Annotated in this window: 55 protein-coding genes, 1 tRNA gene and 1 pseudogene (2 of these 57 cut by a window edge); 30 read left to right on the top strand and 27 right to left on the bottom strand. The window is 66.5% G+C overall.

All coding sequences use genetic code 11. From position 1 onward, the window contains the following. Positions 1 to 35, bottom strand: partial view of a BA14K family protein gene (locus QQZ18_RS05050; protein ID WP_284538506.1) — the 5' end (the start) only. Its footprint begins 412 nt before the window's first position; only the first 35 of its 447 coding nucleotides appear in the window; the start codon lies at positions 33 to 35; the stop codon falls past the left edge of the window. Positions 36 to 217: 182 nt separating this feature from the next. Here QQZ18_RS05050 and QQZ18_RS05045 point away from each other — a divergent pair, with 182 nt between their 5' ends. Continuing rightward, entirely contained in the window at positions 218 to 1,129 is a 912-nt protein-coding gene (locus QQZ18_RS05045) for a PhzF family phenazine biosynthesis protein (protein ID WP_284538504.1), read from the top strand. A gap of 243 nt (positions 1,130 to 1,372) precedes the next feature. Beyond that, positions 1,373 to 1,448: transfer RNA gene (locus tag QQZ18_RS05040), tRNA-Lys, on the top strand. A gap of 61 nt (positions 1,449 to 1,509) precedes the next feature. On the opposite strand, the gene QQZ18_RS05035 is transcribed toward QQZ18_RS05040, so the two are convergent. The 7 genes from QQZ18_RS05035 to QQZ18_RS05005 form a co-directional block, all read right to left on the bottom strand. Beyond that, positions 1,510 to 1,923, bottom strand: a complete 414-nt coding sequence (locus tag QQZ18_RS05035; protein WP_284538502.1) for a four-helix bundle copper-binding protein — start codon at positions 1,921 to 1,923, stop codon at positions 1,510 to 1,512. Positions 1,924 to 2,001: 78 nt separating this feature from the next. Next, entirely contained in the window at positions 2,002 to 3,354 is a 1,353-nt protein-coding gene (locus QQZ18_RS05030; RefSeq protein ID WP_284538500.1) for a bacteriohemerythrin, read from the bottom strand. Between the two features lie 80 nt (positions 3,355 to 3,434). Next, positions 3,435 to 6,233, bottom strand: a complete 2,799-nt coding sequence (locus tag QQZ18_RS05025; protein ID WP_284538860.1) for a cation-translocating P-type ATPase — start codon at positions 6,231 to 6,233, stop codon at positions 3,435 to 3,437. Between the two features lie 251 nt (positions 6,234 to 6,484). Continuing rightward, positions 6,485 to 8,179 (bottom strand): methyl-accepting chemotaxis protein, encoded by a 1,695-nt coding sequence (locus QQZ18_RS05020; protein WP_284538498.1) that lies wholly within the window; start codon positions 8,177 to 8,179, stop codon positions 6,485 to 6,487. A gap of 302 nt (positions 8,180 to 8,481) precedes the next feature. After that, positions 8,482 to 8,937 carry a DUF411 domain-containing protein gene (locus tag QQZ18_RS05015; RefSeq protein ID WP_284538496.1) on the bottom strand — a complete coding sequence of 152 codons (456 nt, stop codon included), beginning with the start codon at positions 8,935 to 8,937 and terminating at the stop codon, positions 8,482 to 8,484. Positions 8,938 to 9,031: 94 nt separating this feature from the next. Further along, positions 9,032 to 9,376 carry a hypothetical protein gene (locus tag QQZ18_RS05010; RefSeq protein ID WP_284538494.1) on the bottom strand — a complete coding sequence of 115 codons (345 nt, stop codon included), beginning with the start codon at positions 9,374 to 9,376 and terminating at the stop codon, positions 9,032 to 9,034. A 67-nt stretch (positions 9,377 to 9,443) separates the two neighbouring features. Next, positions 9,444 to 10,061, bottom strand: coding sequence for a TetR-like C-terminal domain-containing protein (locus QQZ18_RS05005; RefSeq protein WP_284538492.1), 618 nt, complete (start codon positions 10,059 to 10,061; stop codon positions 9,444 to 9,446). A gap of 185 nt (positions 10,062 to 10,246) precedes the next feature. On the opposite strand from QQZ18_RS05005, the gene QQZ18_RS05000 reads away from it, so the two are divergent. After that, positions 10,247 to 11,851 (top strand): peptidoglycan D,D-transpeptidase FtsI family protein, encoded by a 1,605-nt coding sequence (locus tag QQZ18_RS05000; protein ID WP_284538490.1) that lies wholly within the window; start codon positions 10,247 to 10,249, stop codon positions 11,849 to 11,851. 127 nt (positions 11,852 to 11,978) lie between these two features. Next, positions 11,979 to 12,995 (top strand): 2-hydroxyacid dehydrogenase, encoded by a 1,017-nt coding sequence (locus tag QQZ18_RS04995; protein ID WP_284538488.1) that lies wholly within the window; start codon positions 11,979 to 11,981, stop codon positions 12,993 to 12,995. Positions 12,996 to 13,232: 237 nt separating this feature from the next. On the opposite strand, the gene QQZ18_RS04990 is transcribed toward QQZ18_RS04995, so the two are convergent. Continuing rightward, a complete protein-coding gene (locus tag QQZ18_RS04990; protein ID WP_284538486.1) occupies positions 13,233 to 14,336 on the bottom strand; it encodes a M24 family metallopeptidase in 1,104 nt (367 codons plus the stop codon). Positions 14,337 to 14,490: 154 nt separating this feature from the next. Between QQZ18_RS04990 and pxpB the strand changes: the two genes are divergently transcribed. Continuing rightward, positions 14,491 to 15,144, top strand: a complete 654-nt coding sequence (pxpB, locus tag QQZ18_RS04985) for a 5-oxoprolinase subunit PxpB (RefSeq protein ID WP_284538484.1) — start codon at positions 14,491 to 14,493, stop codon at positions 15,142 to 15,144. Further along, on the top strand, positions 15,141 to 16,097 hold the full coding sequence (locus QQZ18_RS04980; protein ID WP_284538482.1) for a 5-oxoprolinase subunit C family protein: 957 nt from the start codon (positions 15,141 to 15,143) through the stop codon (positions 16,095 to 16,097). Before pxpB ends, QQZ18_RS04980 begins: the two co-directional genes overlap by 4 nt. On the opposite strand, the gene QQZ18_RS04975 is transcribed toward QQZ18_RS04980, so the two are convergent. The 3 genes from QQZ18_RS04975 to QQZ18_RS04965 are packed head-to-tail and all read right to left on the bottom strand — an operon-like array spanning position 16,082 to position 17,663. Beyond that, a complete protein-coding gene (locus QQZ18_RS04975; RefSeq protein WP_284538480.1) occupies positions 16,082 to 16,459 on the bottom strand; it encodes a hypothetical protein in 378 nt (125 codons plus the stop codon). The two genes, QQZ18_RS04980 and QQZ18_RS04975, sit on opposite strands and share 16 nt — an antisense overlap. Beyond that, positions 16,456 to 16,890 (bottom strand): acetyl-CoA carboxylase biotin carboxyl carrier protein, encoded by a 435-nt coding sequence (locus tag QQZ18_RS04970; protein ID WP_284538478.1) that lies wholly within the window; start codon positions 16,888 to 16,890, stop codon positions 16,456 to 16,458. The genes QQZ18_RS04975 and QQZ18_RS04970 overlap by 4 nt, the downstream gene beginning before the upstream one ends. Beyond that, positions 16,887 to 17,663, bottom strand: a complete 777-nt coding sequence (locus tag QQZ18_RS04965) for a LamB/YcsF family protein (protein WP_284538476.1) — start codon at positions 17,661 to 17,663, stop codon at positions 16,887 to 16,889. Before QQZ18_RS04965 ends, QQZ18_RS04970 begins: the two co-directional genes overlap by 4 nt. Before the next feature lie 156 nt (positions 17,664 to 17,819). Here QQZ18_RS04965 and QQZ18_RS04960 point away from each other — a divergent pair, with 156 nt between their 5' ends. From QQZ18_RS04960 to QQZ18_RS04950, 3 genes are all read left to right on the top strand, one after another. Next, entirely contained in the window at positions 17,820 to 19,277 is a 1,458-nt protein-coding gene (locus QQZ18_RS04960) for an MDR family MFS transporter (RefSeq protein WP_284538474.1), read from the top strand. A 40-nt stretch (positions 19,278 to 19,317) separates the two neighbouring features. Further along, on the top strand, positions 19,318 to 19,626 hold the full coding sequence (locus QQZ18_RS04955; protein WP_284538472.1) for a Dabb family protein: 309 nt from the start codon (positions 19,318 to 19,320) through the stop codon (positions 19,624 to 19,626). Positions 19,627 to 19,774: 148 nt separating this feature from the next. Beyond that, positions 19,775 to 20,551, top strand: a complete 777-nt coding sequence (locus tag QQZ18_RS04950) for a trehalose-phosphatase (RefSeq protein ID WP_284538470.1) — start codon at positions 19,775 to 19,777, stop codon at positions 20,549 to 20,551. 17 nt (positions 20,552 to 20,568) lie between these two features. On the opposite strand, the gene QQZ18_RS04945 is transcribed toward QQZ18_RS04950, so the two are convergent. After that, on the bottom strand, positions 20,569 to 21,396 hold the full coding sequence (locus QQZ18_RS04945) for a hypothetical protein (RefSeq protein WP_284538468.1): 828 nt from the start codon (positions 21,394 to 21,396) through the stop codon (positions 20,569 to 20,571). A 39-nt stretch (positions 21,397 to 21,435) separates the two neighbouring features. After that, positions 21,436 to 22,362, bottom strand: a complete 927-nt coding sequence (locus tag QQZ18_RS04940) for a LysR substrate-binding domain-containing protein (protein ID WP_284538466.1) — start codon at positions 22,360 to 22,362, stop codon at positions 21,436 to 21,438. A 460-nt stretch (positions 22,363 to 22,822) separates the two neighbouring features. On the opposite strand from QQZ18_RS04940, the gene QQZ18_RS04935 reads away from it, so the two are divergent. The 4 genes from QQZ18_RS04935 (at position 22,823) to QQZ18_RS04920 (ending at position 25,419) form a co-directional block, all read left to right on the top strand. Next, entirely contained in the window at positions 22,823 to 23,080 is a 258-nt protein-coding gene (locus QQZ18_RS04935) for a YjhX family toxin (protein WP_284538858.1), read from the top strand. 150 nt (positions 23,081 to 23,230) lie between these two features. Then, positions 23,231 to 23,887, top strand: coding sequence for a ribulose-phosphate 3-epimerase (gene rpe / locus QQZ18_RS04930; RefSeq protein WP_284538464.1), 657 nt, complete (start codon positions 23,231 to 23,233; stop codon positions 23,885 to 23,887). Further along, positions 23,884 to 24,546, top strand: a complete 663-nt coding sequence (gph, locus tag QQZ18_RS04925; RefSeq protein ID WP_284538462.1) for a phosphoglycolate phosphatase — start codon at positions 23,884 to 23,886, stop codon at positions 24,544 to 24,546. Before rpe ends, gph begins: the two co-directional genes overlap by 4 nt. A 66-nt stretch (positions 24,547 to 24,612) precedes the next feature. After that, a complete protein-coding gene (locus QQZ18_RS04920) occupies positions 24,613 to 25,419 on the top strand; it encodes an HAD-IA family hydrolase (protein WP_284538460.1) in 807 nt (268 codons plus the stop codon). A gap of 6 nt (positions 25,420 to 25,425) precedes the next feature. On the opposite strand, the gene QQZ18_RS04915 is transcribed toward QQZ18_RS04920, so the two are convergent. Next, positions 25,426 to 25,899 (bottom strand): Lrp/AsnC family transcriptional regulator, encoded by a 474-nt coding sequence (locus QQZ18_RS04915; RefSeq protein ID WP_284538458.1) that lies wholly within the window; start codon positions 25,897 to 25,899, stop codon positions 25,426 to 25,428. 129 nt (positions 25,900 to 26,028) lie between these two features. Here QQZ18_RS04915 and QQZ18_RS04910 point away from each other — a divergent pair, with 129 nt between their 5' ends. Beyond that, a complete protein-coding gene (locus QQZ18_RS04910; RefSeq protein ID WP_284538456.1) occupies positions 26,029 to 26,445 on the top strand; it encodes a DUF2000 domain-containing protein in 417 nt (138 codons plus the stop codon). A 4-nt stretch (positions 26,446 to 26,449) separates the two neighbouring features. On the opposite strand, the gene QQZ18_RS04905 is transcribed toward QQZ18_RS04910, so the two are convergent. Then, positions 26,450 to 27,004: a DNA-3-methyladenine glycosylase gene (locus tag QQZ18_RS04905; protein WP_284538454.1), complete on the bottom strand. Its 555-nt coding sequence runs from the start codon at positions 27,002 to 27,004 to the stop codon at positions 26,450 to 26,452. Beyond that, entirely contained in the window at positions 27,001 to 27,894 is an 894-nt protein-coding gene (locus QQZ18_RS04900) for a LysR family transcriptional regulator (protein WP_284538452.1), read from the bottom strand. Before QQZ18_RS04900 ends, QQZ18_RS04905 begins: the two co-directional genes overlap by 4 nt. Positions 27,895 to 28,075: 181 nt before the next feature. Between QQZ18_RS04900 and QQZ18_RS04895 the strand changes: the two genes are divergently transcribed. Further along, the gene (locus tag QQZ18_RS04895) at positions 28,076 to 29,005 is read left to right on the top strand and encodes an NAD-dependent epimerase/dehydratase family protein (protein WP_284538450.1); all 930 of its coding nucleotides are present in this window, start codon (positions 28,076 to 28,078) and stop codon (positions 29,003 to 29,005) included. An 8-nt stretch (positions 29,006 to 29,013) separates the two neighbouring features. Here QQZ18_RS04895 and QQZ18_RS04890 read toward each other — a convergent pair whose 3' ends face one another. The 6 genes from QQZ18_RS04890 to QQZ18_RS04865 all read right to left on the bottom strand — a co-directional run bounded on the left by QQZ18_RS04890 (position 29,014) and on the right by QQZ18_RS04865 (position 35,218). Next, positions 29,014 to 29,994, bottom strand: a complete 981-nt coding sequence (locus QQZ18_RS04890) for a peptide ABC transporter ATP-binding protein (protein ID WP_284538448.1) — start codon at positions 29,992 to 29,994, stop codon at positions 29,014 to 29,016. Then, positions 29,991 to 31,007, bottom strand: a complete 1,017-nt coding sequence (locus tag QQZ18_RS04885; RefSeq protein WP_284538447.1) for an ABC transporter ATP-binding protein — start codon at positions 31,005 to 31,007, stop codon at positions 29,991 to 29,993. Before QQZ18_RS04885 ends, QQZ18_RS04890 begins: the two co-directional genes overlap by 4 nt. Beyond that, the gene (locus QQZ18_RS04880) at positions 31,007 to 31,891 is read right to left on the bottom strand and encodes an ABC transporter permease subunit (protein ID WP_284538445.1); all 885 of its coding nucleotides are present in this window, start codon (positions 31,889 to 31,891) and stop codon (positions 31,007 to 31,009) included. Before QQZ18_RS04880 ends, QQZ18_RS04885 begins: the two co-directional genes overlap by 1 nt. A 4-nt stretch (positions 31,892 to 31,895) precedes the next feature. Next, entirely contained in the window at positions 31,896 to 32,906 is a 1,011-nt protein-coding gene (locus tag QQZ18_RS04875; RefSeq protein WP_284538443.1) for an ABC transporter permease subunit, read from the bottom strand. Positions 32,907 to 32,915: 9 nt separating this feature from the next. Next, on the bottom strand, positions 32,916 to 33,413 hold the full coding sequence (locus QQZ18_RS04870; RefSeq protein WP_284538441.1) for a GNAT family N-acetyltransferase: 498 nt from the start codon (positions 33,411 to 33,413) through the stop codon (positions 32,916 to 32,918). Between the two features lie 212 nt (positions 33,414 to 33,625). Next, positions 33,626 to 35,218: an ABC transporter substrate-binding protein gene (locus QQZ18_RS04865; RefSeq protein ID WP_284538439.1), complete on the bottom strand. Its 1,593-nt coding sequence runs from the start codon at positions 35,216 to 35,218 to the stop codon at positions 33,626 to 33,628. A 296-nt stretch (positions 35,219 to 35,514) separates the two neighbouring features. Here QQZ18_RS04865 and QQZ18_RS04860 point away from each other — a divergent pair, with 296 nt between their 5' ends. From QQZ18_RS04860 to thiD, 6 genes are all read left to right on the top strand, one after another. Then, a complete protein-coding gene (locus QQZ18_RS04860; protein ID WP_284538437.1) occupies positions 35,515 to 37,029 on the top strand; it encodes a CYTH and CHAD domain-containing protein in 1,515 nt (504 codons plus the stop codon). 251 nt (positions 37,030 to 37,280) lie between these two features. Next, positions 37,281 to 38,159: a dienelactone hydrolase family protein gene (locus QQZ18_RS04855; RefSeq protein ID WP_284538435.1), complete on the top strand. Its 879-nt coding sequence runs from the start codon at positions 37,281 to 37,283 to the stop codon at positions 38,157 to 38,159. 100 nt (positions 38,160 to 38,259) lie between these two features. Beyond that, positions 38,260 to 39,186 (top strand): DMT family transporter, encoded by a 927-nt coding sequence (locus QQZ18_RS04850; RefSeq protein ID WP_284538434.1) that lies wholly within the window; start codon positions 38,260 to 38,262, stop codon positions 39,184 to 39,186. 283 nt (positions 39,187 to 39,469) lie between these two features. Beyond that, positions 39,470 to 40,495, top strand: coding sequence for an FAD-dependent oxidoreductase (locus QQZ18_RS04845; RefSeq protein ID WP_284538431.1), 1,026 nt, complete (start codon positions 39,470 to 39,472; stop codon positions 40,493 to 40,495). Between the two features lie 30 nt (positions 40,496 to 40,525). Then, positions 40,526 to 41,134 (top strand): thiamine phosphate synthase, encoded by a 609-nt coding sequence (locus QQZ18_RS04840; RefSeq protein ID WP_284538429.1) that lies wholly within the window; start codon positions 40,526 to 40,528, stop codon positions 41,132 to 41,134. After that, positions 41,131 to 41,928 (top strand): bifunctional hydroxymethylpyrimidine kinase/phosphomethylpyrimidine kinase, encoded by a 798-nt coding sequence (gene thiD, locus QQZ18_RS04835; RefSeq protein ID WP_284538427.1) that lies wholly within the window; start codon positions 41,131 to 41,133, stop codon positions 41,926 to 41,928. Before QQZ18_RS04840 ends, thiD begins: the two co-directional genes overlap by 4 nt. Position 41,929: 1 nt before the next feature. On the opposite strand, the gene QQZ18_RS04830 is transcribed toward thiD, so the two are convergent. Beyond that, a complete protein-coding gene (locus tag QQZ18_RS04830; protein ID WP_284538424.1) occupies positions 41,930 to 42,787 on the bottom strand; it encodes a LysR family transcriptional regulator in 858 nt (285 codons plus the stop codon). An 85-nt stretch (positions 42,788 to 42,872) separates the two neighbouring features. Here QQZ18_RS04830 and QQZ18_RS04825 point away from each other — a divergent pair, with 85 nt between their 5' ends. The 5 genes and pseudogenes from QQZ18_RS04825 to QQZ18_RS04805 all read left to right on the top strand — a co-directional run. Further along, positions 42,873 to 43,460 carry a cysteine hydrolase family protein gene (locus QQZ18_RS04825; RefSeq protein WP_284538422.1) on the top strand — a complete coding sequence of 196 codons (588 nt, stop codon included), beginning with the start codon at positions 42,873 to 42,875 and terminating at the stop codon, positions 43,458 to 43,460. A 153-nt stretch (positions 43,461 to 43,613) separates the two neighbouring features. Further along, positions 43,614 to 45,257, top strand: a complete 1,644-nt coding sequence (pgi, locus tag QQZ18_RS04820; protein WP_284538420.1) for a glucose-6-phosphate isomerase — start codon at positions 43,614 to 43,616, stop codon at positions 45,255 to 45,257. Between the two features lie 243 nt (positions 45,258 to 45,500). Further along, complete coding sequence (pgl, locus tag QQZ18_RS04815; RefSeq protein ID WP_284538418.1) at positions 45,501 to 46,193, top strand: 6-phosphogluconolactonase; 693 nt, start codon at positions 45,501 to 45,503, stop codon at positions 46,191 to 46,193. A gap of 180 nt (positions 46,194 to 46,373) precedes the next feature. After that, entirely contained in the window at positions 46,374 to 47,201 is an 828-nt protein-coding gene (locus tag QQZ18_RS04810; RefSeq protein WP_446728597.1) for a UDP-2,3-diacylglucosamine diphosphatase, read from the top strand. Continuing rightward, positions 47,198 to 48,208 (top strand): annotated as a pseudogene (locus tag QQZ18_RS04805) (glycosyltransferase family 4 protein); the annotation flags it as partial. The gene QQZ18_RS04810 and the pseudogene QQZ18_RS04805, both read left to right, overlap by 4 nt. Positions 48,209 to 48,262: 54 nt before the next feature. Here QQZ18_RS04805 and QQZ18_RS04800 read toward each other — a convergent pair. Together QQZ18_RS04800 and QQZ18_RS04795 are read right to left on the bottom strand one after the other, a co-directional pair. Continuing rightward, a complete protein-coding gene (locus tag QQZ18_RS04800) occupies positions 48,263 to 48,448 on the bottom strand; it encodes a putative motility protein (protein ID WP_284538414.1) in 186 nt (61 codons plus the stop codon). A gap of 29 nt (positions 48,449 to 48,477) precedes the next feature. Beyond that, positions 48,478 to 49,806, bottom strand: coding sequence for a protein phosphatase CheZ (locus QQZ18_RS04795; RefSeq protein WP_284538412.1), 1,329 nt, complete (start codon positions 49,804 to 49,806; stop codon positions 48,478 to 48,480). Positions 49,807 to 49,957: 151 nt separating this feature from the next. On the opposite strand from QQZ18_RS04795, the gene QQZ18_RS04790 reads away from it, so the two are divergent. Then, positions 49,958 to 51,157, top strand: coding sequence for an MFS transporter (locus QQZ18_RS04790; protein ID WP_284538854.1), 1,200 nt, complete (start codon positions 49,958 to 49,960; stop codon positions 51,155 to 51,157). A gap of 3 nt (positions 51,158 to 51,160) precedes the next feature. Here the strand turns inward: QQZ18_RS04790 and dgcA are convergent, their stop codons facing one another. After that, entirely contained in the window at positions 51,161 to 52,141 is a 981-nt protein-coding gene (dgcA, locus tag QQZ18_RS04785) for an N-acetyl-D-Glu racemase DgcA (RefSeq protein WP_284538410.1), read from the bottom strand. 413 nt (positions 52,142 to 52,554) lie between these two features. Here dgcA and QQZ18_RS04780 point away from each other — a divergent pair, with 413 nt between their 5' ends. The 3 genes in view from QQZ18_RS04780 to QQZ18_RS04770 are tightly spaced (at most 8 nt apart) and all read left to right on the top strand, a layout consistent with a single transcriptional unit that may run on beyond the window. Continuing rightward, entirely contained in the window at positions 52,555 to 53,670 is a 1,116-nt protein-coding gene (locus QQZ18_RS04780; RefSeq protein WP_284538408.1) for an ABC transporter permease, read from the top strand. Positions 53,671 to 53,673: 3 nt separating this feature from the next. Further along, positions 53,674 to 54,465 carry an ABC transporter ATP-binding protein gene (locus QQZ18_RS04775; protein WP_284538406.1) on the top strand — a complete coding sequence of 264 codons (792 nt, stop codon included), beginning with the start codon at positions 53,674 to 53,676 and terminating at the stop codon, positions 54,463 to 54,465. Positions 54,466 to 54,473: 8 nt separating this feature from the next. Continuing rightward, a protein-coding gene (locus QQZ18_RS04770; RefSeq protein ID WP_284538404.1) for an MlaD family protein crosses the window boundary here: on the top strand, positions 54,474 to 54,712 show its 5' end (the start). It continues 1,414 nt past the right edge of the window; the window shows 239 of its 1,653 coding nt (coding positions 1–239); its start codon is at positions 54,474 to 54,476; its stop codon lies off the right edge, out of view.

The raw sequence follows: 54,712 nt of genomic DNA, 5'->3' as shown, positions 1-54,712 counted from the left end.
GCGACAGGGGCGGCAATCCTAGACAGCCTGGACATTTTTCGTCTCCACGCCCGGCCGTCGGTTCGACGGACCGGTGCATCCTTTCCGTTAGTCATAGCTGGTAATTTTGGTCGCATTTTGGAAGAGGCGTGGTGAAATTCGGGTGATAACCGACGTGGACTAAAGCCGGCGTCACCACTATGGTGACCGGCACCCGTGCGCCTCAGGAGAGAACCAAGTGGCTCGTCGATATGCGATTCTCGATGTTTTCACCGCGAAGGGACTGACGGGCAATCCGCTGGCGGTCGTGCTGGACAGCGCCGGCCTCGACAGCGCAGCCATGCTGGCGATCACCAAGGAATTCAATCTGTCCGAAACCGTGTTCGTGGAGCCGCCGTCGCGGCCCGGCACGTCGGCCAGGATTCGCATCTTCACGCCCGGCCGCGAACTGCCGTTTGCCGGCCACCCCACCGTCGGCACCGCCGTTCTGCTCGCCCACGAGCGCCTGCAGGGCATCGAGCGCGAGACCGACGCCATGGTGGTGCTGGAAGAGCAGGTGGGCGTGGTTCGCTGTGGCGTCACCATCTCGCCGCAGCGCTCCGGCCGTGCCGTGTTCGATCTGCCCAAGCTGCCCGAAGAGCGTCCGTTCCACGGCGACATCGGCCTTGCCGCCTCGGCACTGGGACTCAACCGGGGCGACATCGGCTTTGAGAATCACGTGCCCTGCGTCTTCGACGGCGGCGGCCCGGTGTTCGTGTTCCTGCCGCTGGCCGGGCTCGACGCCATGCGCCGCATCCGCGTCGACAAGTCGCATTGGACCGGGGCGTTCGGTTCGACGGAGCTCGACCTGTTCGTCTACACCCGCGAGGTGGTGACCAACGGCCACGACTTCCACGCCCGCATGTTCGCGCCGCATCTCGGCATCGGCGAGGATCCGGCCACCGGCTCGGCCGCCGCTGCCTTCTCGGCGGTGGTCCGCCGCTTCGACCGGCCTGCCGATGGCGAGCATCAGCTGATCATCGAGCAGGGATTCGAAATGGGGCGGCCCAGTCGTATCGAGCTTGAGATCATCATCGAGAAGGGCAAGCTGACCGGCGGCCGCATCGGCGGCGAGGCGGTTATCGTCGGCCGCGGCGAACTTTACGTCTGACGGCGGATAGCCCGATTGCTCGGCAAACACGGCGGCCCGGAAGGTGCCGCCGTTTTGCGTTTCCGCGATCAGGCGTTGACCGGGCCGAATGTCAGGCTCGATGGATACTCGCGTCTAATCCACTGAAAACAAAACATAATCATTTTTTTCGCCTAACGGCTCGAAAAGGACTTGCGCCCAATCTCTGGCGTGGTTATAAGCCGCCATCGCTTCCGGACGACACCAACGTCCGGCGAGAAAAGTGGGCGCGTAGCTCAGTTGGTAGAGCAGCTGACTCTTAATCAGCGGGTCACAGGTTCGATCCCTGTCGCGCCCACCACTTTTCCCTCCCAAGCCTGAAATTGTCGAAACCGCCCCTCCGGGGATCAGTTCGCAGCTCCTCACTGCAATGAGGCCTTGATGCCGTCGGCGGCGGCCATGCAGGCCTCCTCGCAGCGCCGGCAGGCGTCGGCGCAGACCTGGCAGTGCTCGTGCATCGAGGCGTGGCAGCCACATTCGGCGGCGCAGGAGCGGCAGGCTTCGCGACAGGCGAGAAGGACCGCCTTCAGCACGGCGTCGTTGGCTCCGGTGCAGCGCGAGGCGATGGCCGCCGTTGCCGCGCAGAGGTCGGCGCAGTCGAGGTTGAGGCGGATGCACTGGCGCAGGTCGGCGACGTGCGCCTCGCCGAGACAGGCGTCGGCACAGGAGGTGCAGGTCTGGGCGCAGTCGAGGCATTCCTCGATCGAGCGGAGCAGGCCTGTGTTGATGGAGCCGTTCAGGGCGGGGTGGGTGCGAATCATCGCTTCGGCGTGCATGTCGACCTCCAGAGCGGGGATTGGTGTGCGACAACAGCCCCGCGGCCGGATTGTTCCCGCCGTCACCCCGACGGGTGGTCACTGCATGCAGCTTTGATTGCGTCCGTTCTTCTTGGCGACATACATCGAGTTATCGGCTCTCTGGACGAGGTCCACCGCGAGGTCCTCGGGCGAGAGCACCGACACGCCAACGCTGATCGTGGCGCTCTTGTCGAGTTGCTCGATCCGGTTGTTCTCGGCCGCGAGGCGGATTCGCTCGGCGATCGAGAAGGCCTCATGCCTGTCGGTCTCTACGAGGATGACGGCGAACTCCTCGCCGCCATAGCGGCAGGCGGCATCGGTCGCCCTCAGCCCGTCCTTCAGGACGGTCGCCACCGCCCGCAACACTTCGTCGCCGACGACATGTCCGTGGCGGTCGTTGACCTGCTTGAAGTGATCGATGTCGATGAACAGAAGCGAGAGCGGGCGCTGATAGCGCTGGGCCCGCTGTATCTCCAGATCGAGTCGCTCGTCGAAGGCCCTCCGGTTCAACAGTCCGGTCAGCGGATCCGAGTTCACCAGCCGTTCGAGCTCTCGGGTTCTCTGGGCGACCAGCTTCTCCAGCGTCGCGGTCGTCTCCTTCATCGCCGTGATGTCGGTGTCGGCGCCGATCAGGCCGACAAACCTGTCGCCGTCGAGGCGCGGCATGACCTTTTCGAGCACCCACTTCAGATGCCCGCCCTTGGCGCGAATCCGGTACTCGATCGTGCCGGCATCGTGCTTGCGCAGCCTCTCGTCCAGAAAGGCGCGGTAGCGCTCCCGGTCGTCGGGGGGCAGGAACAGGCTCCAGTCCGCCGCCTTCATGTCGACTTCGGAGAGGCCCATGAACTCGGACCACTCCCTGTTGACGAACTCGCGGGCGCCGGAAATGCCGGCAAACCACAGCATCGTCGGCGCCTGCTCGGCCAACTGGCGGAAGCGGCGCTCGGACTCGTTGAGCGCGGCGATCAGTATTTCCTGAACCGAAAGGGATGGGCCTTCTTCGTCGCTCCGTTCCGGCAGCCCATGAACCATCCGGTGGTCGAGCTTGAGGATGTGGGTGACCAGCCAGTTGACGAGGAAGTTGAGGATCTCGTTGACCGCCTCGGCCTGCTCGAGGTCGGACTTGGCGGCGATCGCCTGAACCCGGGTGTGGAACGCCCGGTGCGCGCAGATGTGCTGGTGTTTCTTCGCAGCACTCAGCGACGAGCGGCACATCAGCTTTTCTTCATCGCAGAAGTGCGTGTTGGCATAGTCTATCAGCTCGGCCAGCAGGGCTGGCGCTTCCGGCAGAGATCCCTGGCCGGATACCGCATCGGCGATGTTGTTGGTCAGCTCGAACAGCCGCTTGTGCTGGCTGTCGATCTGAACGTTTCCGGTCTCCAGATGCGTGTTCCAGTAGAAGAGTGCCATGCGTCCTTCCAGCCTTCGTGCCTTCGGTTGTCGTCCATCGCCATTTATCACGAGGGCCACGGGCGCTTTCCATTTAGCCTTTAGGCGTTTTGCGGCCAGAATCGACCGACCAGCTTGCTCGCCTCGCGCAACCACAGCACCGAACTTGCCACGGCGGTGCAGAACAGCCAGTCGGTTGCGCTGAGACTGGTCGTCGAGAAGGCGCTTTGCAGGAACGGAATGTAGATGACGGCGGCTTGCAGGGCGACGGACAGGCCGACGGCCCCCCAGAGCCAGCGGTTGGCGAACAGGCCATGGAAGGCGCTCGCGTGGTCGGAGCGGGCGTTGAACACGTTGAACAGCTGGAACAGCGTCAGCGTGGTGAAGGCCATGGTCTGGGCGTAGCCGATCGTGCCGCTGCCTTCGATGAAGCCGCCGGGCAGGGAGGCGTCGAGTACCGCGAGCGTGCCGACGGCCATCACCAGGCCGACGAGCAGGATGCCCACCCACATGGCCGGCGTTATGACGCGCTCTCCCCGTGGGCGCGGCGGCTGCCGCATGACGCGGTCGTCCGCCGGGTCGACGCCGAGCGCCAGGGCCGGCGCACCGTCGGTCACGAGGTTGATCCAGAGAATCTGCGTGGCAAGCAGCGGCAGGACGAAGCCGCCGCCACCTGCCGCCGTCAGGCCGATCGCCTCGGCCAGCAGCACGCCGAAGAACATCGTCATCACCTCGCCGATGTTGGACGACAGCAGGTAACGCAGGAACTTGCGGATGTTGGCGTAGATGGCGCGGCCTTCCTCGACCGCCGCGACGATGGAGGCGAAGTTGTCGTCGGCGAGCACGATGTCGGCCGACTGCTTGGAGACGTCCGTTCCGGTGATGCCCATGGCGATGCCGATGTCGGCCGACTTGAGGGCGGGGGCATCGTTGACGCCGTCGCCGGTCATGGCGACCGTCTTGCGGTGGCGTTGCAACGCCCTGACGATGCGCAGCTTGTGCTCGGGGCTGACGCGCGCGAACACCGACACGTCCCGCACGGTCTCGTCGAGCGCATCCTCGCTCATCGCCTCCAGTTCGCGGCCGGTGACGGCCCGGCCGTCGGACAGGCCGAGCTCGGCGGCGATGACGGTAGCGGTGGCCGGGTGGTCGCCGGTGATCATGATGGGGCGGATGCCCGCTGCCTTGGCCCTGACGATGGCGGCCTTGGCTTCGTCGCGCGGCGGATCGATCATGCCGACGAGGCCGAGAAAGACGAGGTCGCGCTCGATGCCGTCATCGAAGGCCTCCGTCGGCGCGTCCTCCTGGTCCAGCGTCCGAAAGGCCAAGCCGAGCGTCCTGAGCGCCTCGCCGGCCAAGCTGTCGTTGACGGCGGCGATCTCCTCGCGCCGAGCCTTGGATAGCGGTCGCGCCTCTCCGCCTACCAGTTCGTGCGAGCAACGGTCGAGCAGCACGTCCGGGGCGCCCTTGGTGAGCAGTCTGAGCCGTCCCGGCTTGTCGCCGTCGGTATGGATGGTGCTCATCAGCTTGCGTTCGGAGGAGAAAGGCACCTCGCCAACACGCTCGAAGCGGGCGTCGAGCGCCGTCCGATCGAGCCCGGCCTTGCGGGCGGCGACGATCAGCGCCCCTTCGGTGGGGTCTCCCTGGACCGACCAGCAGCCATCCTTTTCCACCAGCACGGCGTTGTTGGCGCGGTCGGCGACCGTGAGGGCGCGCAAGGTTTCGGCGAGGTGGTCGCCGCCGAGGGCGTCGCCGTTGTCGCCGCCGAGTTCGCCGTCCGGGGCATAGCCGGTTCCGCCGAACGTCGCCCGCCCGCTGGCGGTGGCGACCACGCGCACCGTCATCTCGTTTCGGGTGAGGGTTCCCGTCTTGTCGGAGGCGACGACGTTGGCCGACCCCAGCGTTTCGACGGCGGCGAGGTGGCGGACGATGGCGTTGCGCTTGGCCATCCGCTGGACGCCGATGGAGAGAACCGCCGTCACGATCGCCGGCAGGCCCTCGGGAATGGCCGCCACCGCAAGAGCCACGCCCAGGATCAGCACGTCGAAGATCGCCGACAGGCCGTGCACGTCCTCGACGAGCAGGATGGTCGCGATCATCACGACGGCGATCGTCACCACGACGACGCCCAGGAGACGACCGACCTTGTCGAGCTCCCGCTGCAGCGGCGTGGTTTCCTCCGGCGCGTCGGCCAGCATGCCGGCGATGCGGCCGATCTCCGTGCGCATGCCTGTCGCCACCACGACGGCGCGGCCGCGCCCGTAGGTCGCCGCCGTGCCGGAGAGGATCATGTTGGTGCGGTCGCCGATCGGCATGTCCGAGGGAAGCGGCGCCACGGCCTTGGCCACCGGCAGGCTTTCGCCGGTGAGCGGGGCTTCCGCCATCTGAAGCGAGACGGCCTCGATCAGCCGTGCGTCGGCCGGGACCGTGTCGCCCTCCTCGATGAGGATGACGTCGCCGGGGACGATCTCGGTCGCCAAGACGCTCTGGCGCTTGCCGTCGCGCAGGACGTTGGCATGCGCCGCCGACATTTGCTGCAGCGCCGCCACGGCCTGTTCGGCGCGGGCTTCCTGGATATAGCCCATGATGGCGTTGAGGATGACGATGGCGAAGATCGCCATGGCCTCGAAGGGCAGGGCGGAGTCGCGTTCGACAAACCACAGGCCGGCCGATACCAGCGCGGCGACGAGCAGCAGGGCGACCAGAACATTGGCAAACTGCGCCAGGAACTTCTTCCAGGCGGGCGTCGGGCTTTCGGCGGCGAGGGTATTGGGGCCGACCTCGTCGAGCCGCTTCCGGGCGTCCCGCTGGGTCAGGCCGTTGCGCGCGTCGGTTCCGAGCGAGGCGAGCACGTCGTCGGCCGTGCGCCGGTAGGGGGCGGCCGCTTCGGTTCGCGACATCATCCTGTCCATCCCTAGAGTTCTCAAGACGCAGCTGCGGACGCAAAACCGGTACCCACTTTTACTGGAGCTGCTCCAGGTTCCGTTCTGGTCCACGGGTGCCGGTTCGGCAATCCTATGGAGGATATGGCCGGTGACAGCCGTGGTTTCCAGTGCGGCGGCCGAAGACGGACAAGGGCGATGGACAAGACAAAGCCCCCGCGCTGTCGGCGCGAGGGGCGGTTTGTCGTATCCGTGGAGGTGTTGGTGCGTCAGGCGGCCTTGAGGTTTTCGATGAACGCCTCGACCTCGCGGCGCAGCGTCGCCGAGTTGCCGTTCAGGGCATCCGACAGTCCCATCAGCTGCGTGGCGGCGGCGCCGGTCATCTCGGCAGCGGTGCCGACGCCGGAGATGTTGTGGTTGACGGCGGCGGTGCCCTGCGCGGCGCGCTGGGTGTTCTGGGCGATCTCGCTGGTGGCTGCGCCCTGCTGTTCGACGGCGCCGGCGATCGCTTCGGAGGCATGCTGGATGGTGTCGATGGTCTTGACGATCCTGGAAATCGACTCGACGGCGACGCCGGTGGCCGACTGGATCTCGGTGATCTTGTTGTTGATCTCGCTGGTGGCCTTGGCGGTCTGGTCGGCGAGCTGCTTGACCTCGGCGGCGACGACCGCGAAGCCCTTGCCTGCTTCTCCGGCTCGCGCCGCCTCGATGGTGGCGTTGAGCGCCAGGAGGTTGGTTTGCGCCGCGATGTTGCTGATCAGTTCGACGACCGTGCCGATCTGCTGGGCCGACACCGACAAGGACTGGACGTTCTTGCTGGAGGTGGCCGCTTCCGCCGCCGCTTCCTTGGCGATCTTGGACGAGTTGGTCACCTGCTGCGAGATTTCGCCGACCGATGCGGACAGCTCCTCGGTACCGGCCGCGACCGTCTGGACGTTGGTCGAGGCTTCCTCGGAGGCGCCGGCGACCGACTGGGCCTGGCGCGCCGTTTCCTCGGCGGTGGCAGAGAGGTTCTTGGCGGCGTCGGCAACCTCGGCCGAGGAGCCGGCGAAGGATTCCGACAGTTCTTCCATGCGGGCCGCGAACTTGTCGGTCACGTCCGACCGGCGCTTGAGTTCAGCCGCTTCGGCCGCCTTCACAGCTTCGGCCGCCTTGCGGGCGTCCTCGGCCAGCCTGAGGCTGGAACGGAACTCTTCGAGGCTGTTGGCAATGCGCCCGATCTCTTCCTTGCGGTCGCGATTGTCGATGGTGATGGCGTAGTCGCCGTCCTGCATGGCGCGCATCTGCCGCAGCAGAGTTGCCAGCGGCTGGGTGACGGAGTTGCGCATGACCACGACCGACAGAGCGATGATGCCAAGTGTTGCCAGCAGGATGCCGGACAAGGTCGTCCAAATGGTCTGGGACACCGTCGCGGCGTTGTCCTGAACCTGTGCGGCGACGCCCTTCACGATTCCATCGTTGAAGCTGGTCACCGCTTCCTGAGCTTTGACGATCGCCGGCTGGCAATTGCCGATCAGAAGTTGCAGGGCTTGAGCATTCTGGGCTGGATCGGTGCTCTGCGATAGCTTTGCCGCTTGCCCGCAGGTGCCGTCCATGGCCTCCGTAAACGTCTTCTCTATGCCTTTGATCTCGGATGCATGGTCCGGAAGCAGAGCTGCGGCCTGCGAGAAGTAGTCTATGGCCGCGCCTTTTGCCTTGTCGCGTGCCGCCACGGCATCCGCATTGTCCTTTTCCGTCGTCGAAGCCGCGTTCTTGTACATTGAACCCACGACTTCGGACATGTTGCGGTTGGCGCGCGCCAGCAGGAATGGCACCTGGGCGTCGTTCTGAAGCAGATCCTGGTAACTGCCGCTGACGTTGCTGGTCTGCCAGCCGAAGTAGCCGGCACCAGCGATAGCAACCAAACCGATGGTGCCAGCAACCAACACAACCTTGGTCAGCAGGGAGAGATTCTTGAGGGACATATAGGGCCTCCGGTCGAATACGTAGGCCCATGACGCGCTCCAACAATTAATAGGCGGTGAAAAAGACGCAAGCTAGAACAATGGTTTAGAGAGTTAGCGCTCGCATCGCCTAACGACGTCAACGGGTTCTTTCAGGGATTGCGGAAACTACGTATCGGCTACAATCGGCGTTGTCCGCAATTCGGGCCTTCGCGCCGCAGAAAACCGCCTTTTCAGCCGCCTCAACGGGGCTTCGAACCAAAGACGTATCGATCGAATGCGGCATGGCGACCGGCGAGTGGCGCCGGCCGCCTTTCTGCCCGTCAGCCCCGGTCGGGCTCCACGGTGGCGAAGACGCTGGTCGAGCCGTCCTTGCCAATCAAAAGCACGTCGAACGGCTCGGCGCTGGCATCCGATCCCATGCCGGGGGAACCGAGCGGCATGCCGGGCGCGGCAAGGCCGACGGCATCGGGCTTTTCGGCGAGCAGCCGGTCGACCAGCGCCGCCGGCACATGGCCCTCAATGGCGTAGCCGCCGACCATGGCGGTGTGGCAGGAGACGGCCTCCTCGGGAATGCCGACCTCCTTTTTCTTCGCCGTGATGGCGTCGTAGTCGAGCTCGGTGGAGGTCACCGTGTAGCCGGCCGCCTGCATGTGGGCGATCCACTCGTGGCAGCACATGCAGCCTTCGTTGAGAACGACGTCGACCTTCTGGCCGGCGGCACCGGCAAGAGAGGTGGAGGAGGCGAGAAGGAGGAGAGCCAGAAGATGGGATTTCATGATTTTGCCTGTGATGATGTCCGTCCAGACGCGACGCTCCAGAGGCGTTGGGCGCTGGCGGATGTGATCGAAGATGTTGGATGGAGGTAGCCGCTCAGGCGCGCGGCGGTTCCAGAAGCGGTGGCGGCGCTCGCCCCGTGAGGTCGATGGCGAGGAATGGCGTTTCTGGGGCGCGGTCCGCGACGAAGGCGATGACCGGCTCGATCGGCAACAGGGCGGGAGCGGCCATGAAACAGCCGATGCCTGCGCAGTCGCCGGGAAGGTTGGCTTTCTCGATGGGCTTGCCGGATGTCGCTTCGCAGCAATCATGGGCGGAGCTCGTCGCCGCCATCATGGCAACGTGACCCACGGCAGCCGGGATCGCAGCGCTCTGGCCGGCCAGAAAACCGAGCAGGGCAGCGACGGCGATAACGAGGCGAAGGCCGGCGAGAAAACGCATGGCTTCAGTTTCACATCGATCCGTGCCCAGCCACAAGCGTTGTTTTGCTGATGGCAAACCGTGCCGTTCACGGGTCGGATGGAAACTCGACCAGCTCACCTATGGAGGGCTGCGTCTGGTTCTCCGTCAGCTCCGAAGCGTGGGACGTGACTAGTTCGACAAGCTTTTCCTGGAACGGCTTGGAGATGGTCTGGCGAATGAAGAGAATGCGATAGATCACAGGCGCCACGAGCAGGTTCATCAGCCAGTCTGGCGTCGGCGCCGGTTCACCGCGGGCGATGGCCCGCCGACACAGAACGTCGAGATTGGCATAGGCGTATCCGGCCGTCTGTCGAGCCAGGACGACGTTGGCGACGCGCTCTTCCAGGAGGACCAGCCCCGGTCCGGACGAGATGTCGTCGATGAACTGCTCCAGCCACGTCGACAGGTCCGATTTGAACGCTCCCGTATCCGGAACCACCGGATCTGCCAGGAAGCGCTGCTCTGCGACGGCTGCCAGGAGATCGGTCAGGTTGCCCCACCGGCGGTATATTGTGGATGGCGGCAAATTTGCCCTTCCCGCGATCTGCGCGATGGTGATTTCCTTGTCCGGGTTTTCAGCCTTCAACGCGTTGACGGCAGCATGAACGGCCTTCTGTATCCGTTCGCTACGACCGCCGGGCCTTATGAGGACGCGTTCCGCCATTTAACAATCCGTTAATCCCGCTAATGCTATTTGAATTGCATTAGCGATGAACCCCATCGTCTTGCGTTTCCTCGACCTCATGGGCCGGGGAGGGTTCCGAAGTTCCAAACAGTATGCGATTCCCGTTGCTCTCTGCCACGTTCCGGTCTGGAAATTCGCGCGACGCGGTCTCCAGAAGCCGGCTGATGATTGTCACCGCCTTGTTTGTCGGCGTTTATTTGACGATCTGCGGCAAACTCGCGCTTATCGGTCTGCAGGTCTCTCCCGAAGAGGAGGTGTCCACGCTCGATCGGACCGTCGCCCGGCCGGATATCGTCGACCGAAACGGAGCGATCCTTGCCACCGATCTTCCGGTGCTGTCGCTGTTTGCCGAGCCGAGAAAGGTGGTCGACGCCGATGAAGCCTCGGAGGCCTTGGCGGGGGCTCTGGGGAACATGACGAGGGAGGAAATCTATAAGCGGCTGAAGAGCAGGGCGTCGTTCGTATGGCTGAAACGCGGCCTTACGCCGGATCAGGCCAACGAGATCAAGCAACTCGGGATTCCGGCGATCGGCTTTCGCGGCGAAGTCAGGCGCTTTTATCCGCAGGGCAGGGAAACCTCCCACGTCATCGGGCTGACCGACATCGACAACGGCGGCATTTCCGGCTTTGAGAGGTGGCTCGATCAGTCCAGCTTCGGCGCGCTCCGCAAGTCCGGCATGATGAATGGAGCTCAGGTCCAAGCCAGCCAGCTGACGATCGATGCCCGGGTGCAGCATGCCGTGCACGAGGTGCTCGACAAGGCCATGGAGCAATACCATCCGGCCGCCGCCGGCGCGGTCATCCTGAATGCCAAGACGGGCGAAGTGATCTCGCTCGTTTCCTTGCCCGATTTCGATCCGACCATTCCGTCCGAGGCTGCCGAGAAGGACCGGCTCAATCGGGTTTCCGGCGGCGTGTTCGAAATGGGCTCCACCATCAAGACCTTCACCACGGCCATGGCGCTGGAGCTGGGCAATGCGAAGCTCACGACGATCTACGACGCCAGCCACCCCCTGGTCATCGGCTCGCAGGTCATCCACGACTCGCACAGCAGGGGAAAGCCGCTGTCGCTGGTCGACGTGTTCCTGCAATCCTCGAACATCGGATCGGCCCGCGAGGCCCTTTCGGTCGGCATGGAGAACCACAAGGCGTTTCTCGAGCGCACTGGCCTTCTCAGCAAGATTGCCTTCGAGCTGCCGGAGGTCGCAACGCCGGTTTCTCCGCGCGTCTGGCGGCAGGTCAACTCGCTGACCAGCGCCTTCGGGCATGGCTTCGCCACGACGCCGCTGCAGACGGCGGTGGGCATCGCCGCCATCATGAACCACGGCCGACTGGTGCCTCCGACCCTTCTGCCGCGCAGTGAAGAGGAGGCGCGCGCGCTCGCCGTTCAGATGGTCTCGGAAAAGACCAGCGACGACATGCGCTATCTCTTCCGCCTCAATGCCGTCAAAGGATCGGGGCGAAAGGCGAATGTCGCCGGCTTCCGCGTGGGAGGAAAGACGGGGACGGCCGAAAAGGTCATCGACGGCCGCTATTCGCACACCAACAACTTCAACGCCTTCGCGGCGGCCTTCCCGATGGAGGACCCGGCTTTCGTTCTCCTGGTCTTCATCGACGACCCACGGCCCGAATTTCCCGGGGCCGGCATTACGTCGGCCGCCAATGCGGTTCCGATTGCCGGGGCCATCATCGAGAGATCCGCGCTTCTTCTCGACGTTCAGCCGGTCTTCGACGATCCAGCGGATATCGCCTTCGCTTTCTCCGACTGAAGCCGGTCGGCAGGCTCGTCTCTTTCGTCGCCGATCTCGCCGTGTCCAGGCCGTTGGCCTTCGATCCCTCTTTTCTTGTGGCCTGCGCCTGATAGGTTCAACCCGGACCATCGTTCCGGAGAGCCCGATGCGCGTAGCCGTTTTCAGCACCAAGCCATACGACCGCACCTTCCTGAGCCGCGCCGCCGCCGGTTACGGGCACGACCTCACCTTTTTCGAGCCGAAGCTCGACCGGACGACGGCGCGACTGGCCGAGGGGTTTCCCGCCGTCTGCGCCTTCGTCAACGACACGCTCGACGCCGAGGTGATCGACGCGCTGGCCGCCGGCGGCACGCGCATCATGGCGCTGAGGGCGGCCGGCTTCAACAACGTCGCTCTCGATACGGCCGAGGAAAAGGGCATCACCGTGCTGCGCGTGCCGGCCTATTCGCCGCATGCCGTCGCCGAGTTCTCGGTCGGTCTGCTGCTCGCCCTCGACCGGCGCATCCACCGTGCCTGGGCGCGCGTGCGTGAAAACAACTTCGCCCTGGAAGGCTTGCTCGGCCACGACCTCTATGGCCGCACGGTGGGTATCGTCGGCACCGGTCGCATCGGCGCGCTGGTGGCGCGCACCTATCGTCTCGGCTTCGGCTGCGAGGTGGTCGCCCACGACCGCTACGAGGTGGACGATCTCAAGGCGATCGGCGTCACCTATGTCGACCGCGACGAGCTGTTCGAGCGCTCGGATATCATCAGCCTGCATTGCCCGCTGACGCCTGAGACGCACTACCTGATCGACGAGGCGGCGATCGCTCGGGCCAAGCATGGCTTCGTGCTGATCAACACGTCGCGCGGTGCGCTGATCAACGCCGAGGCGGTGATCGGCGGCCTGAAGACGGGCCGCATCGGCGGCGTCGCCCTCGACGTCTACGAGCAGGAGGCGGACCTGTTCTTCGAGGACCTCTCAAGCGAGATCATCCAGGACGACGTGTTCCAGCGCCTCCTGACCTTCCCCAATGTGCTGATCACCGGCCACCAGGCCTTCTTCACCGAGGAAGCGTTGCTCGCCATCGCCAAGACCACGATGGGCAACATCGCCGACGAGGAAGCCGGCAAGGTGTCGCCCAACCGCGTGCTGAGCGAGAAGGTGGCCGGGAAGGGGTGAGGGAACCGAGGGTTATGGAAGGGGCCTGCCGCTTTCATCCTCTCTCCAGTTCTCCCCACAAAAGGGGAGGGTTGGAGAGAGGGCGCCCTATTTGAGCCCCTCGTTTAGTTCTGCCTGAGGTCCTGCACCTTCGCGCAGGATGACGAAATTATATATTAAAAACATATATTTAGATTGTCATCCTGCGCGAAGGCGCAGGACCTCGGGACGAGAAATTGTGCGGCAGATATCGGGCAATTATCCCTTCGCCACCAGAATGTCGCGGGAGAGGCCGGACAGGATTTCCGGGCCATCCTTGCGGAGAATGACGATCTCCTCAAGACGGCAGCCATAGCGGCCGGACACGTAGATGCCCGGCTCGATGGAGAACACCATGCCCTCTTCGAGCACGGTCTCCGAGGTGGCGGTGATGTACGGCGGCTCGTGGCCGTCGATGCCCATGCCATGGCCGGTGCGGTGGGTGAAGAACTTGCCGTAGCCGGCCTCGGTGATCACCGTGCGGGCGGCGGCGTCGACGTCGCGGGCGCGCACGCCGGGCTTGGCGGCGGCAAGCGCGGCCTGGACCGCCCGCTCGACGATGGCGTGGATCTCGGCGAAGCCTTCCGGCGGCCGGCCGACGATGGCGACGCGGGTGATATCGCTCGGGAAGGCCGACTTGATGCCGCCGATGTCGATCACCACGGCGTCGCCTTCGACGATGTGGCGGTCGGAGGCGGTGTGGTGCGGGAAGGCGCCGTTGGGACCGCTGCCGACGATCCAGAAGCTTGGGGCAGCGCCTTCCTGGAGGAAGTGGCTGCGGATGATGGAGGCGAGTTCGTTCTCCGTCATGCCCGGCTTGAGGGCGGCGACGGCGGCCTCGATCGCCCGGTCGGCGATGCCGGCGTTCATCTTGAGGAGGTCGTATTCGCGCTCGTTCTTGCGCATGCGCAGGCCGCCGAGCGTATCGGCGGTGAAGGTGCGCAGCACGCCGGACGGCAGGGCGTCGAGCACCAGCAGCGCGAAGTCGGCGCGCATGGTCTCGTCGATGGCGACGCGGTCGGGCGCGTTGGCGCCGATGGCGGCCAGCGCCTGGCAGAGCGCGACATGCGGCCCCACCTCGTCGGTCCAGCGGAAGAAGTCGATGTCGGTGTGCTGGCGCACGTCGTCGGCGTTGAGCGCCGGCATCAGGAAGGCGGTGCCGCCCGGCGAAACGAGAAGCAGGCACGGACGCTCGTCGGACGCCGGCGTGAAGCCGAGCAGCCATTGCATGTGCGAGCCCGGGGCAACGGCGACGAGGCCGGTTTCGGTCGCGACCATCCGCTCGCGCAGAGCGGCGAGGCGGGCTTGGGTCTCAGGGGTCATCAGACGGTCCTTGGTGTCTGCCAGCGTCTTTCGGCCGGCTATCAATCCCCGAGTATAGACTTTTGGCGCACATCCACCAACTGCATTGCCGCGTGGCTCCCTTGCGCGGCGGGCATTGGCTGCCGATAATCGCCGTCGATCAAAGAGGAACCGGTTGCCCGACGATTTCACCCTCTCCGACGCCGGAACCGGCGCCTTCCTTTTCGACGTCGCCGCCGGCCAAGTCTTCGACGAGGCGCGGCAAGGGCGGCTCCTGGCGCTTGCCGACAGCCTGACCGGCCTCCACGGTATCGACGATGTCGTGCCCGGCATGAACAACCTGATGGTGGTGTTCGACCCGCTGGTGGTCGAGGCGGGCGACATCGAACGCCGCCTTGTGGATGGGTGGCGCCGCGCAGCGCCGGCCGAGGGGGATGGCCGGTCGCACGATATCGCCGTGATCTATGGCGGCCCGGATCTTGCGGATGTCGCGACCGGTCTCGGCCTGTCGGTGGACGATGTTGTCGAGTGGCACTCCGCCGCCGTCTACAAGGTGGCGGCGATCGGCGCCATGCCCGGCTTTCCCTATCTGTCCGGCCTCGATCCCAGGCTGGCCATGCCGCGCCGGGCGGTGCCCCGTCAGGGCGTGCCCAAGGGGGCGGTGATCGTCGGCGGCGGTCAGGCCGGCATCATGCCGATCACCGCGCCATCGGGCTGGCATATCCTCGGTCGCACCGACTTCTCGCTGTTCGATCCGCATCGCGCCGCGCCGGCAACGCTGAGGCCCGGCGACAGGGTGCGCTTCATCGTCGCGGGGGTGGAGCGGTGATCGAGATCCTGTCGTCCGGCGCGCTCAATTCGGTGCAGGACCGCGGCCGACGCGGCTTGCTGTCGAGCGGCGTCTCCCGGTCCGGCGCCATGGATGTCGTGGCGCTCGATGCCGCCAACGCGCTCGTCGGCAACGAGGCCGGCGCGGCGGCGATCGAGGTGGCCGCCTTTCCCTTCCGGTTGCGATTCGAGGCGGCGACGGCGGTTGCCGTCACCGGCGCGCTGGCGGAGGCGCGGCTCTCCGGCCGCCGCTTGCCGCCCTGGTGGGCGACCGAGGCGAAGGCGGGCGACGAACTGACGATCGCGCCGCCCACGGCCGGCGCCCGCGTCTATGTCGCCGTCGGTGGAGGCATAGACGTGCCGTTGCTGCTCGGCGCCAGGGCGACCGAGATCAAGAGCGGTTATGGCGGCCATGAGGGCCGGGGACTGAGGCGCGGCGATCACTTGCCGTTGGGGCCAAGGCGGCCTGGAAGGCTGCCCGACGGCGGGATCGGCACGCCACCGCCGCCGGGCCGGGACCGAACGGACGAGCCGTTGCGCGTGCTGCCGGCCGCCGAGTGGCCGGACTTCTCCGAGGAGGCCCGCCGGCTGTTCGCGACGACAAGCTGGCGCGTGACCGCCGAGGCCGACCGGCAGGGATGCCGGCTCGACGGACCGGAGCTTACGCGCCAGCGGCCGCGCGAGCTGTTGTCGCACGGCATCGTGCCTGGCACGGTGCAGGTGCCGCCGGCCGGGCGGCCGATCGTCCAGCTTGCCGAAGCCAACACCTGCGGCGGCTATCCGAAGATCGCGACGGTGATCGAAGCCGATCTCTGGCGGCTCGGACAGGCGATGCCCGGCGACGCGCTGCGCTTTGCTGTGGTCGGGCGGGACGAGGCGCTGGCGGCTCTTCGCGAGACGGCCGGCTGGCTAGATCGGTTGCGAGGAGCGGCGGCGCTCTATCGCGTTTCGTAGAGCGGCGTGCCCCAGCCGACCGCATCGCCATCCCGTACCAGGGTCCGTCCAAGCGTCAGGTCGGCGGCGGCGACCACCGCCAGCAACAGGCCGTTGGCCTCGACATAGGCGATCGTCTCGCCCTTCGTTATCCGGTCGCCTTCGGCAAAGCGCGGCGCGGTCTCCAGCGGATGGCTGGACCGGAAGCGGCCGGGCGACGGCGCGACCGCGAGGGCGAGCGGCGGTTCGGCAGGCGCAGCCCCGGGGTTCTCCTCGGCGGCAAAGCGCAACGTCAAACGCGCCGGGCCGATGCGGATGTCGGCGGTGGCGATGCCCCGGCCATCGAGCCGGCGGACGACGGCTTCGATCTCCTCGAAGGTCATGGCGCATCGTCCGGGGCGAGGCGGATGAGCGGGGCGCCACGCGTCACCAGCGCGCCATCGTCCGCGAGGATCTGGGTGACGCGGCCGGCGCGGTCGGCCTCGATGGGGTTCAGCATCTTCATCGCTTCGAGAAGACCGACGGTCTGCCCTTCCTCGACGCGGTCGCCGATCTCGACGAAGGGCAGGGCGTCCGGCGAGGACGCCCGATAGAAGGTGCCGGTGAGGCCGGCGACGATGGCGTGATCGCCGGGGACGACAGGTTTTGGCGCGGTGCCCGAGACGGGCGCGGCCGATGCCTGCGGCCGAACGCCGCCGTCGCCATCCTTGACGAGGCGGATGTGGATGTCGCCCTCCTCGAACTCGATCTCCCGAAGGCCGGTGTCGTGGAGGAGAGCGACGAGGCGGTCGAGCAGCAGCGCGTCGTCCATCATGGCCTACCCGCGAAGGGGGCGAGCGCGATCCCCTCGGCGGCGAGGCGTTCGGCCAGCAGCCGCGCCGTCACCAGCGCCGTCGGACTGTCACCATGGACGCAGATGGAATCGACGGCAGTCGGCAGCGCCTTGCCATCCACCGAGACGATCTCGCCCGACATCACCATGCGGCAGGCCCGCTCCACTGCTTCGGCCGGATCGTGGACGAAGGCGCCGGGCCGGTTGCGGGGCATCAGGCTGCCATCGTCCTGATAGCCGCGATCGGCGTAGACCTCCGAGTAGGTGCGAAGGCCGGCGTCGCGGGCGCACCGCTCCTGCTTGCCATGGGCGATGGCGAGACAGGCGAGCGAGGTGTCGACGCCCTTGATGGCCCTGACGCTGGCGGCGGCGACATCGGCGTCGGCCACGGCGAGATTGGCGAGCGCGCCGTGCAGCTTCACATAGGCGATCGGATGGCCAGCCAGCGCCGACAAGGCCGCCGCCGCGCCGATCTGGTAGGCGACGAGGCGCTCGATCTCGCCGGCCGAGTAGGGCAGGACGCGGCGGCCGAAGCCCCAGAGGTCGGGGAAGCCGGGGTGGGCGCCCACCGCGACGCCGCCCGCCTTGGCGAGGCGGAAGGTCTCGGCCATGATCTCGGGGTCGCCGGCGTGCAGGCCGCAGGCGACGTTGGCCGAGGTGACCACGCCGAGCAGGGCGGCGTCGTCACCGATGCGATAGGCGCCGAAACCTTCGCCGAGATCGGCATTGAGATCGACGGAGCGGGGAAGTGTCATCGCGGCGGTTCCGGTTCGTTCGGTTCAGTATAGAGGCTCGGGCGCGGGACGAAAGGTCGAAGGGCGTTCTTCACAAGCCGAAGGGCCGGAACGCCGCCGCTGGCATTCGCGTTGGACTGCGGATAGGGTGCGCCCCGCAATCCGCCGGACCAGATCATGACGCATACGACCGACCAGCCGGTTCTCACCGAGGACGACAAGACCAAGATCGTCGTCACCGCCCTTCTGTGCATGTTCCTGGCCGCCCTCGACCAGACCATCGTCACTCCGGCACTGCCGATCATGGGCGCCTCGCTCGGCGGCGGCGAATGGGTGTCGTGGATCGTGTCGGCCTATTTCCTGACGGCGACGGCGGTGACGCCGCTCTACGGCAAGCTCGCCGACCTCAAGGGGCGGCGGCCGGTGCTCTATGCCGGCGTCGGCATCTTCGTGGCCGGCTCGCTGATCTCGGCGATGGCGCCGACGATGGCGGTACTGATCGCCGGCCGTGCCTTGCAGGGTCTCGGCGGCGGTGGCCTGATGGCGCTCGTCCAGACCATCATCGGCGACGTGGCGCCGCCGCGCGAGCGCGGCAAGTACATGGTGTACATTTCCGCCGTCTGGGCGACGTCGAGCATCGCCGGGCCGGTGCTGGGCGGGCTTCTGGCCGAATATGTCCACTGGTCGGCGATCTTCTGGCTGAACCTGCCGCTCGGCATCGTGGCGGTCAGTCTGTCGATGAAGCCGCTGTCCCGCCTGCCGGACATCCGTCGCGACCATCGGCTTGATATCCAGGGCGCGCTGATGATCATGGCGGCGACGCTGTTGTTCCTGTTGCCACTGACGCTCGGCGGGCATGCCTATCCTTGGAGCTCGCCGCTCATCCTGAGCATGCTGGTGGCATCGGCGGCCACCTTCGTGCTGTTCGCCTGGTACCAGTTCCAGCCGGAAGAGCCGCTGTTGCCGCCACGCATCTTCGGCGACCGGGTGATCGCGCTCACCTCGGCCACCTCCTTCCTGGCGGCGGCCGGCATGTTCGGCTTCTCGGTCTATTATCCGGTCTACCTGCAACTGATCGACGGCCTCGGCGCCTCGGCGGCCGGTCTGGCGTTGCTCGGCCCGATGCTCGGATCGGTGGCGGGCTCCAGCATCTCGGCGCGGATCCTGCGCAAGGGGAAGCACTACAAGCGGCTGCCAATGATCGGCAGCGCCCTGTCGATGGTGTCGCTGGCGGTGGTCGGCCTGCTCGCTGGCGACGTGTCCTTCTGGGTGATCGAGGCGCTGGCGGCGCTGACCGCCTTCGGGCAGGGCACGCTGTTCCCGGTTGGCACCGTCATGGTGCAGAACGCCGCCAACCCGCGCGACCTCGGTACGGCGACTGGCGCCTATACCTTCGTGCGCTCGCTGGGCTCGGTCGTCGCCATCGCCGTGCTGGGCGCCATCGTCGGCAGCGCCGGCATCGGCGAGCATATCAGCGAGGGGGCGCTGGCCCCGGAGGCCCGGGAGAGCGCCGTCGCCGCCTTCAGGGCGCTGTTCTTCGCCGCCGCCGCCGCGCAGCTGCTGTCGCTGGCGCTGCTGTCCCGCATCGAGGAGCGCCCCCTGCGCGGCCGCACGCCGCCGCCGGTGGACGAATAAGGTCTGGCCGGCCGCGTTGGCCGGCGAGGGAGGAGTTTGAATGATCCTGCATTGCGTGTTCATGAAGATGCCGGCCGCCGCTTCGTCGGCCGACGTCCTGAAGCTCTATGGCGCCGTGGCGGCGCTGAAGTCGTTCGTGCCCGGCATGGTCGACTTCAAGGCCGGCCCGAACGCATCGCCGGAAGGCCTCGGTCACGGCTTCCAGCACGGCTTCGTCGTCACCTTCACCGACGCGGCGGCGCGCGATGCCTATCTCGTCCACCCCGAGCACGTGAAGGTCGGCGACAAGATCGTGGCCGCCGCCGAGGGCGGGCTGGACGGTATCCTCGTCTACGATTTTGAAGTTTGAACGGCGTTTTCCGGCGTTTCTGACGGCTTTCATATCGATTCAACCGTCAAGGCATTGTCGACGGGCGGCGTTGGCTGTAGAGCTTAGGAGTGTTGCGGACGATACTTTCGTCTGAGTGACTTTCCCTTTCGCCCACCACAGCAGGCCCATGTCCTTCTCCGACCCGCTCGACCTTGCCGCCCGTCTGCCCGCGCCCGACCGTCTCGCCCTGTTCCTCGATGTCGACGGAACGCTGATCGGTCCCACCTATGCCGACCGGGAGCGCGGCATCGCCGCCGACCGCATCGCCCTGATCGACCGGCTCTACCACCTTCTGGGTGGCGCACTCGCCATCGTCAGCGGCCGCTCGGTGGAAACGGTCGATCCGATGTTCACCCCGCTGAAGCTGCCCGTCGCGGCGCTGCAAGGCGCCGACCGTCGATTTGCCGACGGGCGCCGCTTCACCCCGGTGCAGACTCCGGACGAGCGCAAGGCGCTCGAGGAGATCGCCAAGGTGGTGGCCGACGCCTATCCCACCATGGACATCCAGTGGAAGATCGGCGCGCTGGCCATCGTCTACAACGAGGGCGACCCGATTGCGCTGAAGGCGGCGGCCCTGGCCGAGCGCCACTCCGGCGGCCACGTGGCGGTGATTCCCGGCCGCGTGTCGGTCGACGTGGTGCCGCAAGGCGCCAACAAGGGGTCCGGCATCGCCTTCCTGATGGAGCACACGCCGTTCCACGGCCGGGTGCCGGTGCATGTGGGCGACGACGTTCCCGACGAGCCCGGCTTCCTCATGTCGCGCGATCTCGGCGGCTACGGCATCACCATCGGCCGCAAGGTTGAGGGCGTCGACAGCCGCTTGCCCGACCATGAGGCGACGTGGGACATGCTCGCCGCCTATGAGGCGCGCTGGCTGGACGACGAGCGCGCCGCCGCGCAATAGCTGCGGCTGCCGGCGGATCAGCCGATGGCGATCCGCACATAGGTTGTGTCGTCGAAATAGTCGCGGCCCGGCATGAACGGCCGCGACCCCATCACCCTCTCCACCATCAGCGGATCGTTCTCCCTGACGCGGGCGATCTCCGCCAGTCCGTCGGCGAGCGTTGCCGCCGGAGACAGGAAGCCGTCGGAGGCGAGCACGATCTCGCGGGCGTCCGTCGCCTCGAACACCTCGACGAAGCGGTCGGGCACGAAAGTGCCGGCAAGGCCGCCGTAGGCGAGGGGGTCGTCGCTGTCGAGGTTGAGGAAGGCGTGCTGGGCGAGAACCAGCGGCCGGAAGGGCTGCTCCATCGTCGGCACCCTGAGTTCGGCATCGAGACTGGTGAGACCGAGCCGGAGCCGCGCCCGGATGACGGCGCAGCGGAATTCGTAGCCGATGCGGTCGATCTCCTTGCCGCCGTGATACTCCCGCCCGTCGATGCGGACGTGGCAATCGCCCACCCGCCAGACCTCGCCGCGTGCCCGTGACCAGACGGCGGCCACCGCCGAGGGGCGCATCATCGTCTCGTCCGGCCAGTCGCCGATCGCCCTGATGATGGCGGCCGTGGCGGCGTCGACGAAGTCGCGGACGGTGGCGTCCGACGCCAGCTCCCTGACCGCCTGTTCCACCGCCTCGGCGGCGACGATGCCGCCCGGACGGTCGCCGATCGGACCGGAGGAGGTGGCGCCGTCGATGACGGCGGCGAAGTCATCCGTGACGACCAGCCGGTCTTCCTTCTTGGCGTCCGTATCCTTGCCGGTGGCGCACAGGCTTTCGATCACCCTGAAGCGGCGTGGAGAGATGGTCATGGGGTCTCCGCGTTGCGGCCTCGGCCGGTCGCGAGGGCGTCAGTCGACGTGGCCGGTGATCTTCGGCAGATAGTCGCCGCCATGCTCGACCCAGAAGCGATACATCGCCTCGGCCGACGGCAGCAGCCGCTTGTCGGTGCGGCGGACGACGTTCCAGGTCTTTATGAGGGGCAGGCCGATCACGTCCATGATGACGAGGCGGCCGGCTTCGACCTCGGCGGCGATGGTGTGCGAGGAGATGAAGGAAATGCCGAGGCCGGCCATCACCGCCTGCTTGATGGTCTCGTTGGAACCCATCTCGAACTCGCGGACGTCACGCCCGCCGTCGTGCTTGCTGATCAATTGGCCAAATGAATTGCGGGTGCCGGAGTTGACCTCTCGCACCAGGAAGGTCTCGCCCATCAGGGCTTCGATGGGAATGTTGCGCTCGTGGGCCAGCGGATGGTCGGGCGCGCAGATCATCACCTGCGGGTGCTTGCCGATGGGCTTGGCCTCGACCTCGAACTCGACCGGAGGCCGGCCCATCACCGCGAGGTCGACCTCGTAGTTCCGGAGGCGCTGGATGGTCTCGTCGCGATTGCCGACGATGAAGTCGATGTCGACCTTGGGCCGTTCCTTGCGGAAAGCGGCGAGCACCGTCGGCGCGAAGTAGCGGGCGGTGGAGACGACGCCGACGGCGACGCGGCCGGAGCCCGCCTCGCGCATCTCGGCCAGGGCGCCCGAGCACTCGTTGAGCAGGGCCTCGATGCGGTCGAGCGTGGTGGCGATTTCCCTGCCGGCCGAGGTGGCGATGAAGCGGTCGCCGACGCGCTCGAGAAGCGGCAGGCCGACGAGGTCTTCCAGCGCCTTCACCTGGGCGGTGATGGCCGGCGGGGTGACGTTCATGGCGGAGGAGGCGGCGGTGACGGTGCCGGTCTTGATGACCGCCGACAGGAATCGCAGCTGCTTCAAAGTCGTGTGGCGCATGCTCGAGTTCCTGTCTCTCCATGTCTCGACGCCGGCCCGCCCGGCGACTGTTCCTGCTCCGGAATCACATTGGTCTTCCGAAGCTTACCGCAAGCTATCGCCGGATGCCATTTGCCGGACACCGTTTCGACCATTGTCGCGGGGATAAGATGAAAGTCTCTCCCGCTCCCCGGAGGTTGCTCCCTGGGTGCTCGTCAAAAGCGACGGCATCGTGACCGGGGAGCCACAATCGGCGGAGGATGGACAGGGTGGACGCTTCCCGCGGTTGACGACCGCCGAAGCCACCGGCAGGATCGGTCCATCGCAACAGGAGCGTGGATGTCACGTCTGTCTGAATCCCGGTGAAGGCCCGCCCGGCATGGTGCCGGCAATGCGGGCCCATTCCATTGTCGCCCCGGAGGCCACCCGCTTCCGGAACGCTTTGGTGCGCCCTAGTGGCGCCACTTCGGACTTCAGACCCATGGATATTTCACGCGCCGAGCAGCGCATTCTGCACCTGCTTGCCCAGGGCGGACGCATCGAGATCGTCCGCGACGACCGCGGCGACATCGAAGAGCTTTCCTGTTTCAGCCGCGACGGCTGGCTCTACAATGAATTCAGTCTTGCCATGTTCCGCAAGCTGAAGAACAAGCGGGCGATCGCCTCGAAGAACAGCAAGCCCTATCGCATCACCCAGCGCGGGCTGGAGCTAGTGCGCTCGCAGCCCGACAATCGGTGAAGCGAGTGCCGGCGGCGGCCCCATCGGCCGCCGCCGGCTCTTGATCGATTACGCCGGGATTTTCCCCCGGTCGGGGAAACGGGGTTAGCACTCGGCGGCGTCTTGCTTTAAGAACGTCTGGCTTTTGAAACCTTTGCCGGAACGCTTCCCATGACCGTCAAGATCGCCCCGTCCGTATTGTCGTCGGATTTCGCCCGCCTCGGCGAAGAACTCGCCGCTGTTGAGCGGGCGGGCGGCGACTGGGTTCACATCGACATCATGGACGGGCATTTCGTGCCCAACATCACCTTCGGCCCGGCGGTGGTGAAGGCGATGCGCCCGCACACCAAGCTGCCGTTCGACGTGCACCTGATGATCGAGCCGGCCGATCCGTTCCTGGCGACCTTCGCCGATGCCGGCGCCGACGTCATCAGCGTCCACAAGGAGGGCGGAGCGCATGTGCATCGCTCGCTGCAGGTGATCCGCTCGCTCGGCAAGAAGGCGGGCATTGTGCTCAACCCCGGCACCGACGTCGGTGGCCTTGAGTACATGCTCGACGAGATCGACCTCGTGCTGCTGATGACCGTCAACCCCGGCTTCGGTGGGCAGGCCTTCATTCCGGCCGTCGTCGAGAAGGTGAAGAAGGTGAAGACGCTGATCGGCGATCGGCCCATTCACATCGAGATCGACGGCGGCGTATCCACCGCCAATGCCGGCTTGCTGGCCCGTGCCGGCGCCGACGTTCTGGTTGCCGGCACGTCGGTGTTCAAGGGCGGTACCGAGGCCGACTACCGCCGCAACATTCAAGCGCTGAGAGACAGTCTATGAGCATTCGCGCCCTGATCTTCGACCTCGACGGCACGCTGGTCGACAGCCTGCCCGACCTTGCCGAGGCGATCAACGACCTGATGGCCAAGAACGGCCTCGCCGCGCACGCGGAGCGCGCCGTGGCGTCCATGGTCGGCAAGGGCGTGCCCGTGTTGGTGCAGAAGGCTTTCGCCGCCCATGGCGTGACCATGGAGGGCGAGGCGCTCGCCGCGCAGGTGAAGACCTATCTCGGCTTCTACGAGCCGCGCGCCACGCGCCTGACGCGCCTTTTCCCCCACACCGCCGACGTGGTGAAGGAGCTTGCCAAGAGCTACCGGCTCGCTGTCTGCACCAACAAGCCGACGGCGGTTTCGCGCGAGATCGTCGACAGCCTCGGCATCGGCGCCGACATCTCGGTGGTGGTCGGCGGCGATAGCGGCGTGACGCCGAAGCCGGCGCCGGACATGATGTGGCTGGTGGCCGATAAGCTCGGCCTCCCCAAGGACGAGGTGCTAATGGTTGGCGACAGTGCCAACGACGTCGCCTCGGCCAAGGCGGCGGGCATCAAGGTGGCGGTGGTGCGCTATGGCTACACCGACATACCCGCCGACGAGCTCGACGCCGATTTCGTGATGGACGATTTCAGGGGACTTCCGGCAGTATTGGAAAAGCTGCGGTAGAACGCATCACTTCAGCGGGAGGGCGGTGTTCGCCTTTCCGTGCGATGCTCCGGCCAAGAGGGCGTGATGGCACCCATCAAGGCACTGATCTTCGATGTCGACGGCACGCTGGCGGAAACCGAGGAGGTTCACCGCCTGGCCTTCAATCGCGCCTTCGCCGAGGCCGGGCTGCCCTGGGTGTGGGAACCCGAGTTCTATGGCGAGCTGCTGTCCGTTCACGGCGGGCGTGCGCGGCTCGTGCATTTCATCGAGCATTATGCGCCGCCTGAGGCCGACGAGGGGCGTCGACGGATCGACGAGTTGCACGCGGCCAAGACGCGCCTGTTCGCCAAGCTGGTGGATCGCCGGCTCGCGCGGCCCCGTCCGGGCATCGAGCGGCTGATCGAAGAGGCTCGCTCGCAAGGACTGGCCGTCGTGCTGGCCACCACGTCGAGCGTCGAGAACGCCGAGGCTCTGATCCTCGCCAACTTCGGGCTCGACGGGCTCGAAAAGATCACCGCCATCGTTGGCGACGCCGGCGTGGTGCGGCCGAAACCGGCGCCGGACGTCTACGAGCTGGCGCTGGCGAAACTGGGCCTGACGCCGCGCGCGGCGATCGTGTTCGAGGACAACGGCCCCGGTCTTGCCGCCGCCACGGCGGCCGGCATTCGCACCATCGTCACGCCGAGCCGCTATGCGGGCGGCGACGATTTCAGCACCGCCTTCGCCGTGCTGTCGCATCTCGGCGACCCCTTCGAGCCCTACCAGCACATCGCCGGGGTTGGCGACGAGGGCGGCACCGACATGGTGACGGTGGCGGCCTTGCAGCGCTGGGTGTCGGACGACGACGACATACTCGGGCTGCTGACCATCGGCGGGCGGCCGGTATATTGAACCGCCTCACAGCCCCACCGGAAAACCCTTGAACGGCTTGATCTCCTTCAGGACGAAGGTGGTCTGCATTTCCTTGATGCGCGGCAGGCGGCGGATCACCGTCATGGCGAAGTCGGCGTAGGTGTCGAGGTCGGGTGAGACGACCTGCAACAGGAAGTCGGCGTCGCCGGCAATGGAGTAGCAGGCGATCACCTCGCGCAGGCGGGCAACGCTTTTCGAGAACTCCTCGGCTTCCGCTTCGCTGTGGCTGTCGATCTTGACCCGGACGAAGGCGAGCACCCCGAGGCCGATCTTCTGTCGGTCGAGCGCGGCGCGGTAGCCGTCGATGACGCCTGTCTCCTCAAGCTGACGCACGCGCCGCCAGCAGGGCGAGGTCGACAGGCCGACGTCCTCGGCGAGCGCCTGGTTGGTCAGGCGGCCGTCACCCTGGAGCGCCTCAAGAATTCTGATATCGACCGGCTCAAGCGTGGGGTTCGGCATAGTCTGTCTCTCATTTGATTACATCTGGCAGATCTTACCTCAGATCGCCCACTCATCGCAAACTCCGGCATGAAATGCCTCGGCCTTGCGAATAACCTTGCCGGCATCGTTCAACGTTCAGGAGTTGCCATGCCGCCCGACTGTCGCCTCGCCATCGTCGTCAATCCCGACCTGCCGGCCGGCCTTCTGGCCAACACGGTCGGCGCCATCGGCATCGGGCTTGGCGCCCGTCTGCCATGGCTCGGCAATCGTCCGCTCACCGATGCCGAGGGGCGCATCATCGACGACAGTTCCATCCTGCCGGTGCCGATCCTGGCGGCTGCGCCGGAGGCCATTGGCGCGCTGATGCTGAAGGCCATGCCGCGCGGCGACGACAGCGCCCTGGTGGTGTTTCCGGCCTTCTCGCGGTCGCTGCACGACTATCGCGAATACGAGGCGATGCTGCCGGACAAGCGCCTCGCCGAGGAGGCGATCGATGGCATCGGTCTCTGCGGCCCGGCGAAGTGGGTGAAATCGCTCACCGGCTCGCTGCGCCTTCTCCGATGATTGCTCAGCGGAACGGCCGGCTGAGAAAGCGAGATCCCCTGAGGCCGAAGCGCCATGGTCGGTCGGCCGCCTTGGTGATGCCGATGCGCGGGCCGGCGACGATGTCGGGGGTGCCTTGGCGCGGGATCAGCACGAAGGGCGGCGCATCGAGCGGCAACCCATCGTGGGCAATGGAGATGCCGAGCGCTTCGGTCAGCCGGCCGGGGCCTGCGGCAAGGAGGCGCGGCTCGGCGGTCCGTCGCCGCTCCGCCATCACCCCCAAGCCGGCGGTCGGTTCGATGGCCCTCAGCAGCACGGCGGCGCCGTGGCCCACCGGGCCGGTGACGATGTTGACGCACCAGTGCACGCCATAGGAACGGTAGACATAGGCGGTGAGCGGCGGGCCGAACATGGCGCGGTTGCGCGGCCGCTCGCCGGTAAACGAGTGCGAGGCGGGATCGTCGGCCTCGTAGGCCTCGGTCTCGACGATGATGCCGCCGGCGCCATCGACGAGAAGGGTGGCGCCGATCAGCAGCGGCGCCAGCTCGATGGCGGGGAGGGGAGACAGGGGAGCGATCACTTGGCCTTCCGGGGCTTGATGCGGCGGGCGAGACCCTCGACGAGGCGATCGGCGACGAAGCGGATGCGGCGGCTGGGCTTGAGGTCTTCGTGGTAGGCGAGCCAGAGCGGCAGCGCGAAGCCGATATCCTCGACCGGCAGCCGCACGACGCGCGGCTCGGCCTCGGCGATAGGCGCCTGGATGAAGCCGATGCCGGCGCCGGCTATGACCATCTGCCAGCCGACGACGTGGTCGTCGCAGCGGATCGGGAACCACTCGCGCGGCACCGGCAGGCCGGCGCGGGCAAAACCCTGCAAGAGATCGTCGGCCCTGTCGAGACCGATGACGTCGTGGTCCAGGAGATCGGCCAATCGGGCCGGCGTACCGCGCCGGGCGAGATAGGCGGGCGACGCGTAGACGGCAAGCGGAATGTCGCCGATGCGTCGGCGAACGAGCTGGGGTTGGCGCGGCTCGTACATGCGGAGCGCGATGTCGGCGTCGCGGCGCAACAGGTTCTGCGTCTCGTCGCTGGCGACGATCTCTATGTCGACATCCGGCTCCTCGACATGCAGCGCCGCGATGACGTCAGGCAGCAGATAGGTCGCCACCATGCGGCTCGCCGTGACGCGCACCGTACCGGCCAGGCTGTCGCCGGTGCCGCTTGCCTTGCGCTCCAGCGCCAGCGCCGCCTCGCCCATGCGACGGGCATCCTCGACGAGGTCGAGGGCGGCCGGCGTCGGCTCCAGGCCGCGCGGCTGGCGACGGAACAGTGGCGTGTCGAGCGTTTCCTCGAGCTCGCGGATATGCCGCCCGACCGTCGGCTGGACGAGGCCGAGCCGGTCGGCCGCCGCCGACAACGATCCGCTGTCGACCACGGCGAGGAAGGAGCGAAGAAGGGTCCAATCGAGCATGTTGATATGCAAAAATGAATGATGCTGCGACAATTATAGCGAATTGATGTGCAAATTCAACTCATCTATTCCCACTCCCAGGCGTTTCGTTCTTTCTGGTCCGGCTCCCGCGCCGGGGAAGAAAGGAGGAAGGCGAGTTCCATCAACCGATTGCACGGATTGGATATTTCAGGAGATCGACATGACCGGACATGTTCTCGTTCTCGGCGCCCTCGGTGGGGTCGGCCGGGCCGTCGCCGAGGAGTTTCATCGCCAGGGCTGGCAGGTATCCGGTCTGGTGCGCAAGGGGCGGGCCGGCGAGCTGCCGGATTGGGCTTGGCCGGTGGAGGCCGATCTCACCGACGCCGAGGCGGTGGCCAAGGCGGCGAGTTCCAAGGTCGACGTCGTCTTCGACGGCCTCAACGCGCCCTACCATCGCTGGGCCGAACTGGCGAAGCCGCTTTACGCCGCCGCGCTTGCCGTCGCCGAGCGGCTCGGCGCGCTGCATCTCTTCCCCGGCAACGTCTACGGCTTCGGCGAACGCATGCCGGACCGGCTGACGCCGGACCTCGTCGCCGCGCCGACCTCGGACAAGGGGCGCATCCGCGTCGAGATCGAACGGAGTTTCGCCGAGGCGGCGCGGGCCGGGCGCGTCCGCACCTGCATCCTCCGGGCCGGCGATTTCTTCGGCCCGTCCATCACCGGGCAAAGCTGGCTGTCGGCCCTGATCGCCGCCAAGGCCGGGCAGGGCGTCATCCGCTCGCCGGGGCCGGAGAACGTGCCGCACGCCTGGGCCTATCTGCCCGACCTTGCCCGCGCCTTCGTGCGGCTGGCCGAACAGCGCGATCGCCTCGACGCTTTCGAGGTGTTCCACTTCGAGGGGCATACCGCCTCGATCGCCGACATCGCCGAGGCGGCCGGCGTGGTCCACCGGCGGCCGATGCGGGTCCGGCGCGTGCCCGGCTTGGTGTTCACGTTGATCGGCCTGTTCGATCCGGTGATCCGCGCCTCGCGCGAGATGGCCTACCTCTGGCGCGTGCCGCACCGGCTGGCCGACCGCCGCCTCGAAATGATCACGGGGCCGCTCGTGGCGACCCCGCTTTCCAAGGCACTGGCATCGATCGGCCGTTGACGCCGCCGTTACAGAAACTCGCCCTGCACGGCGAAGCAGGCGACCTGGGCGTTGCCACCGGGCGCATTCAGCAGCTTCGGCTGGTCGACGTCGCAGGGTTCGTAGCGGAAGGGGCAGCGCGGATGAAAGGCGCAGCCCTTGGGCGGGTGCAGCGGCGACGGCAGTTCGCCGGTGAGGCGGATGCGCTCGCGCCGCTTCTCCGGCTCGGTGGTCGGCGTCGCCGAGAGCAGGGCGCGGGTATAGGGATGGCGCGGCGTGTTGAAGATCTCGTCGGCCGTGCCGAACTCGACGGGGCGGCCGAGATACATCACCATCACCTCGTCGGCGATGTGGCGCACCACGGAAAGGTCGTGGCTGATGAACAGGTAGGCGAGGCCGAACTCCTGCTGCAGGTCCATCAGGAGGTTCAACACCTGCGCCTGGATGGACACGTCGAGGGCCGATACCGGCTCGTCGAGCACCAGGATCTTCGGGTTGAGCATCAGGGCCCGCGCGATGGCGATGCGCTGGCGCTGACCGCCGGAGAACATGTGCGGATAGCGGTCGTAATGCTCGGGCCGGAGACCGACCTTCTCCATCATCGCCCGCGCCTTGGCCTGCCGCTCGGCGGCTGACAGCGAGGTGTTGAGGCGCAGCGGCTCTTCCAGGATGGTGCCGACCTTCTGGCGCGGGTTGAGCGAGCCGTAGGGGTCCTGGAAGACGATCTGCACGGTGCGGCGAAGCTCGTGGCTCGGCGCATGGTCGAGGTGCACCGGCTTGCCGTCGATGATCAGGTCGCCGGCGGTCGGCGGCTCGATCATGGTGACGAGGCGGGCGAGCGTCGACTTGCCGCAGCCGGACTCGCCGACGACGGCCAGCGTCTTGCCGACGGTCAGCTTGAAGGAAGCCTCCGACAGCGCGCGCACGGTGGCCGGCTCGCCAAACATGCCGCGTTTCAGGCTGTAGTGGCGGGCGAGGTGCTGGGCCTCGAGGACGACTGGAGCATTCATGCCGAGATCCTCCGGTCGAGGATGGCGGCCGGACCGGGATGGCCGACCGGCTTGCCCTGATTGAGCGGGTAGTGGCAGAGCGCGTAGCCGGCAGCCTGCCCCTGGGTGACCGGCGCCTTCTCGACGCAGCGCTCGGTGACGAACTCGCAGCGCGGGCTGAACAGGCAGCCGGCGGGGCGGTCGTACTGACCGGGCACCACGCCGGGGATCGACGGCAGGCGGCGGCTGGTCGCCCGTTCGGGCAGCGCCGACAGCAGGGCCGCCGTGTAGGGATGGTGCGGGTCGGCGAACAGCTGGGCGACCGGCTGCTCCTCCACCTTCTGGCCGGCATACTGCACCGACACCCGGTTGGCGGTTTCGGCGACGACGCCCATGTCATGGGTGATCAGCACCAGCGCCATGCCGGTATCGCGCTGGAGCTTGGCCAGGAGGTCGAGAATCTGCGCCTGGATGGTGACGTCGAGCGCGGTGGTCGGCTCGTCGGCGATCAGGAGCTTGGGATTGCAGGCGATGGCCATGGCGATCATCACGCGCTGGTTCATGCCGCCCGACATCTGGTGCGGGTAGGTGTCGAGGCGTTCGGCGGCCGAGGGAATGCCGACCAGCTCAAGGAGCTCGACGGTGCGGTCGCGCCGGGCACGCTTGTTGAGGCCGAGATGGACCTTCAGCACTTCGCCGATCTGCCAGCCGACCGTGTAGCACGGGTTGAGCGAGCTCATCGGCTCCTGGAAGATCATGGCGAGATCGTTGCCGATGATGCGCCGCCGCTCGCGGGCGGGGATGGTGAGCAGGTCCTTGCCGTCGAACATCATGCGGTCGGCGGTGATGGTCGCCGTCCACGGCAGCAGACCCATCAGGGCCAGCATGGACACCGACTTGCCCGAGCCGCTCTCGCCGACGATGGAGACGATCTCGCCGGGCTCGACGGTCATCGAGACGCCGTCGACGGCGCGAAACTGGCCGCCCACCGTGCGGAAGTCGACCGAGAGGTTGCTGATTTCGAGAATGGGCATCACGACCTCTTCAGCTTCGGATCGAGGGCGTCGCGCAGGCCGTCACCCATCAGGTTGATGGCGAGCACGGTGATCAGGATGGCAAGGCCGGGGAAGGTCACCACCCACCAGGCGCGGGTGATGAACTCGCGCGCTTCGGCCAGCATGGTACCCCATTCCGGTGTCGGCGGCTGGGCGCCCATGCCGAGGAACCCGAGGGCGGCGGCGTCGAGAATGGCGCCCGAAAACGACAGGGCCGCCTGGACGATCAGCGGCGCCATGCAGTTCGGCAGGATGGTGACGAACATCAGCCAGATCGGGCCGGCGCCCGAGACGCGGGCGGCCGTGACGTAGTCGCGGTTGCGCTCGGAGAGCACCGCCGCGCGGGTGAGACGCACGTAGTGCGGCTGCGCCACGATGGCGATGGCGATCATCGCGTTGGTGAGGCCGGGACCGAGGATGGCGACCAGCGTCAGCGCCAGCAGAAGCGACGGGAAGGCGAGGATGACGTCCATGACGCGCATGATCGCCGTGTCGACCCAGCCGCGGAAGAAGCCGGCGAACATGCCTATGACGACGCCGCCGATCAACGACACCGAGACGACGACGACGCCGATGAACAGCGAGAAGCGCGAACCGAAGATCAGGCGCGACAGGATGTCGCGGCCGAGCGCATCGGTGCCCAGCAGAAAGATCCCCGCGCTGCCATGGGTGAGGGGAGGTGCCAGAAGCGCGTCGCGGAACTGCTGGTCGGGGTCGAAGGGGGCAAAGATCGGCGCGGCGAGCGCGACGAACACCAGCGCCGCGAACAGCACCAAGCCGGCGACGGCACCGTGGTTTTCCGAGAAATAGCGCCAGAATTCCTTGAGGCGCCCCGGACGGACAGAAGCGGAGACAGCGGTCATCTGGTTACCTCTGGTGCCGGATCTTGGGATTGACGAGGCCGTAGAGCATGTCGACCACGAGATTGACGCCCATGACGATGAGGGCGATCAGCACGAGCCCCCCCTGCACGGCCGGATAGTCGCGGCGGAAGATGGAATCGACCATCCACTTGCCGACGCCCGGCCAGGAGAAGATCGTCTCGGTCAGGATGGCGCCGGCCATCAGCACGCCGATCTGCAGGCCGATGGTGGTGATCACCGGGATCAGGGCGTTGCGGAGCGCGTGCACGGCGACGACGCGGAACGGGCTGAGCCCCTTGGCCTTGGCGGTGCGGATGTAGTCCTCGCCCAACACTTCGAGCATGGCCGAGCGGGTCTGGCGGGCGATGACGGCAAGCGGAATGGTGCCGAGCACGATGGTCGGCAGGATGAGATGGCTCGCCGCCGACCGGAAGGCGCCCGCCTTGCCGGACAGCAGGCTGTCGATCAGCATGAAGCCGGTCACCTTGGGGAAGAAGAACATCAGCGAGATGCGGCCGGATACCGGCGTCCAGCCAAGTATGCCGGAGAAGACGATGATGAGGAGCAGAGCCCACCAGAAGATCGGCATGGAGTAGCCGACCAGCGCGGTGGCCATGGCCGTATGGTCGAACCAGGAATTGCGCTTGACGGCGGCGATGACGCCGGCCGGCACGCCGAGCGCCACGGCGAAGATCACCGCGCAGAACGACAGTTCCAGCGTCGCCGGGAACAGCGTGAAGAACTCGGTGAAGATCGGCTTCTTGGTCGAGATCGAGGTGCCGAAGTCGCCGTGCATCAGGTCGGTGAAGTAGTAGATGAACTGCTTCCAGAGCGGCAGGTCGAAGCCGAAGCGGTGCATCAGCTCGGCGTAACGCTCGGGCGATATGCCGCGTTCGCCGGCCAACAGCAGCACCGGATCGCCCGGCAGCAAGCGGATGAAGAAGAAGGCGACCAGGCTGACGCCGATGAAGGTCGGGATCAAGAGGCCGAGGCGTCGGAGGATGAAACCGAACATGGTGCGGGGTCAGTCCTGGCTCGAGAGTTGCTTGACGAAAATGTGTGTCGGATGCGTTTCATGGCGCCCGTCCGGAGTCCAGATCGGAGCTTGCCGGACGCCGCTGTCGCGCCAGCCGGCCCTTGCGTAGAACCGATGGGCGCGATCGTTGCCGGCCGAGCACTGGATCGCCGCGTCGCGAATGCCGCGCCGGACGAGTTCAGACTCGGCTGCGGCCAGCAGCGCGGCAGCAAGGCCCGTGCCGCGCGCCTCGGTCGCCACGTAGAGCTGGTCGATCTCATCGCCTTCGATCGCGGCAAAGCCGGCAACGTTGCCGTCCCGTTCGGCGACGAGGATGCCGGCTTCGAGCGGCCCGAGGCGAAGATCGAAGCTTTCCAGGCTCCGTTCGGCAACCACGGCCGCCGGCAGGACCGCCCCATGGCCGTCGTGCCAGGCGTCGTGCCATAGCCGCACGACCGCGGCGCGGTCATCGGAACGATATGGGCGAAGGATGGGCGCGTTAGGCATGGGGCTTCCAGTAGCCGCCGAAAACCCGGGCTGCAAGCGACAACGTCGATATTTGACCATTTTCGCGGCATGAAATTGCCGCGATTTCCGCCACCCTACATGGTTTCCCGCATGAGGAGGCAATCGGTGTGTCGCCGTCCGGACCGGTCCCCGGATGCGAAAACGGTTCCGGAGATTGCTCCCCGGAACCGTGTCCGTCTTGGTGGTGCCGCTTACTCGGCGATATCGACGCCGTCGAAGCGGTGCGAGCCAAGCGGATCGACCTTGTAGTCGATCACCGACTTGGACATCGGCACGTAGGTGGTCGAGTGGGCGATGGTCGCCCAGGGCGCTTCCTTCTTGAAGACGACCTGCGCGTCTTCATAGAGCTTGGTGCGCTCGGCGATGTCCGACACCTTGGACGCCTTGACGACCAGGTTGTTGAACTCCTCGTTGCACCAGTTGGCGCGGTTCGACCCGCCGACGCCGGCACAACCGGCCAGCACGGCCAGGAAGTTGTCCGGATCGCCGTTGTCGCCCGTCCAGCCCATCAGCACGGCACCGTCGCGCTCCTTGTCCTGGCTGCGCTTCAGGTACTCGGCCCACTCGTAGGAGACGATCTCGACCTTGACGCCGACGTTGGCGAAGTCGGCCTGGATCATCTCGGCCATGCGGCGGGCATTCGGGTTGTAGGGACGCGACACCGGCATCGCCCACACCTTCATGGAGAGATCCTTGACGCCGGCCTCGGCGAGCAGCTTCTTGGCCGCTTCCGGATCGTACGGATCGTCCTGGACCTGGTCGTTGTAGGACCACATGGTCGGCGGAATCGGGTTCTTGGCTTCCTGGCCGGTGCCCTGGAAGACGGCGTCGATGATCGCCTTCTTGTTCATCGCCATGTTGAGCGCCTTGCGGACGCGCACGTCGTCGAACGGCTTCTGCAGGACGTTGTAGGCGAGGTAGCCGATGTTGAGGCCGGCCTGGCTCATCAGCTGGACGCTGTCGTCGGACTGCAAGGCCTGCACGTCGGCCGGGTTCGGATAGGGCATCAGCTGGCATTCGCCGGCCTTCAGCTTCTGAACGCGGACCGAGGCATCCGGGGTGATGGCGAAGACGAGGTCGTCGATCTTCTGCTTGCCGCCCCAGTAGTCGGCGAAGGCCTGATAGCGGATGACCGCGTCCTTCTCGTAGGCCACGAACTGGAACGGGCCGGTGCCGACGGGGAGCTGGTTGAGGTCGGACTGCTTGCCTTCGGCGGTGAGCTTGTCGGCGTATTCCTTCGAGAGGATCGACGCGAAGTCCATGGCGAGGTTGGCGAGCATCGGCGCGTTGGCGGCCGTAAGCGTCATCTTGACGGTGTAGTCGTCAACCTTCTCGAGCGACTTCACCAGGTTCGGCATGTCCATGCCGGTCCAGTATTCCCAGGCGCCGCCAGCGTAGGAGTACCAGGGATTGTTCTTGTCGTTCTGGCGCTCGAACGAGAAGATCACGTCGTCGGCGTTGAAGTCGCGGGTCGGCGTGAAGAATTCGGTGGTGTGGAACTTGACGCCCTTGCGAAGATGGAACGTGTAGACCGTGCCGTCTTCGGAGATGTCCCAGCTCTCGGCGAGGCCGGGGATGACGTTGGTGGTGCCCCGGTCGAACTCGGTCAGACGATTGTAGACCGGCTTCGAAGAGGCGTCGAAAGTGTTGCCGCCGGCGTAGGGCGCCGGGTCGAAGCCTTCCGGGCTGCTCTCGGAGCAGTAGACGAACGTCTTGGCGTGGGCGGCGCTGGCAAGGCCCGCCACGAGCATGGTGGCCGCCAGAAGGCGGGACATCGTTTTCATCAAGGTATACTCCCCTGTTGCCGATCAAGGTCGGCGAACCCCGTGCCTGGCCGGACGGTCTTCTTGTGACTTTTCCCCGTCGGCCGGCGAGCCTTTATCCGAACCGACAATTGACCGATTGGCAAGCGTTTTTTCCCGTTCGGTCAGAAATGCGGCATCCGGCCCGCCCCCCGGCGAAGACCATCCGCCGGTTTCAGAGGGACGGGCGGCAACCCGGACTCCGAATCGTTCCAGACGACGGCTCGTCAAACCCTTCCGGCAGCGATAGGATTGGAGGAATGCAGAGGAGGATGCGCATGGCGGACGGGGTCGAGGCCGAACTCAAGGTGGCCGTGGACGCGGCCGGCGCCTCGCGCCTGGCGCGCCTGTCCACTCTGCCGGGGCTGGGCGTCGCCGCCAAGGGCGACAAGCGGCTCGTCAGCACCTATTTCGACACGCCCGATCTCGCCCTGCGCGCCAAGGGCATCAGCCTTCGCCTGCGCCGGTCGGGCCGGAGCGGCGAACAGACGGTGAAGTTTTCCGGCAGTTTCTCGCTTGGCCTCGCCGAGCGGCCGGAGTTCAACGTGCCGCATGCCGGCCGCGTGCCCGATCTCACGCGCCTGCCCGACGAGGCGGCGGCCGAACTGGGAAAGCTGGTCGACGGCCGGCCGCTGGTGCCGCTGTTCTCCATGCGGGTGACGCGGCGGCGTTGGGAGATCGTGACTCCGGGCGGCGACCGCGTCGAGATGGCGCTCGACCGCGGCACGGCAACGGCGGGCAGCCGCCGCGCCGACATCCGCGAGGTCGAGTTCGAGCTTCTTTCGGGCGACAGGCGCGCCCTGTTCGAGGTGGCGCGGCCGGCGCTGGCCGGCGTTGCCTTCCACTTCTCGACCCAAGCCAAATCCGATCTCGGCTATGCGCTGCTCGAAGGCGAGATCGGCGCCGCCGAGCCGACGACGGCGATCGATGCCAAGCTTGACGACGACATGTCGGTCGAGATGGCCTTGCAACTGGTGCTGAGATCCTGCGCTGCCCAGATCTCCGCCAATGTCGCGGCGCTCCGGGTGGGGGACGATCCCGAAGGGGCCCATCAGCTGCGGGTGGGGCTGCGGCGCCTTCGCACGGCCCTGAAGATTTTCGCGCCGGTCATCGCACCGGGGGCGGCCGAGCCGCTGGCCGCCGAGGCGCAGCGCCTGGCGACCGACGTGGCGGCGACGCGCGACATGGACGTGCTGATCGACGAACTGGTGGCGCCGCTCGACGGCGGCGACGACATGGCCGCGCTGATCGCCCTCCTCGAGAAGCGGCGCAAGGCGGCGCGCGCCCATCTTGCCAGCGTTCTGGCCGACCGGGCCACGGGCAACTTCCTGATCGATCTGCTGGCCTTCACCGAGGCGCGCGGCTGGCTGTCGATGGACGATGTCGGACAGAGCGTCGACCTCGCCGCGCCGGTCACTCCGTTTGCCGAGCGGCTGGTCGCCCGCCTTCGGCGCAAGGTGGAGAAGCTCGGCCGCGATCCGGAAGCTCTTTCTCCAGATGAACGGCATGAACTCAGGAAGAGATTCAAACGCCTACGCTATGCCTATGATTTCTTTGATCCTTTGATGCCGAAGTCGGTGCGGCGCAAGATGCTGCCCCGCGTCAAGGCGGCGCAGAACGTGCTGGGTGTGCTCAACGACATTCACATGGCGCATCTCCTGCTCGACGATCTCCATGCCGTGGGGCCGAAGGCCGGCGCGGTGGAGCGGGCGATCGGCTATTGCCTCGGCTGGCACAGCGCGCGGGCCAAGGCGATCTGGGAGCGCCGCTCCGACGATCTGTCGCTGGACTGATATCCGCGAAGGCGGATTTATGCGGTTTACATATCAGTAAAAATACGTGACTGTCGGCGTGGGCTTGGGGCGTTTTGCACCCGGGGGAGCTGAGGCCAGCTTTTGACGCTCGTCCTAATCAAGAGATTCAAATACTGAATCCAAAAGCTCCACCGAAACACCAGATCGTAAGTGGTTCGTTTTGCTATGATATTCGCTTCGTAAGTCATGTCGGGCGAATGGCGTCGAACGGACCGCAAGGAGCCATCGACATGAGCGAACGCATCGTCATCACCCAGGACATGATCCGTCTCTACGACGAATACACCCACCTGACGTTGGATCGCCGCGGCTTCATGGAGAAGCTGGCAAAGCTCGCCGGGTCGGGCGCTGCGGCGGCGGCCATCGTGCCGCTGATCGAGGCCCGGCAGGCCCAGGCGGCCATCGTCGAAGCGACCGACAATCGGCTCGATGCCTCGACGGTCGAATTCCCCGGCGACGGCGGCACGATGAAGGGCTACCTCGTCCGGCCCGCGTTGCCGGCCGGACCGCTGCTGGCGGTGATGGTCATCCACGAGAACCGTGGGCTCAACGGTCATATCGAGGACGTCGCCCGCCGCCTTGCCCTGGAAGGCTTCATGGTCCTCGCGCCGGACTTCCTGTCGCCGGTCGGCGGCACGCCCGCCGACGAGGACAAGGCGCGCGAGATGATCGGCGCGCTCGACAGAGTGAAGGCCGTGGGCAACGCGGTGGCGGCCGCCACCTTCCTGCGCGGCCATGTGGGCAGCAACGGCAAGGCCGGCAGCGCCGGCTTCTGCTGGGGTGGCGGACTGTCGCTGCAGACGGCGGTGGCCGATCCCGAACTCGGCGCGGCGGTGTCCTATTACGGCGCGCAGCCGGTGGCCGAGACGGTGGCCGCCATCAAGGCGCCGCTGCTCCTGCACTATGCCGGCCTCGACGATCGCATCAATGCCGGCATCCCGGTGTTCGAGGCGGCGTTGAAAGCGGCGGGAAAGACCTACGAGCTCCACATGTACCCGGGCGTCAATCACGCCTTCAACAACGACACGTCGGCGGCGCGCTACGACAAGGCGGCGGCCGATCTCGCCTGGCAGCGGACCGTCGATTTCCTGAGATCCCATCTCGCCTGAGGTTGGCGCAGACAAGCTGACGTCCAAAAATATGACAAATCGGGACTTGGTCCCGCAGCAAATCGCTATATAAGCGGCTGAGCAAGGAGCTCTCTTTCCCATGTCGCCGACTGCCGCGGGCGTTCTTTTCAAGCTCGCCTCGACCATCGCCTTCGCCATCATGCTGACGTTGATCAAGCTGGTGTCCGGCCGCGTGCCTCCTGGGGAAATCCTGTTTTTCCGCTCTTTCTTCGGCATCGTCCCGGTCATCGTCTATCTGTCGGTGCTCGGCGTCTTCCCCGCTTCGCTTGCCACGGTACGCCCGCTCGGCCATGTGCGCCGGTCGCTGGTCGGAACGGCCTCGATGTTCTGCTGGTTCACGGCGGTCTCCTATCTGCCGCTGCCGGACGCCACGGCCATCAGCTATTCCGGGCCGCTGTTCGGCGTCTGCTTCGCCGCTCTTCTGCTGCACGAGCGTGTCCGGGCGTTCCGCTGGGCCGCCGTCGGCATCGGCTTTGTCGGCGTGCTGATCGTGCTGTCGGAGCAGATGGGCGGCTTGAGTTCGGGTCTGCATGGCGACCGTGCCGTCGGCGCCGCTTGTGCGCTGGCCTCGGCCATGCTCGGCGCGGTCGCCGCCGTGACGGTGCGCGAGTTGACGGCGACCGAAACCACCGGCGCCATCGTGTTCTACTTCCTGGCCTGCGGTTCGGTGTTTTCCTTCGTGACGGCACCTTTCGGCTGGGTGCTGCCGAGCCTTGGCGACGCCGGCATGCTGATCATCGCCGGTCTGTTCGGCGGCGTCGGGCAGGTGTTGATGACCCAGTCCTACCGCCTCGCCGAGGCCTCGGTGATCGCGCCGTTCGACTACATCAACATGATCTGGATCGTTATCATCTCCTACATCGTGTTCAGCGACGTGCCGACGGCGGCCGTGCTCGCCGGCTCGCTGGTGGTGATCGCATCGGGCGTGTTCGTCGTCTGGCGGGAACGACGCCTTGGCATCCTCGAAGCCAAGGCCAAGGCGAGAAGCGCCGACACGCCTAACTAATTCTCTGCCTCAGTCGCCGGCGGGCCTCCGGCCCTTGGCTTCCGCTCCGCTTTCCGTCTTTCGAGGCTTCGCCACGAAAGCCCCGCTCCGCGCGGCGCCGCTTGGCGCCGGAAGCCGCCTTCTGGCGACTTCGAGTTTCGGCCTCAGTCGCCCGGCTTTTGCGTCGCTCGGGAGCTTCGGTTCTCGGGTGAGGGCGGCTGGATGGCGTTGACAGCGTTCCGGGTGCGGGCCAAAGAGGTTATGCAGGATTCCCGGGCATAACGTCCTGCGCGAGAGATATTCGATGAGCGAAATTGCGAGCGGCAAGCGCGAGGTGATCGACGTTGCGGTCGTCGGCGCCGGTCCCATGGGCCTTGTCACGGCGCTGATGTGCGCCCGTGCCGGTCTCAAGGTTGCGATCTACGAACGGCAGAGCGACTTCGCGGCCTCGCCGGCCTGGAACGGTACCGGCGTTCTCGCCCCCGACTGCGAGGCGGATGCCGCCGACGCCACCATCGTCGATCTGGGCCGCCGTTCGATCGAGCTGTGGCCGACGCTGGCCCCGGGGCTGATCTCCAACGGCGCCCTGGTGCTCGGCAACCGCCGCCTGCCGTCGGCGCTCGACGACTATTCCACCTTCGTCCTCAACTACGACTGGGTTGACGAGGAGCGGATCGCCAGCCTCGAACCGTCGCTTGCCGGCATCTACAACCGAGGGCTGTTTTTCCCGCAAGCCGCGCATGCCGATCCCCGTACTCTGTTCAATGGCCTCAAGGACGTGCTTGAGGCCGGCGGCGTCCGGATCCGTTTCGACTGGGTCGGAACGATCGACGGGCTGCATGCGGAGCGCGTCGTTGACACGCGCGGCCTCGGCGCGCGCGACCGGTTTCCCGAACTCAGGGCCGTCACGGCGGAAATGGCCATCGTGCGCAGCCACAAGATCGAGCTCAACCGGCCGATCCGGCTTCTGCACAATCGCTACTCCCTCTATGTGACGCCGCGTGGCCAGGGGATCTACGTGATCGGCGCCACGACGGTCGATGACGACCGCAGCGGCGTGTCGGTGCGCTCGGCCGGCGAACTGATGATGCATGCGGTGTCGCTGCTGCCGGCCTTTGCCGACGCCGAGGTGCTGGAGCTGCGCTCCGGGCTGATGCCGGTGCTGATGAACGGCGTGCCGAAGGTGCTGGTGGGCGACCGGGTGATCGCCGTCAATGGTCTGTTCCGGTATGGCTGGATGGTGGCGCCGGCCATTGCCGAGGACCTGCTGCGCGTGATCTACACGCAGGCGACCAAGGTCATCCACGCCAGTCGGCCGACCCGCCACTGATTTCCGTTTCTCGTCCCTGATGGATTGCCCATGCTCGACCGCTTCTACCTCATCATCGATCGTGCCGCTTGGCTGCCCCGCCTGCTGCCGCTGGGTCTGAAGCTGGTGCAGATCCGCACCAAGACGTCCGATATCGAGACGCGGCGGAGGGAGATCGCCGAGGCGATCGCCCTTTGCAAGGCGACCGGCGCCATGTGCGTGGTGAACGACCACTGGCGGGAGGCCATCGAATTCGGCGCGGAGTGGCTGCACCTCGGCCAGGAGGATCTCGACACGGCCGATCTCCGGGCCATCCGGGCCGCCGGCATCCGCTTCGGCGTGTCCACCGCCAACCGGGCGGAGCTCGACAGGGCACTGGCGGTCGATCCCGATCACGTGGCCCTCGGGCCGATCTGGTCGACCGTCTCAAAGGACGATGCGGCCCCGGCAAGCGGCCCCGAGCTGCTCACCGAGTGGAAGCGCCTTGCCAACCGGCCGCTGGTGGCGATCGGCGGCATCTCGCTCGACCGGGCGCCCATCTGCTGGCAGGCCGGCGCCGACAGCGTGGCGGTGATCTCCGACGTTCTATCGGCGACGAGCCCCGAGGCTCGGATGACTGAATGGCTCGATGTGGCCAAGGCTTGGGAGGCGCGGGCATGACGGCGATCGCGGTCACCATCGCAGGGTCGGATTCAAGCGGAGGCGCCGGTATCCAGGCCGACCTCAAGACCTTCTCGGCGCTCGGCGTCTATGGCGCGTCGGTGATCACGGCACTGACGGCGCAGAACACGCGCGGCGTCACGGGAATCCATGAGGCGCCGGCCGACTTCGTTCGCGCCGAGATCGACGCCGTGTTCTCCGACCTGGCCGTCGGCGCGGTGAAGATCGGCATGCTGGCCAGTCCCGAGCTGATCCGCACCGTCGCAGCCGGCCTTCGCGATTACGGCCAGAGCCGCGTCGTGCTCGACCCGGTGATGGTGGCGACGTCCGGCGACAGCCTGCTCAAGGGCGAGGCGGTGGCGACGCTGCGCAAGGAGCTGTTCCCGCTGGCCAGCCTCGTCACGCCCAATCTGCCGGAAGCCGGCAAGCTCTTGGCGCGGACGGTGGGCGAGACGACCGACGACATGCTGGAGGCGGGGCGCGAACTGCTCTCGCTCGGCCCCAAGGCAGTGCTGATCAAGGGCGGTCACGGCACCGGTGCCGAGAGCACTGACCTCTATCTCGACGGTGACGGCGAGCGCTGGCTGACGGCGCCGCGCCACGCCACGCGCAACACCCATGGCACCGGCTGCACGCTGTCCTCGGCCATCGCCGCCGGCCTTGCCAAGGGGCTCGACATGTCCGCTGCCGTCGCCGAGGGCAAGGCCTATGTCACGGCGGCCATCGTCGCCGCCGACCGGCTGGAGATCGGGCACGGCCACGGCCCGGTCCATCACTTCCACGCCTGGTGGTGAGCTAGCTTTTGTCGAGCCGGCGGCTCACCGTCGCGTCGATCCAGCGGGCGACGGCGCGGACCGCCGGCGCCTTGCCGCGTTCCGGATGAGCGAGGCGATAGACGTCGCGAAAGGCGGCGCCGCGGGTGCCGGCGACTTCGGCAAAACGCGGGTCGGCATCGCCCATCAGCACCGGCAGCATGACGTCCGCGCCGGTCGAGGCCGCCGCCTCGGCCAATACGTCGAGGCTGTTCGAGCGCGCCATGACGCGGGCGTCCGGACGCAGCGCCTTCAGGGCGGTCATCTCCGGCATGTCCGCGTAATCCTGGCCATAGGCGACAATGCAGCCGGACCGCGCGCCCGCCTTCGGTCGGTAAAGCGCGAAGGCGAGGCGGCCCAGACGCCGGATGGTGGCGTTGTCCACCGGCCCTCGGCCGAGCCGCACGGCGAGATCGGCCTCCCGCTCCTCGAAGCTGACGCTTCGGTCCTCGATGTTCAGGTCGACCTCTATGCCGGGATGAGCGGCGGCGAGATCGCCGAGCGACGGGGCCAGGATCAGGCCGTGAACGAGCCCGAGGCTTGAAACGCGCACGCTGCCCGCCGCCTCTTCGCGCGAGCGGCGCAGCCGGTTGCCTGCCTCCTCGGCGACCGCCGCCATGGTGGACAGTTGCGGCAGGATGTCCCTGAGCAACGGTGTTGGTCTGAGGCGGCGGTCGACACGGTCGAACAGCGCCGCCCCGAGCCGCGCCTCGATCCGGGCGAGGCGGCGGGCGGTGGTGGTCTGGTCGACGCCGAGCTGCCGGGCCGCAGCGCTCAGCGTTCCGCCGGCGACAAGCTCGTTCACCAGCTCCAACTCTTCCCAACTCAAGCCTGCGTCCATGCAGATTGATCCCTGATTATTGCCGATTTCCTGCGTTGATGCAGAGCCTATTGTCGCTGCGTGGTCAAGATGGAAAGGACGCAACATGCCATGCACACTCAATGACCTCTTCGGTCGCACCGTCATCCCCGCCCGCCTCGGCGTGGCGCCTCTGGTGCTGGTCGATTGCCAGAACGACTATCTCACCGGCCCCCTGGCGCTGGCCGGCGTGGAGGCGGCGGTGGAGGCCGCCGGCCGGTTGCTCGACGCCGCCCGGGCGCGCGGTTCGAAAGTCATCCACGTGGTTCAGCGCGGGGCGGCCGGCGGGCTGTTCGATCTCGACGGCCCCGGCGGCGCGGTGATCGACCGGCTGGCGCCCCGTGAGGGTGAAGCCGTGGTGGTCAAGACGCTGCCGAACGGCTTTGCCGATACGCCGCTGCTGGCAGAGCTTGGGGAGCATGGCGGCGAGATAATCGTTGCCGGTTTCATGACGCACAACTGCGTTTCCTCGACCGTCCGCGCCGCCCTCGACCTCGGCATCCTGCCGACCGTGGCGGCCGATGCCACCGCCACGCGCGACCTGCCATATTCGGGCGGCGTCGTGACGGCCGCCGATCTTCAGCGGGCGGAACTGGCCGGGCTCGCCGATCGGCACGCCGTCGTCGTCATCGTGGCCGAACTCCTTGGAGAATAGCTTGTCGGTTCAAGCGACTTGTCACGGCAATGCTACCGAATTCGCAATCAAACCTAGACGAAGGTACTAGCCTTGCTCCGCGCCTCTCCGTAATATCCCGAGCCAATTGGCGGAACAAAACGGGCAACGGCCCGGCATTGGGAGTGCGTGAACATGGTCGCGGAGCTGGATCCTATCTTCAAGCGTCTGGAAGCCAAGAAGGCCGAGCTGGCCGATCGCCCGATGCGAAAGCTGTTCGCCGAGGACGCCGGCCGTTTCGACCGCTTCAGCGTGCATCTCGATGACCTGTTGCTCGATTTCTCGAAGAACCGTCTCGATGCGGATGCCTTCGGTCTGCTGATCGAGCTGGCCAAGGCCGCCGGTGTGGCCGAGCGCCGCGATGCCATGTTCTCCGGCGCCATCATCAACACCACCGAGAAGCGCGCCGTGCTGCATACGGCGCTGCGCAACCGGTCCAACACGCCGGTCATCGTCGACGGCAAGGACGTCATGCCCGACGTCAACGAGGTGCTCGGCCGCATCCGCGACTTCGCCGAGGGCATCCGCTCCGGCAAGATCGCGTCTTCGACCGGCGCCAAGTTCACCGACGTCGTCAACATCGGCATCGGCGGCTCCGATCTCGGCCCGGCCATGGCGACGCTGGCGCTGACGCCTTATCGCGGCAATGGCCCGCGCCTGCACTATGTGTCCAACGTCGACGGCGCCCATATCGCCGATACCTTGGCCGAACTCGATCCCAAGACGACGCTGTTCGTCGTGGCGTCCAAGACCTTCACCACTTCCGAGACCATGACCAACGCCGGCACGGCTCGCGAGTGGATCAAGACGAACCTCGGCGAAGCGGCGGTGGGCGCGCACTTCTGCGCGGTGTCCACGGCGCTCGACAAGGTGGCCGCCTTCGGCATGGACGTGAAGCGCGCCTTCGGCTTCTGGGACTGGGTCGGCGGCCGTTACTCGGTGTGGTCGGCCATCGGTCTGCCGGTGGCGATCTCCGTCGGTTTCGACAATTTCGTCGCCTTCCTCTCCGGCGCCCACGAGGTGGACAACCACTTCCGCACCGCGCCGCTCGAGAAGAACATCCCGGTGATCCTCGGCCTTCTCGGCGTCTGGTACCGCAACGTCTGGGGCTTCTCGACCCACGCCGTGCTGCCCTACGACCAGCGTCTTTCGCGCTTTGCCGCCTACCTGCAGCAGCTCGACATGGAGAGCAACGGCAAGGGCGTGCGCACCGACGGCACGCCGGTGCCGCGCGCATCCGGGCCGATCGTCTGGGGCGAGCCCGGCACCAACGGCCAGCACGCCTTCTACCAGTTGATCCACCAGGGCACCGACGTCATCCCGGCCGACTTCCTGGCCGCCGCCGTGCCGCACGAGCAGGTGGGCGACCACCATCCCAAGCTCCTGTCCAACGTGCTGGCTCAGACCGAGGCGCTGATGCTCGGCAAGACGGCGGACGAAGCCGCCGCCGAGCTCCGGAAGGCCGGCAAGTCGGAGGCCGACGTCGCCGCTCTCGCCCCGCACAAGGCGTTCCCCGGCAATCGCCCGACCAACACCATCCTCTACCGCACCCTCGACCCGAGGACGCTTGGCCGCCTGATCGCCATCTACGAGCACAAGGTGTTCGTGCAGGGCACCATCTGGGGCGTCAACTCCTACGACCAGTGGGGCGTCGAGCTCGGCAAGGAGCTCGCCAACCGCCTTCTGCCGATCCTCAAGAACGAGGCGGAACCGGCGGCGAGCCAGGATGCCTCGACCAAGGGACTGGTTGCGGCCATCAAGGCGCTGCGGAAGGATTGAGTCTTCCGATGAAGCCGGTGGCGGGTGCGCCGCCGGCTTTTCCTCATGCCGTTGTTGCCTTGGGGCATCCCGGCGCGGGTTTTCAGGTATTGCGCAAAGTCGGCCGGTGCCAACGCCGGCCGATTGTGTATATTTGGACAAGGGGAAAGCTGGCCCGCACGGCGCTGTCCGATGCTCAGGCCGAACCGCCGTGCAGCCGATGACAGCCGGCGGCGTCACGGGGTCGCCGATCTGGAGGAATGGATGTACGAGTTTCAGGAGTTCGAAAATGGCGCTGCGCTTGCCGATGCCTTGACTGTCGAGGTCGCCGGTGCGCTCGCCCATACCATCCGCCTGCATGGCAAGGCGGCGCTGGCGTTGTCGGGGGGCAAGACGCCGGTGCGCTTCCTCGAGGCGATGTCGCGCTATCGCATGCCCTGGAACGACGTCGTCGTGACTCTGGTCGACGAACGCTGGGTGCCGGAGAGCCACGAGCGCTCGAACGCCGGCCTTGCCCGCCGCCACCTCCTGAAGGGGCCGCTCAGCAACATCGAGTTCGTGCCGCTCTACCGGCCGGTGCCGACGCCCGAGGAAGCGGTGGCCGAGGTCGGCAAGGTCATCGCCGATCTGCCGCTTCCCTTCGCCGCCGTCGTGCTCGGCATGGGCGAGGACGGCCACACCGCCTCCTTCTATCCGGGCGGTGACAATCTGGCCGTGGCCAACTCGCCCGATTGCAAGGCGCAGGTGATGGCGATCAACGCCAAGGCGGCGGGCGAGCCGCGCATCACGCTGACGCTGCCGCTGCTGCTGGGCGCCGACGAGATCCTGCTGCACATCGAAGGCGCCGAAAAGCGCGCCGCCTTCGAAAAGGCCGTGGCCGGCGACGACGTGCTGGAGATGCCGGTGCGCAGCCTTCTCAAGTCGGAGAAGCTGGTCAAGGTTCTCTGGTGCCCTTGATCAGGAGCGAACGATTTCAGGATTGGGCGGCCCGGTTTCGACCGGGCCGTTTTGCATTTGTGGGGTGCCGAGTGGTTCGATGTGACACAATTGGCGGCCTTGTCATAAAACTGAGAAGCTGTCGGGACAAAAGGAGGTATCGGGATTGGCGAATTGCCGTCGATTCCCGCACCGGAGAAGATGCGACGCGCATCTTTGTTTGCCATGACGGACGCCAATACTACTCGAAGCCTGAGATCGCTGTTCCTGTCCGACATTCATCTCGGCACGCGAGACTGCCAGGCCGATCTTCTGTTGGACTTCATGCGCGTTCACGAGGCGGAGACGATCTATCTCGTGGGCGACATCGTCGACGGCTGGCGGATGCGCCGGTCCTGGTTCTGGACGCAGAGCCATAACGACGTGGTCCAGAAGCTGTTGCGCAAGGCTCGCAAGGGCGCGCGGGTCGTCTACATTCCCGGCAATCACGACGAGTTCCTGCGCGACTATCTCGGCACTCACTTCGGCGGCGTCGAGGTGATGGATCGCTGTCTGCACGAGGCGGCCGACGGTCGCCGGTTCCTGGTGATCCACGGCGACCAGTTCGACGTGGTGGTGCGGCATGCCCGCTGGCTGGCCTACCTCGGCGACTGGGCCTATGAGACGGCGCTGTGGATCAATACGTGGCTCAACAGGGCCAGGCGGTTCCTCGGGCTGCCCTACTGGTCGCTGTCGGCCTGGGCCAAGCTCCGTGTGAAGAACGCCGTCAATTTCATCGGCGCCTTCGAGGATGCCCTGGCCTATGAGGCGCGGCGCGTCGGGGCCGACGGGGTCATCTGCGGCCACATCCACCACGCCAGCATGCGCGACATGAACGGCATCGCCTACGTCAATACCGGCGACTGGGTGGAAAGCTGCACGGCGATCGCCGAGAACCACGACGGCAGTCTGGAGATCATCCGTTGGACGCGCCTCGAGCACGAACGGCAGCAGCCCTTGATGCTGCCGCGCGCCGAGGCCGCCGAATGACGCGCATCACCGTCGTCACCGATGCCTGGCATCCTCAGGTCAACGGCGTCGTCCGCTCGATCGAGCGCACCAACGCCGAGCTGATCGCCATGGGGGCCGAAGTCACCATGGTGACGCCGGATCTGTTCCGGACGCTGCCGCTACCGAGCTATCCGGAAATCCGCGTCGCCATCTCGACCTATAGGCGGGTGGCCCGCGAGATCGAGCGTGGCCAGCCGGCCTACGTCCACATCGCCACCGAAGGGCCGCTTGGCCTCAAGGCGCGCAAATGGTGCCGCCGCCACGGCATGCCCTACACGACGAGCTATCACACGCGGTTTCCGGAGTATGTGTCGGCACGGCTGCCGGTGCCCGAGTCCTGGCTTTATGCCCTCGTTCGCCGGTTCCATAACGGCGGTGCCGGCTGCATGGTGGCCACCGACACGCTGGCGGCCGAACTGTCGGCGCGCGGCTTCCGCAACCTGATGCGTTGGGGGCGCGGCATCGACGCCGAGCTGTTCCGGCCGCGACCGGATGAGGCGGGGGTGTTCGACCATCTGCCACGGCCGATCTTCATCAACGTCGGGCGTATCGCCGTCGAGAAGAATCTTGAGGCGTTCCTGGCGCTCGATCTGCCGGGCTCCAAGGTGGTGGTGGGCGATGGGCCGCAGCGGGCGAGCCTCGCGAGGCGCTACCCGAACGTCCACTTCGCCGGCGTCAAGATCGGCGAGGATCTCGCCAGCGCCTATGCCTCGGCCGACGTCTTCGTGTTTCCCTCGCGGACGGATACCTTCGGCAACGTGCTGCTGGAGGCGCTGGCCTCGGGCCTGCCGGTCGCCGCCTATCCGGTGATGGGGCCGCTCGACATTCTCGGCGACAGCGACGCCGGCATTCTCGACGAGGATCTGCGGGCGGCCTGTCTCGGCGCCCTCGCCATCGATCGAACGGCGGCACGCCAGTTGGCGCTGTCTTTCAGCTGGCGGCGGGCGGCGCTGCAATTCCTCGACAACATCCGGCTTGCCAACGGCGAGACGCTGGATGCGCCCCTTGAGCCGGCGATCGCCTGAGGCGGCTTCGCGCTGTCAGACGGTCATGTCGACATGGGCTCCCATGCCGGCCGGTGGCGGAGCGGACGCCGTTTGGGTCGCTTTGCTCAGAAGCTCGGCGGCCGCCTGGTCGGATTTGAGCGCCATCTTCATGGCGGCCATGCCGATATTGTTCGTGGTGTTGGTCTGCACCATGGTCGCGACGGCTGCCGAAACATCCATTTTCGATACTCGCGCCTGCTAGAATGCTCTCAGGAGAACAGCGCCTGCCGTTCGGCCTTGGTCATGCGGGCGAACGGATCGTCGACATCCTTGCCCTGACGCACGGTGTCGGAGACTTCCTTCAGCGCCTCTATGGCCGTGTCCACTGCCTCCGACGCGATGGCCAGCGCCTCGTCCGTCGGTTCGTTTCCTGCTTCCGGCTCCTCGACCTCGGTTTCGATCGGGTCGAAATCCATGCCGTCGGCGAGGGCGGCGGCGTCTTCGGGCAGAGCCTCTTCGGTCTCGATGCTGTCGAAGTCGATGCTGTCGGCCAGGGCGGCGGCATCTTCCGGCAGGTCCTCGTCGGCTTCGATGGTGTCGAAGTCGATGCTGTCGGCGAGGGCGGCCGCATCTTCGGGCGAGTCTTCGTCGGTGTCGATGGCGTCGAAGTCGATGCTGTCGGCAAGCGCAGCCGCCGTCTCCGGATCGCCGTCGGTCGGGATGGCGTCGAAGTCGATCTGACCGTCTGCACCGACCATCGAGGGCGCCGGAGCATGCTGCAGTCCGGCCATGGCTTCGATGCGGTCGAAGTCCATCTCGTCGATGGCATGATTGGCCACCGTGTCGAGGGCGGCCTGATCGGCCGCGGCATCCTCGACCATCAGGTTGTCGACCAGGTTTTGCTCGATGCCTTCGCCAGCCAGGGCAGGGCCGTTCAGCAGGTGGGCGTCGGGGCGGTGATCATGCGCGTTGACGGCGACGCGCCGCTCGGACGACGAGCTGTGCACTTCCTCTTCGTCCATGCCCCAGATCTCGATCATCGCGTTGATGCGGTTTTCGAGATAGCGCAGGACCTGCACGACCTTCTGCGTCCGCTGGCCAGTCAGGTCCTGGAACGAGCAGGCCATGTAGATGTTGGTGGTCAGGTTCTCGACCTCGTCGCAGAGCGCGTTGTCGACGCCGGCTTCGCGCATCGTCCAGGCGAGTTCCTGAATCTTCTCGGCCGAACCGAGAATCTCGGAGGTGGCGCCTTCGGTCTGCTCGACGATGGCGTCGAGCTCGTTGGAGGCGCGGTCGAAGCGGCTCAGGGGCGAGCGGCCGTCGCTCTTGATCTGGGCGATCTCAAGCTTGGTGCGCTCGATGGCATCCTTCATCTCGCCGATGTCGAGGCGAATGCGATCGGCGTCGGGGCGACGCTCGCGCTTCAGCAGGCTCTCAAGGCGACCGATGGCACCCATCACCATATCGGTATCGGCCGATCGATGACGCCGGGAGTATTCGAAGAGGAACCAGCGTCCCTTCTCGGTCTCCATGACGGCGGCTTCGATGGCCTCGTAATCGGATTCGCGCAACGGCGAGAGGGCTTGCGAATTTTCCATATTTTCGCCGCAGACCCCTTTGTAGACTAAACGGACCAAGCTACAGGTAAAGTGCCGGCCGAGGACAGGCAAGCGATTCAATTCGGCGAGCCGCCATCATCGCCGCGAATCCTTCACAACGAGTTTATGCCGAGTTGCTCCGTTGACAAGAATGATCGGGCGATTTGCCCCCGCCTATTTGATGAGCGCCTTCTACGCCATCGCTTTTTTCGTCAATGGAGTGATGACGCCATTCTTTCCGGTCCTGCTGCAGGTCAAGGGGCTGAGCGGCGAACAGATCGCCTTCGTGCTGGCGACGCCGCAGGTGATGCGCATGTTCACCATGCCGGTGGTGAGCGGCCTGTCGGACCGCGCCGGCGACCGGCGCCACGTGATGGCCGGCGTCATTGGCCTGACGCTCGGCTTCGCCCTGTTGTTCGGCCTTGCCAAGGGCGATGTCGCGGTGATGGCGGTCGGTGCCGTCCTTCTGGTGTTGTCCTACTGCGTCGGGCCGCTGGCCGATGCCTTCGCCATGATCATGGATCGCCACGGCCTCGGCGAGTATGGCAAGATGCGGCTCTGGGGCTCGGTGTCCTTCATCCTGGGCAACGTCGTGGGCGGCTATGCCATGGACCATTCCGGGTCGATGGCGGTCTACGTCCTGGTGCTGTTCGGCTTCACCGTGGCCATGCTGTCGACGGTTGCCATTCCTCCGCCTCCGCCGGCCACCACCCAAGCCTCGGCGGCGGCGCTGACCGTGCTGCGCAAGCCGGCCTTCCTCGCCGTGCTGCTCGGGCACGCCGTCAACCAGGCGGGGCATGCGGCGCTCTACAGCTTCGGCACCATCCTCTGGCGCGCCAACGGCTTTTCCGACCTCACCATCGGCATATTCTGGGCGATCGGCGTCATTGCCGAGATCATTCTGTTCGCGGTGGCCGGCCGGTTGTTCCGCGTCGTCTCGCCGCTGAAACTGATGGCCGGCGGCGCGGTGATCGGCTGCCTCCGCTGGCTGCTGTTCTCGCTGGACCTGCCGCTGTTGCCGACGCTGGCGCTGCAGGTGATGCACGCCGGCTCCTTCGCACTCGCCCATATCGGGCTGATGCGCTTCCTGCGCGAGGTGGTGCCGACCGAGCGCGCCGCCTCGGCGCAGGGCACCTTCGTCATCTTCAACGGTCTTGCCATGGCGCTCGGCACGGCACTGGCCGGGCGGCTGGTGCCGACGCTCGGCTCGGACACCTATGTGGTGATGTCGATTTTCCCGATCCTCGGCCTGATCATCCTGACCGCGGCCGGCGGCGGCGCCCGTCGCCTGCCGGCCCACGACGCGACGACGACCGTCAGCGTCGCGGCAGGGGAGCCCGCCGCCCGCTGAGGCTCAGCCCCAGAGGTCTGGGTAGGGCGGATGGACGATGGACCCGGAGAACATCAGGCCGGGCAGGCGATCGCGGGCGAGCAGAAGCGGGCCATCGATGTCGGCATACTGGGCGCGCTGGGCGGCGACGAAGGCCGGCGCCATGGCGAGCGAGCTCGATACCATGCAGCCGACCATGACGATCAACCCTTCCTCCTCGGCGGAGGCGATCATGTCCAGCGCCTCGGTGAGGCCGCCGGTCTTGTCGAGCTTGACGTTGACGGCGTCGTAGCGGCCGACCAGCCGCTTGATGTCGGCGGTGGTGTGGGCGCTCTCGTCGGCACAGACCGGCACCGGCCGCTTGGCCTCGTCGAGATAGTCGTCGGCGCCGGCCGGCAGCGGCTGCTCGATCATGGCGACGCCGAGTTCGATGCAGGCTTCCATCATTTCGGGGAAGATTTCCGGCGTCCAGCCCTCGTTGGCATCGACGATGATGCGGCTGCGGGGGGCGGCCCGGCGAATGGCGACGAGGCGCTCGCGGCCGCCATCGCCGCCGAGCTTCACCTTCAGCGTCGGCCGATCGTTGGCCGATTTGGCGGCGGCGGCCATGGCCTCGACGCTGTCGAGCGAAATGGTGAAGGCCGTGTTGACCGGTTCGAGCGGCGGCAGGCCCAGGAGGTGAGCGACGCCGCGGTGGGTTGCCTTGGCCTCAAGATCGATCAGCGCACAGTCGAGGGCATTGCGCGCCGCGCCGGGCGCCATGGTCTCGCGCAGGGCGAAGCGGTCGCCCCCCTTCTCGATGAAGTCGCGGACGCTCTCGATTTGCGACATGACGCTTTCGACGGTTTCGCCGTAGTGCGCATAGGGAACGCCTTCGCCTCGTCCCGACACGGCGCCATCGCTGATGGTGGCCTCCACGACGACCGCCTCCGTCTTGGAGCCGCGGGAGATGGTGAAGGTGCCGGCGATGGGAAACCTCTCGACGGCTATGCTGAGCTTACGCAAGGCGACCTCACATTGATTTCCGGGCGGGTCGGACGGCTTCGACGGATGCCGCCGGTACAACGCCGGAAAGCGTCCCACCATGGGGACCGAACAACTGTCCGTTTCGCTCAACTTTGTCCATCAGTTGCTCCACGGACGCTCGGCCTCGTCGGCCGATTACGCCCCAGAGTAAAGATATCAAGGCGAAATGGGAATCCTTAAAGGGGGAGCGCTAGGTCGAAACCCTTATCTTTGGTCTAGCCGGCCGACGTTGTGCTCCGGCAACGAAGCGTAGCGCGTTCGAGGCTGGCGTCGGCGGTCGCCGCTGATGTATCGTGCATTCCTGTATTCGTCGTGGTTACCGAGTCACTGGATCGGCGGGATGCTCGGGCGCAGCGCTTCAGGCGCGGCGGGAGTGCTCAAGGAGTGATGGCGTGCGGTCGGCAGATGGGGCGCGGGACGACGTGACGGTGCTTGGCATCGCTGGCGACTGGACGGTGGAAACCGTCGGCAAGCTGCTGCCTTCCATCGCCGACAAGGTGGCGCCCGGCCGGCATCTGGTGTTCGACGGCAGCGATCTCGGTCGGTTCGACACCGCCGGCGCCTGGGTGCTCGTCGGCCTGATGCGCCAGCAGGAAGAGGCCGGCGGCTCGTCCGAGTTCAAGGACTTTTCCAGGTCGGCGGCGGCGCTGATCGCCGAGATCGACCCGCTCGGCCGCGAGCAGTTGCCGCCGCCGCCGCGCGCCAACCCGATCACCTGGACGCTGGAGGAAGTCGGCCGCGGCGCGGCGGGGATCGTCGACGACGCCTATCTGCTTCTCGCCACGCTGGGCGAGACGTCGGTCGCCTTCCTCGATGTGCTGCTCTTCAGGCGGCGCATGCGCTGGGCGGCCCTGTTCAACAACATCAGCCGCGCCTCGATCCAGGCGGTGCCGATCATCGCGCTGATGAGCTTTCTGATCGGCATGATCATCGCGCAGCAAGGTGGCTTCTACCTGTCCACCTACGGCGCCGATCTCCTTGTGGTCGATCTCGTCGGCGTGCTCACCTGCCGCGAGATCGGCGTCCTCCTGACCGCCATCATGATCGCCGGCCGCTCGGGCGCGGCCTACACCGCCGAGATCGGCTCGATGAAGATGCGCGAGGAGGTCGATGCGCTGAAGGTGCTTGGCCTGTCGCCGGTGGAAGTGCTGGTGCTGCCCCGTCTCCTGGCGCTGGTCATCGCGCTGCCGATTCTGACCCTGGTTTCCGACCTCGCGTCGCTGGCCGGCGCCTGGGTGGTCGGCCTGTTCTACATCGGCATCCCCACCGATGTGTTTCTCGAGCGCCTCAAGGCTGCTCTGACGGTGACCCACGTGCTGATCGGTCTCACCAAGGCGCCGTTCATGGCCGGCATCATCGGCCTGATCGCCGCCGTCGAGGGCATGAAGGTAAAGGGCTCGGCCGAGTCGCTTGGCGAGCACACCACGGCGGCGGTGGTGAAAGCCATCTTCATGGTGGTGGTCACCGACGGCGTTTTCGCCATGATCTTCGCGATGATCGGAATCTGACGAATGAACGGCGTGGCGGAGCGACAGGATGGAGAGCGGGAGGCGGTGATCAGCGCCCGAGGTCTCGTGGTTGGTTTCTCCGGCGAACCGGTGCTCGACGGCCTCGATATCGATGTCTGGCGCGGCGAGGTCCTGGGTGTCGTCGGCGGTTCGGGCACCGGCAAGTCGGTGCTGCTCAGAACGATCATCGGCCTCAACCGGCGCTCGGCCGGCACCATCGAGGTATTCGGCAAGGATTTCGACGGCATGTCAGGCCAGGCGCGGCAGGATATCGGCCGGCGCTGGGGTGTGCTGTTCCAGCAGGGCGCCTTGTTTTCCTCGCTCACCGTGTTGCAGAACGTGGCGGTGCCGCTTCGCGAGCACATGCGGCTGCCCGACACGCTGGCCGACGAGCTGGCGCGGCTGAAGATCGAGTTGGCAGGTCTGCCGGCCGATGCCTGCGCCAAGTACCCGGCGGAACTGTCGGGCGGCATGATCAAGCGCGCCGCCTTGGCGCGGGCGCTGGCGCTCGACCCCGACATCGTCTTCCTCGACGAGCCGACGGCCGGACTCGATCCGATCGGCGCGGCCGAGTTCGACCAGTTGATCCTCAAACTGCGTGACACACTCGGCCTGACGGTGTTCATGGTCACGCACGACCTCGACAGTCTCGTCACCATCACCGACCGTATCGCCGTCCTGGGCAACCGTCGCGTTCTCGTCGACGGGACATTCGCCGAGCTGAAATCCTTCGACCACCCATGGGTGCGCGCCTACTTCAACGGTCCGCGCGCCGAGCACTTTACCTTCGGATAGGAAACGCCATGGAATCTCGGGCCAACTATGCGGTGATCGGCGGCTTCGTCCTGGTCATGCTGACGCTCGCCCTCGCGTTCCTCGGCTGGCTCAGCAATGCCGGCGAGAGCCAGCGGCAAGCCGAGATCCGCGTGGTGTTTTCCGGGGCGGTGACGGGGCTCTCGACCGGGTCGGGGGTGCTGTTCAACGGCATCAAGATCGGTGAGGTGAGGGAGCTCAGGCTCGACGAGAAGGACCCACGCACCGT

Origin of the sequence: Pleomorphomonas sp. T1.2MG-36, assembly GCF_950100655.1 — a bacterium.
Classification (GTDB): domain Bacteria; phylum Pseudomonadota; class Alphaproteobacteria; order Rhizobiales; family Pleomorphomonadaceae; genus Pleomorphomonas.
This window is presented reverse-complemented; position numbering and strand designations above follow the sequence as displayed.

Excerpts from the sequence above, each read along its gene's own strand:
- QQZ18_RS05035 (WP_284538502.1), bottom strand. The coding sequence starts at position 1,923 with ATGCACGCCGAAGCGATGATTCGCACCCACCCCGCCCTGAACGGCTCC.
- QQZ18_RS05030 (WP_284538500.1), bottom strand. The coding sequence starts at position 3,354 with ATGGCACTCTTCTACTGGAACACGCATCTGGAGACCGGAAACGTTCAG.
- QQZ18_RS05025 (WP_284538860.1), bottom strand. The coding sequence starts at position 6,233 with ATGTCGCGAACCGAAGCGGCCGCCCCCTACCGGCGCACGGCCGACGAC.
- QQZ18_RS05020 (WP_284538498.1), bottom strand. The coding sequence starts at position 8,179 with ATGTCCCTCAAGAATCTCTCCCTGCTGACCAAGGTTGTGTTGGTTGCT.
- QQZ18_RS05015 (WP_284538496.1), bottom strand. The coding sequence starts at position 8,937 with ATGAAATCCCATCTTCTGGCTCTCCTCCTTCTCGCCTCCTCCACCTCT.
- QQZ18_RS05010 (WP_284538494.1), bottom strand. The coding sequence starts at position 9,376 with ATGCGTTTTCTCGCCGGCCTTCGCCTCGTTATCGCCGTCGCTGCCCTG.
- QQZ18_RS05005 (WP_284538492.1), bottom strand. The coding sequence starts at position 10,061 with ATGGCGGAACGCGTCCTCATAAGGCCCGGCGGTCGTAGCGAACGGATA.
- QQZ18_RS05000 (WP_284538490.1), top strand. The coding sequence starts at position 10,247 with ATGATTGTCACCGCCTTGTTTGTCGGCGTTTATTTGACGATCTGCGGC.
- QQZ18_RS04995 (WP_284538488.1), top strand. The coding sequence starts at position 11,979 with ATGCGCGTAGCCGTTTTCAGCACCAAGCCATACGACCGCACCTTCCTG.
- QQZ18_RS04990 (WP_284538486.1), bottom strand. The coding sequence starts at position 14,336 with ATGACCCCTGAGACCCAAGCCCGCCTCGCCGCTCTGCGCGAGCGGATG.
- QQZ18_RS04975 (WP_284538480.1), bottom strand. The coding sequence starts at position 16,459 with ATGACCTTCGAGGAGATCGAAGCCGTCGTCCGCCGGCTCGATGGCCGG.
- QQZ18_RS04970 (WP_284538478.1), bottom strand. The coding sequence starts at position 16,890 with ATGATGGACGACGCGCTGCTGCTCGACCGCCTCGTCGCTCTCCTCCAC.
- QQZ18_RS04965 (WP_284538476.1), bottom strand. The coding sequence starts at position 17,663 with ATGACACTTCCCCGCTCCGTCGATCTCAATGCCGATCTCGGCGAAGGT.
- QQZ18_RS04960 (WP_284538474.1), top strand. The coding sequence starts at position 17,820 with ATGACGCATACGACCGACCAGCCGGTTCTCACCGAGGACGACAAGACC.
- QQZ18_RS04955 (WP_284538472.1), top strand. The coding sequence starts at position 19,318 with ATGATCCTGCATTGCGTGTTCATGAAGATGCCGGCCGCCGCTTCGTCG.
- QQZ18_RS04950 (WP_284538470.1), top strand. The coding sequence starts at position 19,775 with ATGTCCTTCTCCGACCCGCTCGACCTTGCCGCCCGTCTGCCCGCGCCC.
- QQZ18_RS04945 (WP_284538468.1), bottom strand. The coding sequence starts at position 21,396 with ATGACCATCTCTCCACGCCGCTTCAGGGTGATCGAAAGCCTGTGCGCC.
- QQZ18_RS04940 (WP_284538466.1), bottom strand. The coding sequence starts at position 22,362 with ATGCGCCACACGACTTTGAAGCAGCTGCGATTCCTGTCGGCGGTCATC.
- QQZ18_RS04935 (WP_284538858.1), top strand. The coding sequence starts at position 22,823 with ATGGATATTTCACGCGCCGAGCAGCGCATTCTGCACCTGCTTGCCCAG.
- rpe (WP_284538464.1), top strand. The coding sequence starts at position 23,231 with ATGACCGTCAAGATCGCCCCGTCCGTATTGTCGTCGGATTTCGCCCGC.
- gph (WP_284538462.1), top strand. The coding sequence starts at position 23,884 with ATGAGCATTCGCGCCCTGATCTTCGACCTCGACGGCACGCTGGTCGAC.
- QQZ18_RS04920 (WP_284538460.1), top strand. The coding sequence starts at position 24,613 with ATGGCACCCATCAAGGCACTGATCTTCGATGTCGACGGCACGCTGGCG.
- QQZ18_RS04915 (WP_284538458.1), bottom strand. The coding sequence starts at position 25,899 with ATGCCGAACCCCACGCTTGAGCCGGTCGATATCAGAATTCTTGAGGCG.
- QQZ18_RS04910 (WP_284538456.1), top strand. The coding sequence starts at position 26,029 with ATGCCGCCCGACTGTCGCCTCGCCATCGTCGTCAATCCCGACCTGCCG.
- QQZ18_RS04900 (WP_284538452.1), bottom strand. The coding sequence starts at position 27,894 with ATGCTCGATTGGACCCTTCTTCGCTCCTTCCTCGCCGTGGTCGACAGC.
- QQZ18_RS04895 (WP_284538450.1), top strand. The coding sequence starts at position 28,076 with ATGACCGGACATGTTCTCGTTCTCGGCGCCCTCGGTGGGGTCGGCCGG.
- QQZ18_RS04890 (WP_284538448.1), bottom strand. The coding sequence starts at position 29,994 with ATGAATGCTCCAGTCGTCCTCGAGGCCCAGCACCTCGCCCGCCACTAC.
- QQZ18_RS04885 (WP_284538447.1), bottom strand. The coding sequence starts at position 31,007 with ATGCCCATTCTCGAAATCAGCAACCTCTCGGTCGACTTCCGCACGGTG.
- QQZ18_RS04880 (WP_284538445.1), bottom strand. The coding sequence starts at position 31,891 with ATGACCGCTGTCTCCGCTTCTGTCCGTCCGGGGCGCCTCAAGGAATTC.
- QQZ18_RS04875 (WP_284538443.1), bottom strand. The coding sequence starts at position 32,906 with ATGTTCGGTTTCATCCTCCGACGCCTCGGCCTCTTGATCCCGACCTTC.
- QQZ18_RS04870 (WP_284538441.1), bottom strand. The coding sequence starts at position 33,413 with ATGCCTAACGCGCCCATCCTTCGCCCATATCGTTCCGATGACCGCGCC.
- QQZ18_RS04865 (WP_284538439.1), bottom strand. The coding sequence starts at position 35,218 with ATGAAAACGATGTCCCGCCTTCTGGCGGCCACCATGCTCGTGGCGGGC.
- QQZ18_RS04860 (WP_284538437.1), top strand. The coding sequence starts at position 35,515 with ATGGCGGACGGGGTCGAGGCCGAACTCAAGGTGGCCGTGGACGCGGCC.
- QQZ18_RS04855 (WP_284538435.1), top strand. The coding sequence starts at position 37,281 with ATGAGCGAACGCATCGTCATCACCCAGGACATGATCCGTCTCTACGAC.
- QQZ18_RS04850 (WP_284538434.1), top strand. The coding sequence starts at position 38,260 with ATGTCGCCGACTGCCGCGGGCGTTCTTTTCAAGCTCGCCTCGACCATC.
- QQZ18_RS04845 (WP_284538431.1), top strand. The coding sequence starts at position 39,470 with ATGAGCGAAATTGCGAGCGGCAAGCGCGAGGTGATCGACGTTGCGGTC.
- QQZ18_RS04840 (WP_284538429.1), top strand. The coding sequence starts at position 40,526 with ATGCTCGACCGCTTCTACCTCATCATCGATCGTGCCGCTTGGCTGCCC.
- thiD (WP_284538427.1), top strand. The coding sequence starts at position 41,131 with ATGACGGCGATCGCGGTCACCATCGCAGGGTCGGATTCAAGCGGAGGC.
- QQZ18_RS04830 (WP_284538424.1), bottom strand. The coding sequence starts at position 42,787 with ATGGACGCAGGCTTGAGTTGGGAAGAGTTGGAGCTGGTGAACGAGCTT.
- QQZ18_RS04825 (WP_284538422.1), top strand. The coding sequence starts at position 42,873 with ATGCCATGCACACTCAATGACCTCTTCGGTCGCACCGTCATCCCCGCC.
- pgi (WP_284538420.1), top strand. The coding sequence starts at position 43,614 with ATGGTCGCGGAGCTGGATCCTATCTTCAAGCGTCTGGAAGCCAAGAAG.
- pgl (WP_284538418.1), top strand. The coding sequence starts at position 45,501 with ATGTACGAGTTTCAGGAGTTCGAAAATGGCGCTGCGCTTGCCGATGCC.
- QQZ18_RS04810 (WP_446728597.1), top strand. The coding sequence starts at position 46,374 with ATGCGACGCGCATCTTTGTTTGCCATGACGGACGCCAATACTACTCGA.
- QQZ18_RS04800 (WP_284538414.1), bottom strand. The coding sequence starts at position 48,448 with ATGGATGTTTCGGCAGCCGTCGCGACCATGGTGCAGACCAACACCACG.
- QQZ18_RS04795 (WP_284538412.1), bottom strand. The coding sequence starts at position 49,806 with ATGGAAAATTCGCAAGCCCTCTCGCCGTTGCGCGAATCCGATTACGAG.
- QQZ18_RS04790 (WP_284538854.1), top strand. The coding sequence starts at position 49,958 with ATGATCGGGCGATTTGCCCCCGCCTATTTGATGAGCGCCTTCTACGCC.
- QQZ18_RS04775 (WP_284538406.1), top strand. The coding sequence starts at position 53,674 with ATGAACGGCGTGGCGGAGCGACAGGATGGAGAGCGGGAGGCGGTGATC.